This window comes from Vibrio ichthyoenteri ATCC 700023, from assembly GCF_000222605.1.
Taxonomy (GTDB): Bacteria; Pseudomonadota; Gammaproteobacteria; order Enterobacterales; family Vibrionaceae; genus Vibrio; species Vibrio ichthyoenteri.
The window spans coordinates 57672-102378 of record NZ_AFWF01000092.1 but is presented as its reverse complement, the minus strand read 5'-3'; the positions used below and the strand labels follow the sequence as shown (position 1 = coordinate 102378).

The window sequence follows — 44707 nt, the reverse complement described above, 5'->3', positions numbered from 1 at the left end:
GTTTACTTGTTTTCAGATTTTAAAAAAACCTGAAGGCAAAACTAAATAAAGCTACCTAACCATAAGACTTTATTTAGAAAAAATACCACTGCGGAGTGGTAGTTCAGTTGGTTAGAATACCGGCCTGTCACGCCGGGGGTCGCGGGTTCGAGTCCCGTCCACTCCGCCACTTATTCAGAGTTTCAGCTCTTTAAAACTGAAAATAGGGGTGTAGCTCCAATTGGCAGAGCAGCGGATTCCAAATCCGCGTGTTGGGAGTTCGAATCTCTCCACCCCTGCCATATTCTGTGCATTTTTATGCAAATAAAAAAAGCCCACTAGCGATAGTGGGCTTTTTTCTTACCTGTAATATTATTTGCGCTTACGGCGCACTGCCTTGCGTTTGGTTGTTGTGCCTTTTGCTTTAACCACTCGACCACCTTTAGCAAAACGGTAACCTTTCTTTAGTGTACCGTTTGATTTCAAGCCTTCTTTAGCCATTCTGTTTTACCTCTAAAATTGTAATTCGTTTGTCGTGGCCTGTTAGCAGCTCACGTAAAAATTTATTTGATTTGTACATTTGCCAACCAAGGAATGCGATTGCACCTGATTCCATTGTCAGCCCCATTTCAATGGCGTACCGGACAAGAACTAAATCACTTAATGCCACCGCGTCGCCTCGCTATTTCATCTAGTAATAATTGCCGCAACCCAAATGTATCGGCATACACCAGCGCCAACCCGTACCAGTAGTATTCTGGTACAGTCTTTAGCGCCTCAAATCCCTCTGTCACGGTCTGCGCATGCTCTGGAACGAACGCCAACACAAAAGGAAAAGAGGTCACGATTAACAATAAATAATCTTTAACACCTCGGTTTGCCATGCCGGATAAATCTTGCTTTATGATCGCCGTCGTTTTTGCTTCTGCTATACGCTGGCGACTCTCCGACGCACTTGTAAACCAGTTTGCGAGATACGCGCCAATCGCGCCCCACATCCCCATGTTACTTAGTTGCCGTTGTGTGCTTTGAATTGCAGTAAGAAACAGCCACTGCCGCGCCAGCCGCGCTCATCAAAAACACGATAAAGTAATGCTTACCTTTCATTAAATAACTCCCGCCATTTTACAGCCTTTGTTGATATACGAATCCGTGTATGGGTTTACGCCGTTCTCAAACTGAATCATGGCGGTTACCATCGCTGGAATATGTGTTTTGTTCAGGCGCTCCGATACGCCTACACCCATTTTGCTAGCCACAAAATTTGCATAGCCTGCCGTGTGATTTTCACTTGCTGGCGCAAAGCGCTCTAAGATATCAATCACTGAATAACGGTTATGTACCGTCATGTAATTGCTGATTAACTTAGCACCTGCTCGGATGCCATAAACCGACTCACTGAATCGAGCAAATCGACCTTCTGGCTCCACACCTGTTTGACCTTCCCAATCATTGGCCTTGTTGTACTCAATGTTTAGAGGGTTTTTATTTCGAATGCCACGCGGCATCAATTCTTTTCCGCCCATATATAAAAGGACTCCCACTCCGCCGATAACGACGATTGTTTTAATTAATGACAAATTGCGCCCCTTGGAACTCAGGACGTTCACCAAACGGAAAACCATTGCTTTGCGGATAGGTAGAAAGTCGCTTTCTATCTTGTAGCAAAGTCATATATTGCTCTTCCGTTAGTGGTGACGTTCGCAACTCAACCGGATAAGCCTTATCCTTTTCGTATTGGTCGAGACGAGCAAGAACAGAATCAAGCTGTGCGTTTCGCCACTCTCGTTCTTGGCGCTCTTTAAATGGTCGCTCTAGTTCTTGTTGATATAACCAAGTATTCGATGACTCATCCCAAATCGAGAACGGCGCACGTTCAACGGTTGTGTGCGTATTGGGTAGCGGCTCATTAGATTCAATAAAATAATCATCTTGGCCTTGGCCTTGGCCTTGCTTGCTGTAAGCGATACGCCCGATGTTATCAACTTGATAAACCCACTCACCAGCAACCAACTCGACGTAAAATCCCTCTTTTTTTTGCAATGGCTTTTCAAAAGAGATCGCCGCAGACACTTCGAACGGGTAAACGTCAATAACGCATTTATTCGCGTATTGGTCGTAATAGGTGCGACCGATGTAATAAACGGTTTTCACCCACTCACCATCAACAAAATAAGCGCGCTCACTGGCGTTTAGTTCTGGTAGCGGTGTTAGTGTCGATTTCGCTGGCAAGCCTGTATTGGCATAAATCACACACTCTTTTGTTTGGGTGTATTGTCCGTTGCTATCAAAATGATGAACCGCCATAACACGGTCATGTGTTGCAAATTCAAACTTCATTATTCAGCCCTTGTAATACAATTCCAAAGCAGTGAACGAGGGCGAGTTTCAGCCCCAGTTCCTGTGATACGCCCTGTTACGGTCACGGAGTTGGTCGCTCGTCCGCCAGCGTTAACACCTACGGGCTTATGACTACCATTACCCACATACTCACCAAAGTTCACAGCACCATAAGAGTGCGCGTGAGGGTCAGAAGCAAACCCTAACGGCTGTACTGATTGCGCTTGGCGTGTCAATGGCTCGACACCATCACCAGCTACACGAAAATAATCATCACGTGAATCTGGAAGCACACCGCTAGGGTAAACCTTTGCCAACTCAGGATAAGCGGCCTTATCGAACGCTTGGCCTATCATAGGCAAATACCCTTTAGGCACTGACGCCAAAGGCCAATACACCGGAGCACCAATCAAAGCGCCAGCGCTGCCACTCGCCGCGCTAACAACAGGCGTGTTAAGCACCATTAATGGCTGACTCATCAGTAAACCTCCCCAATGTAAACCACATCATTTTGGCGACCCGTAATCACCACATCATTGGTTGCTGGCAATGTCGCAATACCATCCGCTTTCAAGCGCATAAAACCGCACACCACAACCACCCCTTTATTGGCGTCACTCGCCTGGATTAATAACCCTTTGCGCTTAACGTTGCCTAAAATGGTGTGAGTACCGGATGACGTCAGCGCAACATCTTCCAGCGCTCGAACACGACTCACCGTGTCAACCATCTCGACCTTTTGCACTTCGGGCGCATTAGTCAGTCGCACATCCTGTACTAACGGAAAGTTACCCACGTCGATTTCCATCCCTGCTGGAAATTCGACACTTACACCGCCCTGAATCGATACAGGAACAGTCCCAGCCACTTTTACAGGTGCTAACACTTCCGACACATGAACAGGGCTTAAAATGTCCGTGACGGTCACGCCACCTTCCAGCGCCATTCGCTGCTCTCGAATCGATATCGGCGTATCGCTTAACTGGAACTCAACCGTGATTGCTGTATCGTTCTCATTAACCAAAAACATGCGCTTAGTGCGAAAGGCTTCGATGTTCACAATGTCACTGCGCGAAAGCTCAATAGGCGTTAATGAGTCACCTTTAAGCACAACGTTTTGAGTGGCGTTGCGTAGGATTAAAATCAGCGCATTGCGACCGATATCAAACGCATACTCTCCACTAGGTTGTAATGTAATCGTGCGACGCATTATTTCCCCTTGTACGCTTTCATTGTGAACACCATCCCACCGACAACCGCTAGCACAATCATGACCTTAACCAGTGCGTTTGTTTGGCTAGACTGACCACCCGTTAAGGCGCTCTCCATCTTCGCTAACACATCGCTTGTCATGGTGCTGGCAAAGTTCAATGTCTCTTTGTTGTTTGCCGCACCTTGCATAGCAAGGTCTTTCAAGTTGTTATTAGTTGAGGTGACCGTTTCAAGTGCACTTTCTTGGCTGTTTGCCATCGCTTCCAGTGCATTGTTTACCGCTTCCATTGCGCCAGCGACCGCGCCGTGGTCTGTCACGGTTGTATTTATCGTCGAACCACTGACACCGCTGATAATTGTTCCGGCGTTATCACCTTGAACACCGACACTGCCGGACGTGTTTGTGGTGTTATTGGTGGTTGTATTACTTGAACTTGACCCACCGCCCATAGCTCTATAACTCCAAACGGAGCACGAACTCTCCGCACTCTCGAATCTCTACTAACTCAAAAGCCAAGCCGTGTTTATTCAAAAATCTGCACTCGCCTTTGCGTTTCGTGTGAATTCGTATTGTGCTAAATCCGCGCTCTTTTGCTTTGGTGGCGATAAGGGGAGCGCATTCCGCTAACAACCCCTTACCCGTAAACCCAACCACAACCAATTCCAACCCTTCCGAACGCAGCAAACAGATGCTGTAGTCATTAATGCAATAGATATGCTCTGCGCCTTGCGCAACTCGCTCTTTTGCTGTCTCGAAATAGTCACCGAGTGATTGTGAAAGCGACCTAGCGGCTTTTTGCCAACTAATGCGCTTAAATGGTTTACTTCTTACCACGCTTTTTTCGTCCAAATAGAAAGTAGCCAGCGACAAGAACGCCACCGATTAACAACCAAGTCGGCACACCGTTGTTACTGCCAAAATTGACTGTCCCCCCCGTAAAGCCGTTGTTGTTATTGGTCGTGCTTCCTGCTGATGATGGACCACCGCCCAAGTCAGCATTAAAGCCGCCGCCACCTGTATTAATACCCGGTATCACCGCGCCCCCTTAATGGCGATATACGCCCCTGCTGCAACCGCAGCAAACACGGCAAATTTCAAAGCCGCATTACCGGACTGCTCGACGGCATCACCCGTTTGCTCAACGGTATCGCCTGTCGTTTTGACTAAGGCGACCGCACCCACTAACGCAATGGGAATAAGTAAAGGAATTGCCATGCCTTCCCCTTACTTACGAGCAACCAAGAACACCAAGCCACACAACAAAAGCACACCGCCAGCGCCAAACATCACCATTTGTTGCTTTTGCTTCGCTTCATCGATTTGATTTTGCGCGTTGCCTACGCTCGCCCCTGCATTGCCGACACTTCCGGCAGCGTTGCCCACTTGCTCCGCGGCATTTCCGCCAGCACCTGCAATGTTGCCAATACCGTCAAAAATGCCTGTTACCGTATCGGTCACGCCACCAACTACCCCGTTGATTGAATCTAAAATCGAATCAAACATGGCTTACCCCTTACTTTTTAGTGAAGAGATCAGGACGCACGACTTCGGTTGACTCAATCAAAATAGGAATGTTAGACACACCCTTGCTGCACGTTACGCGGAACTTCAATTCGTTAGCGTGTAGCGTTGGGAAACCGTAGCCAGCCAAGAAACCGCGCTGAATAGGGTTAAACACGTACATACCTGCAATTGGTGTGCATTCGTTTTGACGCAACATGTAATCGTTGATCTCTTTCGGCGCTTTGAACTCTTCCACGTAGTCACGTTTGATTTCTAGCTCGGTGACCGCGTCAGACTTAAAGAACATGCGACGAATAAAGCGGTATGGCGCACTGACTAGATTGTCAAAGTCGTTATCACCAATCGCACCCGCCTGCATTGACTGGTAAGTCATGCGAGGTAAGAAAATGCGCGTCGCTTGTGCATCACTCACAACCGCATGAATTTCAATTTGTGGCGCTGTTTGGCCTTCTTTAGCCGCACCCACTGAAATTTCCAGAAGAATAGAGTCGTTACGCTCGGTAACAAACGCGCTGTTAGTGATACCGCCTTGTTCACGTAGGGATGTATCAGAGAACGGAACAACAAAAATACCGTCTACGATTGGTTCGCCTTTGTGCTCTTGAACCATCACAAGGTCTGTACCGTTTGGCGTATAGATAGCTTCGTCGTTTAGAGTCAGCTTGATTTCTTTTAGCTGCTCTTTGCTTAAGTTGGTTTTGATGATTAACGATTCGTACGTTAGGCCAGTTGGAATGATTAACGATGCGATACCGTCAAACGTTAGACCTGACATTGAAGTCATTTTTTTAATGCGTGCGTGAATCGTCATGATTAGTCATCCAAACCTAGTGGATGCTTAAGAGACTCAAGCGCATCAAAGTTATGCACCGCGTACATAACACCCATCATGGCCACAACTGACCATGCGATAATTTTAAAGTCGCCTTTCTTTGGCATTTGAGATTACCTCTGTGTTTGTGTTTCTAAGAGGCACTTACTGTAGGGTAGGGAAATGGTATCGAGGCAAGCAAAAAAAACGCCTTATACCTAAAGGTATAAAGCGTTCAGAAGTTTGATTTAAGTCACTTTTTAAGCCGCGAATTTCGTTTTGAAATTCAGCTTTCCGCGCTTGTAGTTAGTTTTGTGTCCGGGCAATTTAATAATATATTCCAGTTGAACAAGGCTTTTGATTTCTTCAAAGGGGACGCCTGTCTCCTCTGCAAGATAAGCGGCATCCTTGTCACGTTCCTGCATACCAATCCATTTATAAGTACTATTCCCGATAATTGTTTTAGGTACTTCCTGCCCTCGTTGAAATAGGGTTGATACCACTAACCCAAACTTACGCCCCACACTGATTAAGTTACCTAGATACCCATCCGCTTTAGCATTGCCTTGGCAGAACTGCGCAACCTCTTCGAGAACACAATGCAGCTTCTTGCGATGTTTACCATCACCCAATGACCACACCACACCGCAGAACAAATCAAAGTCACGCTGTTTCGCTACAGGCGGCGTGTAAGCAATCTTAAATCCCTTAGTGGTTTTTCGACCTATTGCCGCCGCTCGATGAAAGTCCCCGATGGTATTACACACCGTGACCGCCTGACCTTTAAATGCGCCGTGGTAGTCTCCGTATGGGTCAAAAAATAACACTTGGTCAGTCGCTTTAATGCGGTTAAGTAGCTTAAGGGCGGAAGTCTTCCCACCCTCAGACGTTGCCACATAAAACCCATGCTCATTGCGATGTGAGTTATTGGCGTTTTTAGGCATAGGAAACGCAACGCTAAGCGGCTTCTTTGCCATCTTCGCCCCCTTGCGCCTGCGCTTTGGCCTGTAGTTCTAACTGCGCTTTAATGGATAAATGCTGCTGATAAATACCATATCCGATACCTGCCAAAGTCATACCCAGCTCAATCTCTTCACGCCATTTAGCCAAGAACTCAGGCGCGGTAATATCGTACTTATTCGCAACCGCTTCGACCTTTGGCGATATGGTATCGATAGCTTCGGTTGGAATGGTTAAATATGGGTTCTTAAGTACTACCTGCGAGGCCTTCTCAAAACCTTTCATTAGCACAGTGGTGCACATGGCAATTTCTTGCGCGCCTAGTGCGTCACTTTGCGGCTCAAGTTCACCAGCTTGCGCGGTTTCTTCTGGCGTATCGATAGCATCAAGCTGCGCCGATAGTGCTAATTCTTCCTCGCTTAGCTCCCAGTCTTTAGTCGTTGGCTCAGTCATTTATGCCACCTTACGCGCAAGCGCCCCAAGACCGACAACCGTTAGCAAAATAGCGCCACCAATAGCCCAACCGGACACGCTTTTTTCACTCGGTGGAAGTGGCTCGGATATATCATCCGATACTATATCGGATACTATTTCCGGCTCTGGTGTTAATGGTATTTCTGGCTCTGCTTTTTCGGTTAACGCGTCAAGTGACTCGACCATATGATTACGGATGTATTCTTGGCGCTTTGGTAAATGACTTTGGTCAGTACCGCACTCAGGACAAACTACATACAACTTGCCCGTTCGCTTTCCTTCAGCTTCCATCACTTTCGCGGGACTTTGGCAGCATGAGCAAACTAAATAACCCTTATGAATTGGCATGAGCGATACCTCCCTGTAGTTCTTTGATTTGCTGCTTTAGCGTTTCAATCTCTTGAACAACGGTTTGATTAAACTCATTCTGAAAGCCAGCAAGCTGCTCCACTGGCTCAAGTTGTTGCGCCGCAGGTCTAGTGACAAAGCCACTTAGCATATTGGTGCGAGTGGCTTTAAGTTCATTGAACTTATCCACCATTTTCGATAGTAATTCTTTCAAAAGTATTCCCCTGTCTCTCGACGTTAGAAAAAGCCCCTGTTTCACAACGTTGGCAATGGATTAATAAACGGCCTCTGTCTCACGACGTTGACCTAGTAAGTAACCAAACGGTTATTTTTCCAAGCGACCGATTGATAACGGTCAATAGGAACTTTTGCACCACGTAACAGTGGTGCGATGAGGCACTGAACTCCCTGATAACTCCAACCTGTTAGCGTCATTAACGCTTCTGATAGACCCGAGTTACAGTTATTTTCAGTGCTCCAAGACAAGCCGCTCCGCGTCTTTTTAAGATCAAAAGCAAGACGTGAAACGTCCTTTTTCAAAACGAGAGCGTATTGCGCTTTGCAGGTTTCGACGATTTCGCCTAGCCATGAAAACCCAATCACACGGCGCGTTGTTTCGCCGTACTTGCCTAAATCGGTTTCGTATTCAATTGATGCATTCTTTGCAAGCTCACAGAACAGCCTCCAACGCGAGTTATCCGCCGCCTGACGTAATTCCTCTAGTTGTTCATCAAAGGCCGTATCTGTCGCATCTGCGCGGCGCAATTGACGCCATAAGCTGACCGATGGAGAGCCGAACGCCTGAAACTGGCGAATACGATGTGTAGACGCCCAAGCGCGGACGCGGTACGCGCTTTCTTCGGCTTCGGTCTCTGGCATGTGTTTGCCGTTGATATTCTTAGATATGTATTTAGCGATGTAAGCCGTTGCGCCACCTTGTGACGGGTCAGCGTATTTAACGGTAAATCTAGGTGAAATATCGTCGCCTAACTCTGCGCGGTCTTCTTCAATCGCCACTTCACGCAAATGAAAAACTAAAGCCTTGATTTGATTCTTAGGGCAGAACAAGAACATGTGAGCATGAGAGCAACCGTCTTTGTGCGGCTCAGCCACACGAAAACCAAAGTAATCAATCTCGCATTTAGCCAAACGAGCGCGGGCACGCTTCCATTGGTTCATTAGATTCTGATGACCTTCTTTGACGGTCGCGCCGTTCCACTTATGGGAATTAGGGTGATATTTACTTGGTAGTGTCCAGTTAACAAACACGCCCTCATAACCTAAATCTAGTGCGCGTTCTTCGTTACCACGAGATCGCACCATCATTTCGATGCGGCGATTTTCAGGGTTAGCGGTTGTGCGTTTGATCACTTCGTCAAGATTGAAGACTTCGCCCGTTTCGACATTCATCACCGCCATAGCCTCGATATAATCAAGGGCTTCGCGCTGCTTAGTCTTCCAATTGGCAAAGGAAACGGCTGACACGTATTTACGTTGATTCGCTTTCTTACCCACTCGACCCATAGCGATTTGTGCGTACTCGATGTATTGAGCGCGTAAGAAAAGGAACTTGCGCATCATCCAATCAGGACAAATACAACGACGAATAGCGATTTCAATTTCGCGCTCTGCTTCTTGGTCTGAATCAAACTTTTTCTTTAGGCTAGGCGCAACAATGCACACGTCACCTAACGATTCACGGATAAGCGAAAAGGCCGCTTGTAGCACATCAAGGTAAGTGCGTTTTTCGCTTTCGGAATCATCCTGCCATTGCAGCGAGTCAATAATACCAACGTGCTTTTGCATAAGCTGACCGCAAAGCATTTCAAGGCTAGAGTCACACATCAAAATATGATGGTCTAAACCCATTAGGCCTGTTGGTTTACGATGACCGGCACGAGTTTCCGCAAAGCGAAATTTATCTTCGATAAGCGGTGCACTCTTAAGTGCTTTCTTGATAAGAATATCTTGGAATTTTGACAGGTTCGCAAAAGTAGCCTTTGCGCGTTTTTTGCGTAGGCCAACTTGGTACTCAATATCGTTACGAACGATAACGGGCAGTTTTGAATAAAACTGCGCCGCTAGTGTGGTAGGTATCATTTAACTCTCTCAGGAATTGCTAGAGCAAAGGTTTGAAAAACGACGTTGTCGAATTTGACTCCAAATGATTCGAGTTCAGAACGACTAAGAAAGGCAATAAGTTGCTCTTGGCCATAAAACTTAATACCAAGGTCGCACACTTCAATCTCTTCAAACCACACGGCTAACGCAGGAACATTGAGTCTAAAACCTGATTCAATTTTGCTTATTTTTATCATTTCATCGACTCCATAAATCTTTGTGCTCTGGCTTGTGCGCCACGCTTCATTTCGACTTGACCACGACGACTAAAACGGTAATCGCTACCGCTTTGCTTTTGTGCGCGGTAGCCATTAGGAAAGTGTTTCGCCTTGATGCTTTCAAGGATTGATAAACCCTTCTCAGTCATGATTAACGACCTCTTTCACCGTCTACACTTGCAACAATGCGATCGGAAAGCGTGTCGTAATAACCATTCATATATTCAAGCTGAACAATCAAGCGTACTTTCTCGCGGCGGTCTAGTGTTTCGAATTCGTCACTTTCAGTGATAAACGCACTTAGCTTTAAGATCTTGTCTTCTAGTTGGTTCGCTTCTTCGTTCATGCGCTCAATGCGGTTTTTCATTACTGATTCCCTTCTTGTGATAGGTCAGAAAACACAAGCTCACCGCGTAACATGCGGTCAGTTAAATTCACGCAATCCACATAACGAACCGAGCCGTGACGTAGGTTGGTAACTTCTGGAATCTCGCCCAAATCCATACGCGCCTTGATTTGCTTAACGCCCATTTTGGATATACGGGAGTACTCCGCAGCAGTCATAAACTGAACAATTAACATGTGATACACTCCCACATTGGTTTATATCGGTTTCTACTAGTGTGCGCCGTTCGGCGTACGATGTGGATACTACTCCGAAGGGCGTATAGGGGTCAAGCATGGAATTGGGAAAAAAAATCAAGGCAATAAGAATTGCAGAAGGGCTTAGTCAGCCAGAAATGGCACAACTTGTTGATATTCCAGTTGGAACACTGAGAAACCATGAACAAGAAAGGAAAGGTTTAAAGGCTGAAAATTTGACAAAAATCACAAGTAATAAGCGTTTCCAAAAATACACCTTTTGGTTAATGACTGGTGAAACCCTTCCCAAGTCTGGGCAGATTAGTCCGGATTTTTCTATCCTATTAGAACTCGGCATTGTCGAAGACGATGCAATCAATCAAAAGAGGGCTTAACCCTTTGTTTTGTTAAGTTTTACGCATGGGGAAAGTTGAATGATTGTTACAAATGAAAGTGGCTTTTTTTCAAGCTATGCGCCTGAACAAGTGTTCACCAGAAAGCGCGATGCGGCGCAATTAGATAAGCGACTCGAACTGCAATCTAAACGTGAAAACGTCAACAAAGATTATCGGACGCTTGATGAACTGATCGCCATTTGGTACCGAATGCATGGCAAAACACTAAGCGACCATATACGGCTTAGAAAACTGCTATACCGAATATCTGAAAGCCTAGGCAATCCAATAGGCAGCGATTTGACTAGTGAAATGTTCGCTAAGTACCGCGAGAAACGCACACTAGAGGTCAGCCTCAAGACTGTTAACCGCGAGCACTCCTATTTACGTGCGGTGTTTAATGAACTGGATAGGCTAGGGGTGATCACCTTTGATAACCCACTAACGAAAATACGCCAGTTTCGAGAGTCAGAATGTGAGTTGAGATTCTTGAGCCATGACGAAATAACTAGACTGCTAGAGCAGTGCAGAAAGTCAACGAACAAATCATTAATACACCTTGTTAAGATTTGTTTGGCTACTGGTGCGCGCTGGGGCGAGGCTGAGAACTTGAAGCCCTCACAAATTGCCAACGGTCAAATAACGTACCTAAATACGAAATCAAAGAAAAACAGAACAGTGCCAATAAACGAAATACTATTTAACGAACTAATGGACGTTGAGCCGTATTCAAACAACCGTAAGTTCATAGGTGCGCTTGCAGCTTTTAGGTCGGCACTAGCAAGGGCTGAAATTGATTTACCAGCAGGGCAGAATACGCACGTATTACGGCACACCTTTGCAAGCCATTACGTTATGGGCGGCGGTAACATTGTGAAGCTACGGGACGTGCTAGGCCACAAGGAAATAACCACCACAATGCGCTATGCACACTTAGCCCCTGACCATTTAGAGGACGCCTTAAAACTTAATCCTTTGAATATGCATCAATAGCAAAAAAGTATGCAGTCGATTTTTAGAGGCTTAACCTTGGTTAGGCTTCTTTTTTGTCTGAAATATAGAACAGGTGAACATAGTAGAACCTAAGACAACCCGATAAGTGATTTTTTGAAACTGTAAGTTATTGTTTTTAAATGCTGATATGAAGGTTTCCAAATCCGCGTGTTGGGAGTTCGAATCTCTCCACCCCTGCCATATACTAAGCCTCAGCAGAAATGCTGGGGCTTTTTTACGTCTGTATTTTATAGTTTTTCGCCAATTGGTAGAGCAGCGGATTCCCCTGATACAAAATAGCGCGTGTTGGGCGAAGCTTTCGAATCTCTCCCACCCCTGCCATATACTAAGCCTCAGCAGAAATGCTGGGGCTTTTTTACGTCTGCACGTTATAGTTTTTCGCCAATTGGCAGAGCAGCGGATTCCCCTGATACAAAATAGCGCGTGTTGGGGCGAAGAGTTCGAATCTCTCCCCCCCTGCCATATATTAAGCCTCAGAGAAATACTGGGGCTTTTTTACGTCTGTATTTTGTGGTGTGTTTGAGAGTATCTCGTTTCGATATACGATGATGTTCAGCCTCTTCTATGCTTCACGTTGAAGAAGCGATCTCAAACCTGTACTTTTAATTCTATATTCCAAACGAGCGCTTCTCGCCTCTCAATTCTCAACTCTAAAAACTCCTGCTCTTCTCCCGCAACAACCCGTAACATTTCTCCTTTGCAGCCTAAAACTGCCCTGACATTCACTGAAGTTCCACTGACATTGGTTGTTTATCATACAGGCAGTTTAAGAAAAGAGGTGTCCTATGAAATTCAACACTAAGCTAGTTCTAACATCACTTATCTCTGTCCCTTTGCTAGCGGGTTGTGTCACTCCAGGAGAAGATGATCCTAATGCTGCAACCAAGCAAGGGGCTGTTGGAGGTGCACTGTTAGGGTTAACTTTAGGCGCGTTGACAGGGGAATCGGATCTAGCCGTTAAGGGAGCATTAGCTGGAGGCGTCGCTGGCGGGGTAGCTGGTGCAGGCCAAGATCTACAGAGTAATCGTGATAATATCCGTCATGATAGTCGTAATGACGCTATTGTTGGAATTGCAAGTACCGGTCAAAAAAACGCAGAATCACAGCAAAACTGGCAGCAGTTGGAAAATTTTGTTGGTGAATGGAACGTCAATATTCAAAATCATATCGTTTCGATTGATCATCAGCAAATCACCGCGACAGGTAGCCTTAAATCACTTTCTTCAGCGGATGTGAATATTACTAGTCAAAATGGGCTAAAACTAAGTGGAGCATTCCACTACGATCAGGCTAATGGGTATCAAATGCAGATTGATAACCAAGCGAAAGGAGTATCAGTGGGCTTTGTTGGTGAGTCGTTGGAGAGCGGCAATAAAGTGTCGTTTTATCCCACTAATGTTGATGATGTCATTTATGCTGATATCCCCTCAGCAAACGTTCGTTTGGAGTTGAGTTTTATCGGCAACCAAGTTTGGTTGATTGACAGTTATGCTCACGTCGAAGGTAAAGAGCAGAAACTGCAAACCTTCAGATTTACCCGAATTAGCTAATAAAAAAGCCCCGCTCAATGAGCGGGGCTTTTTGTATATTCAGATATAAAGGCTGCTATTATTTAAGCATTGCCGCATTACCGTTTTCACGGATGTGCTTAAGAATACCTTTAACGCCACGAGCACTTGAAGCAACGATGTTGCCAGAAGTCATGTAGTCAGTACCGCCAGCAAAGTCAGTTACGATTGCGCCAGCTTCACGAGCGATAAGCTCACCTGCTGCCATATCCCAAGGTTTTAGACCTAGTTCGAAGTAACCATCAACACGGTTTGCCGCTAGGTAACAAAGATCTAGAGCAGCAGAGCCTGTACGACGGAAATCTGCACAGTCAACAAATAGAGCAGACATGATCTTGAAGTAAGATTCAGAATGCTGCTTCTGTTTGAATGGGAAACCTGTTGCCAGGATAGTACCTTGTAGATCTTTTACTTGTTTAACGCGGATACGTGCGTTGTTCAGCTGAGCGCCAGAACCACGTTGAGCGGTAAATAGTTCGTTAAGCATTGGATCGTACACACAAGCTACCTCAGTACGGCCTTTTAGGCGAACTGCGATAGATACAGAGAAGTGTGGTAGACCTTTAACGAAGTTAGACGTGCCATCCAGTGGGTCGATGATCCATTGTACTTCTTTATCGCGACCTTCAATTAGGCCATTTTCTTCAGCAACGATACAGTGGTCTGGGTAAGACGCTTTGATTGTATCGATGATCAGTGCTTCTGCTTCTTTGTCTACGTTAGTAACAAAGTCGTTCGTGCCTTTTAGAGTCGATTCAATCTTCTCAGCATTTTCAAGTGATTTGGCAATATGGTTGCCAGCTTTTCGTGCAGCACGAATAGCGATATTAAGCATTGGATGCATACTAATTTCCCAACGGATGTTAAAGAACAGAAAAACGTCCGGAAGTATAACAGAATAAATCGGAAAGGGAAGTGGTTAAATTTCGTACTATCAAATCGACGGGTTGAATCCCTACGACCATTTTTCTTTCCAGTGTGATAATATCTCGCAGCTTTATAACGCGATAGGTAATCAGTCATGCTCAACAACGTCAAAGTGGTCTTAGTTGGCACTTCTCATTCCGGAAACATTGGCTCAGCAGCGCGAGCAATGAAGGTGATGGGGTTAACGAATATGGTCTTGGTTGACCCTCAATGCGAGGTCGACGACCAAGCTGTTGCACTGGCCGCTGGCGCGAGTGACATAGCCCTAAATGCGCAAATTTATCCAACCTTAGAAGAGGCGGTTTCTGACTGCTCATTAGTGGTTGGCTCAAGCGCTCGTTCACGCACGTTAGATTGGCCAATGCTTGAGCCACGAGAGTGTGGTGAAAAATGTGTAGAGGAAGGTCGTTCTGCGAATGTAGCGATTGTTTTTGGTCGTGAACGTACTGGTTTAACCAACGATGAATTACAGACATGTCATTACCATGTTTGTATTCCTGCTAACCCTGAATACAGTTCACTGAATCTTGCGATGGCGGTACAAACGATCAGTTATGAAATTCGTGTTGCCCACCTTGATCAAGAGCAACGTGGTTACCCGGAAGCTGAGATTCCAGAATATCCTCGTCACAAAGAACTAGAAATGCTTTATCAGCACCTTGAAAAAGTGATGGTTGATACCCAATTTATCTCTGAAGACCAACCGAACAAAGTCGTGAATAAACTGCGTCGTTTGTTTAGTCGTGCACGTCCAGAACAGCAAGAGATTAATATCTTGCGTGGGATATTAACGGCGGTTGAAAAATCGATTCAACGCTAATATTACGCATTGCCTATCTTCCAGTAATACCTGACTAAAATGGTCAAATAAATACTTGACCATTTTAGTCAGGTATGAAAAAATTGTTACCACATGAACAATGTGGATATGGTGTTATATGAGACTTACATCTAAAGGAAGATACGCAGTTACGGCTATGCTAGATGTGGCGCTACACTCTCAGCAAAACCCTGTACCGCTTGCCGATATTTCTGAGCGACAAGGCATTTCTCTGTCGTACTTAGAGCAACTGTTTTCTAAATTACGTAAAGCAGGTTTAGTTGCGAGTGTTCGTGGACCTGGTGGTGGTTATCGCCTTGGTGATGATGCGCAAAATATCGCTATTGGTACGGTAATCGCGGCAGTAGATGAGTCTGTTGACGCAACTAAATGCAACGGTAAAGGTGATTGCCAAGGTGGTACACGCTGCCTCACTCACACATTGTGGCGAGACCTCAGTTCGCGTATTAGTGACTTTCTGAACAACATCACCCTAGGTGAGTTGATGAAAGACAACGAAGTCCTCGAAATTTCCGACCGACAAGACCTAGATCTTGCGGTAAACCATAGCTTAACCAATCGCGACTCTTTGAGTGCGGCTATGGGAATAAATGTCCGCTCTTAAGCGGTCAGTAAGTTTACATTGGAGTAAAGAATGAAACTGCCGATTTATCTTGATTATTCTGCTACTTGCCCTGTTGATCCGCGAGTTGCTGAAAAGATGGTTCAGTGCCTGACGATGGATGGTACGTTTGGTAACCCTGCGTCACGATCACACCGTTACGGTTGGCAAGCCGAAGAGGCAGTCGACAATGCTCGCGAACAAATCGCTGAGCTGCTAAACGCAGACCCTCGTGAAATCGTATTTACTTCTGGCGCGACTGAGTCTGATAACTTAGCCATCAAAGGCGCTGCGCATTTCTATGCGAAGAAAGGTAAACACGTAATTACCTGCAAAACAGAACATAAAGCGGTACTCGATCCTTGTCGTCAACTAGAACGTGAAGGTTTTGAAGTGACTTACTTAGCGCCTGAAGCAAATGGCCTAGTAGACCTAGATAAGCTGCAAGCAGCGATGCGTGAAGATACGGTTTTGGTTTCTATCATGCACGTGAACAACGAAATCGGTGTTATCCAAGATATCGCAGCGATTGGTGAACTATGTCGCGAACGTAAGATCATCTTCCACGTTGATGCTGCACAATCTGCTGGTAAAGTTACGATTGATGTACAAGAGATGAAAGTAGACCTAATCTCATTGTCTGCGCATAAAGCGTATGGCCCTAAAGGCATTGGCGCATTGTATGTTCGTCGTAAACCACGTATTCGTCTAGAAGCGCAAATGCACGGTGGCGGTCATGAACGTGGTTTCCGTTCGGGCACGCTAGCGACCCACCAAATTGTTGGCATGGGTGAAGCTTTCCGCATTGCGAAAGAAGATCTACAAAAAGATTACGATCATGCTTTAGCTCTTCGTGACCGTTTATTTAATGGTGTGAAAGATCTAGAAGCGGTAACGGTAAATGGTGATTTTGATCAGCGCGTACCCCACAACCTAAACATCAGCTTTGCTTTTGTTGAAGGTGAATCATTACTGATGTCGTTGAAAGATCTTGCTGTTTCATCAGGCAGTGCGTGTACATCAGCAAGCCTAGAGCCATCATATGTTCTTCGTGCTCTTGGCCTGAATGATGAGTTGGCACACAGCTCAGTTCGTTTTTCATTCGGTCGTTTCACGACAGAAGAAGAAGTGGACTATGCAATTGAACAAATCCGTGTAGCAGTAAATAAGCTACGCGACATGTCTCCTCTATGGGATATGTACAAGGAAGGGATCGACTTAAACACGGTTGAGTGGGCACACCACTAATCAGTTTGCGTCCCAATTGATGTAGATGTAGAGGATTCGAGGTAGATATTATGGCGTACAGCGAAAAAGTAATTGATCATTATGAGAACCCACGTAACGTTGGTTCTTTTGATAAAGAAGATCCAGCAGTAGGTAGCGGCATGGTTGGTGCTCCTGCATGTGGTGATGTTATGAAGCTTCAAATTAAAGTAACACCGGAAGGTATTATCGAAGATGCGAAGTTTAAAACTTATGGTTGTGGTAGTGCGATTGCTTCAAGCTCATTGGTAACTGAATGGGTTAAAGGTAAGTCAATCGACGAAGCAGCAGCAATTAAGAACTCAGAAATTGCCGAAGAGCTTGAACTTCCACCAGTGAAAGTTCACTGCTCAATCCTAGCGGAAGATGCAATTAAAGCAGCAGTTGCTGACTATAAGAAGAAACATCAGTAAACTCGACTTTGTCATGATGGGAGTTCGTCTCCCATTTTATTGGTAATAGAAACAATCAAGGTGCAGTATGGCCATTACATTAACAGATGCAGCAGCTAGCCGCGTAGGTGCTTTCCTAGAAAATCGTGGGAAGGGCGTGGGTTTGCGTCTCGGTGTAAAAACGACAGGTTGTTCGGGTATGGCTTATGTACTTGAGTTTGTCGACGAGTTAAATGAAGAAGATGAAGTCTTTGAACACAAAGGCGTGAAGGTAATCATTGATCCTAAAAGCCTCGCTTATCTTGATGGCACAGAGCTTGACTACGTAAAGCAGGGATTGAACGAAGGTTTTGAGTTCAATAACCCGAATGCGAAAAGTGAATGTGGCTGTGGTGAAAGCTTCAACGTTTAATGATTGATCTCCTACTTGTAAAGGTAGGAGAGATTGCCAAGGGCTAGATTTAAATGAATCACTTCGAATTATTTGGGCTACCAACTCAGTTCACTCTGGATGGTAGCCTTCTTTCTTCTCAGTTCCGAGAACTGCAAAAACGTTTTCATCCTGATAATTTTGCTACAGCTTCTGAGCGTGATCGCTTAATGGCGGTGCAGAAAGCTGCGCAAATCAACGATGCTTACCAAGTACTTAAAAAGCCCATTTCTCGTGCCGAATATTTGATTGCCCTTAATGGTATCGAATTGCACGGAGAACAGCAGACGCTGCAAGATCCGATGTTTCTTATGGAACAGATGGAATTACGCGAAGAACTGGAAGAGATCCCAAGCAGTTCCGATCCTGAAGGGGAGCTGTTTGCGTTTGATGAGAAAGTAACAAAAACGTATAAACAGCAGTTGCTCGAGATAGAACAAGAAATTAATAACGCTCAATGGACTCTCGCTGCTGATCGCGTACGCAAGCTTAAATTTATTGCCAAATTAAAACATGAAATCGAGTTAGTGGAAGATAAGCTACTCGGTTAATTTCAGAGCAAGGACTAACAATGGCGTTACTTCAAATTGCAGAACCGGGTCAGAGCTCGGCACCCCATGAACATAAATTGGCGGCCGGCATTGATCTTGGCACCACCAATTCATTGGTTTCGACTGTTCGTAGCGGCGACGCGGCGACTTTAGAAGACGAGCAAGGCCGTCGTATTCTGCCTTCTGTTGTTCACTACTCTAGTGACGAGGTTGTCGTTGGTCATGAGGCATTTGCTCATTCTGAACAGGATGCGGCCAATACCATCATCTCAGTGAAGCGTCTTATCGGTCGTTCACTGGCCGACATCAATCAGCTCTACCCAGCGTTGCCTTATCAGCTTGTTGCGAGTGACAATGGGTTACCGATCCTCCAAACGGCTGCGGGCAACAAGAACCCAATTGAAATTTCAGCCGATATTCTAAATGCACTCAAAGTGCGTGCTGAAACGACATTAGGTGGTGAGTTAGCGGGTGTTGTTATTACCGTGCCAGCTTATTTTGATGATGCTCAGCGAGCGGGTACTAAAGACGCCGCTAAATTAGCTGGCCTGCATGTTCTGCGTTTACTCAATGAACCGACAGCGGCTGCGATTGCCTATGGCTTAGATTCGGGTCAAGAGGGCGTGATCGCGGTATACGACCTTGGTGGTGGTACTTTCGATATTTCAATTCTTCGTCTGTCTAAAGGCGTATTTGAAGTGTTAGCGACGGGCGGTGATTCGGCGCTCGGTGGTGATGATTTTGATCATCTATTAGCGGAACACTTATTGAAGAAGATGGGTATCGAGAGTGTATTGTCTGCTGAGCAGAATCGTACCTTGCTTAATGTTGCCCAGAAAGTGAAACAATCTTTCTCCACACAAGATAGCGCGGACGTAAACGTTCTTGATTGGCAAGGCTCGGTAACACGTGAAGAGTTTGAAGATCTTATTCGCCCATTGGTGAAAAAGACCCTGATGTCATGCCGTCGTGCGTTGAAAGATGCTGAAGTTGAGTTAGAAGAAGTCAACCAAGTGGTTATGGTTGGTGGCTCTACTCGCACATTGCTGGTACGTGAAATGGTTGGTGAGTTCTTTGACCGAACCCCATTGACCAGCATCAACCCAGATGAAGTGGTTGCGATTGGCGCAGGTATTCAAGCGGATATCCTAGTTGGTAACAAGCCTGACTCAGAAATGTTGCTATTGGATGTTATCCCGCTTTCTCTAGGTATCGAAACCATGGGCGGTCTAGTGGAGAAAATCATTCCACGTAACACCACCATTCCGGTTGCGCGTGCACAAGAATTTACCACCTTCAAAGATGGTCAAACTGCGATGACGGTTCACACCGTGCAGGGTGAACGCGAAATGGTAGACGATTGTCGCTCACTGGCTCGTTTCTCATTGAAAGGTATTCCGCCAATGGCGGCGGGTGCAGCGCATATTCGTGTTACTTATCAAGTTGATGCTGATGGCCTATTGTCGGTAACGGCAATGGAAAAGAGCACCGGTATTCAATCTGAAATTCAAGTGAAGCCTTCTTACGGGTTAAGTGATAATGAAGTCGCGGATATGCTACGTGATTCGATGACTTTTGCTAAAGAAGACATGCAAGCTCGCGCTTTGGCTGAGCAACGTGTTGAGGCCGATCGTGTGATTGAAGGTTTGATCGCAGCGATGCAAGCTGATGGCGAAGAATTACTTACCGGCAATGAAGAGCAAGCGTTACTGAAAGTAATTGAGACCCTTATTGAACTGCGCAACGGCGATGATGCCGATGCGATTGAGTTAGGAATTAAGGCGACGGATAAAGCAAGCCAAGAGTTTGCGTCTCGTCGTATGGATAAATCGATTCGAGCTGCGTTATCAGGTCAGTCTGTCGATGATATTTAAGAGTAGAAGTTATGCCTAAAATTATCGTATTACCTCATGAAGACTTATGTCCTGAAGGTGCTGTTTTAGAAGCTCAAGCGGGCGAAACAGTATTGGATGTGGCACTAAAGAATGGTATTGGAATTGAACACGCTTGTGAGAAGTCGTGTGCATGCACAACTTGCCACGTTATTGTTCGTGAAGGTTTTGATTCATTAGAAGAAAGTGATGAACTAGAAGATGACATGCTTGATAAAGCGTGGGGCTTAGAGCCGGAATCTCGTCTTGGTTGTCAAGCTCGTGTTGCAAAAGAAGATCTTGTGGTAGAAATTCCACGTTACACTCTGAATCACGCATCAGAAGATCATTAATCTGCTCTTTGAGTTGAATTTATCGTTTATTTATCACTATTCATTTAGTGGCTTTACGATAAATTCAGCTATCTTGAACAATATCAATACTCAATTTTAAGGAAGATGACGAATGAAATGGACCGATTCACGCGATATCGCGATTGAGCTTTGTGATAAATTCCCCGACACCGATCCAAAAACAGTACGTTTTACCGATTTGCATCAATGGATTTTAGAGTTGGACGATTTTGAAGATGAACCGAACCACTCAAATGAAAAAATTCTAGAAGCAGTGATTCTGTGTTGGATGGATGAAGCGGATTAAAGCGCGATGTTATATATCGTCAAAAACTATTAAAAAAACGGGCCCTATGGCCCGTTTTTTTATCCAATTGACATTTTTGCGTGACATAATGCTAACATCGAATCTCAATACCAAAGTCCGCCTTAATACTTAATCAGGGGATTTCGGTATAGAGAAAAAGGCGTAGTCAACGCCATAATTAAGACAAGGAGAAACCATGTCTACACAGATGTCGGTATATTTAAGCCAAGCTGAAGCTGCGGCAAGTTGGGGTAACAAAGCTCTCGTTTCTTTTACTGAACAAGGGGCGACAGTGCACCTTGCTGATGGCTACGATCTTGATGCTATTCAAAGAGCGGCGCGCAAAATCGTCTCACAAGGTATCACTGATACTGCGCTCGAAGGTCAAGGTTGGGATGTCGAAGCTATTTGGGCGTTTTACCAAGGATTCCGTGAACCAAAGAAAAACACCAATGTGACTTGGCAGCCACTAGAAGCCGCTCAGCAGTTTGAGCTTGAAGCTCGCATTCAAGCGACGACATTCACTTGCGATATCATCAATAAATCAGCTGAAGAAGTGGCGCCGCGCCAACTGGCGACAATGGCGGCTGAGTTTATTAAATCCGTTGCGCCTGAAGGTACGGTGACGGTTCGCATTGTGAAAGATAAAGATCTGCTCACTGAAGGCTGGGAAGGTATTTACGCCGTAGGCCGTGGTTCAGAGCGCACATCCGCGATGCTGCAATTGGATTTCAACCCAACTGGTGATGAGAATGCGCCTGTGTATGCGTGTTTAGTAGGGAAAGGAATTACTTTTGATTCGGGGGGTTACAGCTTAAAACCTTCAAACTTTATGACGGCAATGAAATCAGATATGGGTGGTGCCGGTACGATCACTGGTGGTCTAGGCTTGGCGATTATGCGCGGCCTCAATAAGCGCGTAAAACTGATTTTATGTTGTGCGGAGAATATGATCTCAGGTCGAGCGCTCAAGCTGGGCGATATCATTACCTATAAAAATGGCAAAACAGTTGAAATCATGAATACTGATGCTGAAGGGCGTTTAGTGTTGGCTGATGGTTTGATTTATGCCAGTGAGCAAAAACCCGAGATGATCATCGATTGTGCGACTTTAACTGGCGCGGCGAAAAATGCGCTAGGTAACGATTATCATGCACTAATGAGTTTTGATGAAGCGTTGTCTCATCAGGCTCTGACTTGCGCGCGCGAAGAGAAAGAAGGCTTGTGGCCACTGCCTGTTGCAGAGTTCCATCGCTCAATGCTGCCATCAAACTTTGCTGATTTGTCGAATATCTGTAGCGGTGATTACTCACCAGGTGCGAGTACGGCAGCTGCATTCCTTTCTTATTTTGTTGAAGATTATAAAAAAGGTTGGTTGCATTTTGATTGTGCGGCGACTTACCGTAAAGCTCCGTCAGACAAGTGGGGCGCGGGTGCTACAGGTGTAGGTGTGCGCTCATTGGCTCGCATTTTGGTTCAATAAACAAATTATCAATATGAGCAGCGTTTAGACTGCACAATGAAATTAAAAGAGAAGTAGAAGGAAATCATATGGCTCTAGAAAGAACGTTTTCGATAGTAAAGCCTGACGCGGTAAAGCGTAATTTGATTGGTGAAATTTACAATCGTTTTGAAAAAGCAGGCTTAAGCGTTGTCGCGGCAAAAATGCTCCATCTTAATGATGAGCAAGCGAGTGGCTTTTATGCAGAGCATGAAGGTAAAGAATTTTTCAATGACCTCAAAGCATTCATGACGTCGGGGCCTGTGATGGTGCAAGTGCTTGAAGGTGAAGAGGCGATCACTCGTTACCGTGAGTTGATGGGTAAAACCAACCCTGAAGAAGCGGCATGTGGCACCATTCGTGCGGATTACGCATTGAGTATGCGTCATAACTCGGTACACGGCTCTGATAGCCCTGAATCTGCGGCGCGTGAAATTGCGTTCTTCTTTCCTGAGTCAGAGATTTGCCCACGCTAATCTCAATCAGCAAGAGTTAAAATGAAAAGAGCCTCAATCGAGGCTCTTTTTTTGTTGGTAGAATTACAATATATCGAGGGCTTTCTCTATTGCCGCAATAACTCGCTCTGCATCATCTTGGTCATTGTAAATGGCAAAAGAGATTCGCACAGTACCTGCAATTCCAAGTGCATCCATCAATGGATGTGCGCAATGGTGGCCCGCACGTACAGCAATACCTTGTTGGTCTAGTAAGGTAGCGATATCTTGATGATGAACGCCATCGACCACAAAAGAGAGCACCGACGCATTGGGTTGGTAGCCAATCACCTGTACATCCTCATGTTGGCTTAGCTGTTGGTAAACTTGGTTCACCAAGGCATGAATATGCGCTTCAACATCTTCTCTCGCAAATTGGCAATACCACTCAATGGCGGTTGCAAGCGCGAGGGCGCCAGCAACGTTAGGGGTGCCGGCTTCGAATTTACCGGGCAGTTGGCTGTAGGTTGTGCCAGCAAAGGAGACCTTCTCAACCATCTTGCCGCCACCGTGCCAAGGTGGCATAGCTTCGAGTAGGGCGAGCTTGCCATAAAGAACGCCAATCCCAGCAGGAGCAAATATTTTATGACCAGAAAACACCATAAAGTCGGCGTTTAACGATTGCACATTGAGAGCTTCGTGAACAATGCCTTGAGCGGCATCGAGAACCACAATAGCACCTTGCTGATGAGCAAGATCGATCATCGCTTCAATCGGTTGACGAGTGCCTGTTACATTGGTGGTATGAGCTATCGCGACAATTTTGGTTTTATCGTTTAGTGCTTGTTGAAACCGATCAAGGTCGAGTTGGCAATGCTCATTCATTGATATCTTGACTACCGTCGCGCCGGTTTGTTCAGCGACGATTTGCCAAGGTACGATATTGGCATGATGTTCCATTTCGCCAACAAGAATTTCATCGCCTACCTGTAGGGTATTACGCGCGTAGGTTTGTGCAATAAGGTTGAGTGCTTCAGTCGCTCCACGAGTCCAAATCACCTCTTTTTCGCTCGCCGCATGAATAAAATTTGCGACGCAGCGGCGAGCCGCTTCAAATTGGCTGGTGGCTTGGGCCGTCAAGCTGTGACTACCACGATGAACGTTGGCATTTTGGCTACTGTAATAGCGGCTGATGGCATCGATCACCACTTGTGGTTTTTGCGTTGTCGCTGCGCTGTCTAGATAGACGAGCGGTTGTTGATTAACGGTCTGACTTAATGCAGGAAATTGAGCGCGAATAGCGGCGATATCGAGCATTAGCTTTCACCCATTTCGTGATAGTGTAAAACGGGCATGGTGACCATTGGTTCAGCGATAGACCAAGCGTGGGCTTTACCTGATAGCTGAATCACGATTTCCATGGCAAATTCCAAGGCACTACCGGGCCCTTGGCTCGTTAGCAGGTTGTGGGTGACATCGTAAGTAACCCGCTTTACTCGCCAGTTGTGAGCTGGAATGTGATTTTGAAAGTTTGGATGACAAGTCATCAACGCTTTTGGATAAAGTTGATGATGCGCCAGTACCAGCGCTGGGGCGGCACAGATGGCTGCGACTAACTTTCCTTCGTACATTTGCTGACGGACAATCTCTACCAGTACCGTGCTATCACGGAATACTTCGCTGCCACCTACGCCACCGGGCAAAATCACAGCATCGAACTCGTCATCCGCAATATCCACTAAGCGGCAATCGGCCGTCAATATTACGCCCCGAGAGGCCTTCATCGTCAGTTGACCTGAAGAATCGGCGCTGGCCACAACCACCTCATAGCCAGCACGGACCATGATGTCGATGATGGTGATGGCTTCCATTTCCTCACTGCCAGTGGCGATCGGGACTAATACTTTTTTACTCATAGGATTACCAACTCTGCTCTATCTGTTTGATGGCATGGTACAACTGTTCATTTGCCGGTACGGCAATGGCGTGAATGCGCGCCGTTTTAATTAGATGGCCTGTTATAAAGTCTATCTCACTGGTTCTTTGGTGCTCAATATCTTGCTGCATAGAAGAGAAATTATTGGCCGTAGCTTCAATGACATTAGTGACTGTTTGGCGTAACTGCTGTGCATCGGCTTGTAAGCCTTCAGCTTGCATGACCAAAGCAACTTCAGCAGTGATGTCATTTAACTGTGCAGTGTAGCGAGCATGAGCTAATTCACCGTTACGAATTTTATGCAGTGCGGTTAATGGGTTGATGGCGCAATTGATGGCCACTTTATTCCATAATGCTTGCTCTATTTGTTGCTGCCAATGTACTTGCGGTAAGGCGTGATTTAACACCTCGACCAAAAACTCACATTGTGCCCCTTGGTGATTGACCGCCCCAATTAAGGTTTGCCCTAATCCGGTATGCAATACCTGCGTACTTGATGGGCGATATGCGCCATGGGTTGTGGTGGCCAATAGCAGTGGATTGTGCGGAAATCGCTCTTGAGTCGCTTGTGCAGTACCCATGCCATTGTGCATCAGCAGCAATATAGCATCGTTATCGATGTGGGAAGCGATGGACTCGAGCACGGATTGTACTTGCGGAGCTTTTAAAGTGACTAACACCACATCGGCTTGAGAGAGGTATTCAAGATTGCCATTAACAAACTGAGTGGCTTGGTATTCATCACGCTGGATCGCAATGTATGAGGCATCACTGCGGCTCCAAAGGCAAACCTTGTGTCCTGCTTGAGTGAGATAACTCGCCCATAAAGAGCCAATTGCACCGGGACCAACAATGGCAAAGTTCATGAAAATGACCGATTTGGATTAATGGCAAAAGGATAATGACCTCCTCAAGGAAAGCAAATAAAAAAGGCACCCGAAGGTGCCTTTATTGTCTGTTTGAGCAGAATTAGAACTTGTAAGTAACAGCAAAATAGTGGCCAACACCTGATGACTCAAATGCATCACTATCTTTAATACCATAAACATTGTCGTAGAGTTTTAGGCCATAGCCAACTGCGAATTGGTTGTTATGCCAGTAGATACCATTGAACATAGAGCCACCAGTACTTGAAGTGCTGTACTCGTCTTTCATACCAAATTGGTAGTCTAGGTAGCCTTGATAAGTAATAAATGAACCATTTTCAAAGAAGAAGAAAGGCTTGAACCAGTTGGTTGAAAATTGGTAGCCGTTCCAGTCTTTTTGCTTTATGTCGTAGTTTGCGTAAAGGTTGAATTGCATTTTGCCAAACCATGGCACCATTACGTCAGAACCCAAACCAATCATTGATTGGTAGCCTGGATTTTTCTCTGCGTAAACAGGCTGACCATTGTCATCTAGCTTATCGGTTTTAATTGAATACTTTGCACCGCCATCAATAACGGTGTAATTGGCAATGTAAAGTTCTTGTACTGGGCCAAAAGATAGGTCGGTACCTGTCAGTGCGTCCAACGAAAGACGTGGAGCAAATTTAGCGAATAAACGGTCGTTACCAGCTTTATCGCTGCTGTCATCGTCATTTAGGTTGAATACATCTACATAACCATAAAGATCAAACATACCTGAACGTCCACCAAATTCCATTTCTAAATAGGTGTGATCGGTATTGCCTGGTTTTTCATTTATGGTATGCATTAAGTTGAAATTAATGAACTTGCCATCATTTTTATGAATGTCATCAGAGTAATCAGCAGCAAAGGTTTGGCCAGAAACTGCAGCCACAACGCCAAGAGTTAATAGTTTTTTATGCATAAAAGAAGTCTCTTAGGAAAAATGTATTGTTAATTCTTTATGTGGAAGTGGTTGCACAATCTAATCTGCTTTCACTTGTTGGCTGGAATAATAGCGATCTGCTTCTTAAAAAAAAGTGCTGTTTGATGTAAAAATTCATAAAACAGGCGATCTTGATCACACTTATTGACAAAGTAATTACAAACAAAGTTAGTTTCATTAATTTGCAACTAAATTGCATGAGGTATCGATTACGCAAGCGCTTGCTTAAAACTTGCTGTTCATCAAACAACCAACAGGAAGGGTTAATGATCGAGTTTCGTTAGTGCTTCGTATGTGTTATCAAATAGATGTTGCAGGGTTTATAAATGACAGAAGTGATGCTTTTTCCACTCGGTTCAGTGGTATTGCCTGAAGGTAAGATGCGATTGAGGATCTTTGAACCGAGATATAAGCGATTGATCGCGGAAGCGAGCAAGCGTGATGGCACGTTTGGAATTTGTCTGTTTGAGCGTAGTGAAGATAATCCTAAAGGAACGCTATCGCATACGGGGTGCTTGGTGAAAATTGTCGATTTTGAAACGCTTGACGATGGTCTGCTCGGCATTACTGTTGTGGGTATTAAACGTTTTGCGATGGGACGTGTCCGAGTTGATTTCGATGGGCTACGCTTTGCTCAGGTAGATTGGTTACCCAGTTGGGATATTCATCAACTCAGTGACGAGAAACAATATCTCGCCCAGCAGTTAAAACGAGTTTACGAACGCTTTCCACAAATTAAAGCGCTCTATCAACAGTGTTATTTTGATGATGCGTCTTGGGTCACTCAGCGCTGGCTGGAGCTTCTGCCTGTGGAGTTACAACATTTTGATTTTTTGTCCGATCAAAAGGATTGCCGTGAAGCAATCAATTATTTAATGACGGCTATCGAGAAAGAGTGATCGTTTTTGGTCGCTGTGCGTAGTAACCTTAAAATCAAACACCGCAAGGAAGTTGGAATGAGTTTACCTGACACCAACGCATACACACGTGCCGACTGGACCGAGTGTATGGACAAAATAAAGCAGCGGGACAAGCGTGCCTTTGCTTTGGTGTTTAATCACTTCTCCCCCCGCCTGAAACAATTCGCTTTCAAACATATGGGCAATGAACAGGTAGCTATCGAGTTAGTGCAAGAAGCTCTTGCGACAGTCTGGCAGAAAGCCGCCCTTTTTGATGGCAGTAAGAGTTCGCTATCCACTTGGGTTTATACGATTGCCCGCAATTTGTGTTTTGATTTGTTGCGTAAGCAAAAAGGACGGGATGCGCACATTCTTGCCGATGATATTTGGCCTACGGATTATATCCCACCAGATTTGATAGAGCACTATTCCCCCGAGCATGAGCTGTTGAAAAAACAAGTGCTGAAGTTTTTGGATTTGTTACCAGAAGCTCAGAGAAAAGTGGTACAAGCTGTGTATCTAGAAGACCGACCACATCAGCAGGTTGCTGACATGTTTGATATTCCCCTCGGTACTGTGAAGTCACGGTTGAGATTGGCCGTGGAAAAATTAAGAGACTCAATTGAGGCGCAACAATTATGAGCTATCACCCTAAAATAGAGATGTTGCAGGCCTACGTTCAGGGGGCGTTGGACGAGGTCGATGGCTTTGCTCTTGCCACTCATATCGAATCATGTCCAGCATGTCAGCGCCACGTCGCGCAGTTTGAAGATCAGGCTGGCCTCGAACTTGAGCTTGCTCCTATTCGTGAGCCTATTGATCTGAGTGACTTGTTTGAGCAAATTGTTGCACTAGAACCCTGTGATGAGCCTATTCGAGTCGCACGTAAGCCGAGAGTGGTTGAAGTTAACGGCAGACGTTTTACCTTGCCCTTAACGTTGAGCCGCTTCAGCGACAATATTGGAGAGTGGCGCAGTTATGGTGGTAAGGTATTTAGTGCTCCTGTCGAGCTAGTCGCTGGTGCGCGGGTGAACTTGCTTTACATTGCTGCTGGCGTTCAAATTCCTCAACATACACACAAGGGCATGGAGTCAACGCTTGTACTGCATGGATCTTTCAGTGATGAGGATGGAGAGTATTACGCTGGAGATTATTTGCTTAAAGATGGCACGACCAAACACAGTCCCTTTACTAAGGCGGGCGAAGATTGCTTGTGCCTAACATTTTTAACTGAGCCGATGCTGTTCACTCAAGGGGTTGCCCGTATTTTCAATCGGTTTGGTAAGGGGTTGTACCCGTAGCGCCTTTGCTCCGGTTTGATGTGTTTATGTTGGAAAAACTAAGGGTCGCATTTGCGACCCTTAGTTTTATTTTTCTTGTGTTGATTCGATGTCTTGTTGATCGCGTAACCGCGCTTTATCCAGCATATCTGTAAAATAATCACGCATTGTATAAAGCATCACAAGGCTCGGAATCACCATCAGGGCAGTGATGATGAAGAACATTGACCAGTCATTGAGATAATCGACCAGTTCGCCACTAAAGGATGCTAAGGTCGTTCGGCCAAAGTTGCCTAATGAGGCCAGCAGAGCGTATTGGGTTGCTGAAAACGCCTGACCTGTAACCACGGTTAGAAATGATACAAACGCGACAGTTGAGAATGCTGAGGTAAAGTTATCCACGACCAGTGTAGCAAGGAATAAGGTTTCATTCGGTCCTACTTTGGCAATCCATGCAAACATCAGATTACTCGCCGCCATGGCGATGCCACCGATCATCAAGCCACGTACAATGCCAAACTTCACATTGACCATACTACCGATTAAGGTGAACAGCATGGTTAACCCCCAGCCGATAAGCTTAGAGTAGTAACCGATTTGCTCATTGGTAAAACCGATGTCTTTGTAAAATGCAATCGACATGCGGCCAAGAAAGGCTTCACCGATTTTGAATAAGAACACAAACAGCAATAGGGTCAGCGCAACACGAAAGCCATTGCGCTTAAAGAAATCGATAAACGGTTCAAGAACCGTCACTGTAAGCCAAGCCACCACTGGATTACCAACGACCTTGTTATGACGAGCTTCGGCCTTGGCCTGCAGAGCATCGCGTTTGGTTACTGGCTCTCCAACCAACAAGGTAAATAGCATCAGTAGGCCAACAATGACCGCCATACCATAAAATACGCCATTCCAGCCGATGCTGTCGGCGTTAATAAAGGCTAAATAACCCGGTAGCGAGTAACCAGTCCACCAACCGATAACAGCCATGGCAGACGCTTGAGGCAGCTTCTCAGACTGTGATTTCGGAAAGGTATCGATTCGATACGCATCAATCGCAATGTCTTGAGTTGATGAAGCGATCGCAATGCATAATGCCAGCATTGAGGTCATCATAAGATTTTGCGCCGGATCAACGCCAGCGATCATCAAGGTGCAGACCAACACGACGCTTTGGCATAAAAAGATCCAACTGCGGCGCTGACCGAGTGAACTTAGAAAAGGCAGTTTTACTCGATCAACTAATGGCGCCCAAAGGAAGTTAATTGCGTAGACGGCAAAGACACTACCAAAATATCCAATAGCTGTTCGTGTGAGGCCTGCATCTTTTAACCAGCCAGACATGTTGGAGCCAATCAGTACCCAAGGAAAGCCGCTCGAACAACCGAGCATAAAGACCCACAGTAAGCGTTTATCTAGGTAACTACGAATGGTGTCTGACCATGACATTGAAGCGTTAGCCATAACGAATCCTTGAAAAATCGTGATTCAATATTAGAAGCGAAGAGAGAAAAGAAAAGGCTCTCATTGAGAGTGAGAGCCTAGCTGTATTAGTCGAGAACAGTGATTTTTTTAATCACGATCGCTTCTACAGGGACATCACGATAACGGCCAACAGAGTGAGTTGGTTTTTTTGCCATTTCTTGCACAACATCGAAGCCTTGAACCACTTTGCCAAACACTGCATAGCCCGGTGGGCGAGAGTTAGCATTGAGGAAATCATTGTCTGCTAAGTTGATAAAGAATTGACGAGTCGCAGAGTTAGGATCGTTGGTGCGCGCCATGGCAATCGTTGCCACGTCATTTGGCAATCCATTGTTCGCTTCATTTTTGATCGGTGCGTAAGTTGCGGCGCGATTCATATTGGTATCAAAACCGCCACCTTGCGCCATAAAACCTGGGATCACGCGGTGAAACTGAGTGCCGACATAACTACCATCTTCAACGTATTTCAGAAAGTTGGCCACAGAAACAGGAGCTTGTTGACTATCGAGTTCGATAACCACTGAACCTAGATTGGTTTCCATCTCGACTTTCGGTCCGGCAAAAGCAAGATTGGAAACCAGCGCAAAACACGCAAGCGCGTATTTCCACATTAGAAACGCTCCTGCATGTAGCTTTGCAGTTCACGGTCATTGGCAATTTCACGCAGAGCAAGGTTAGCCACGTCATTTAAAACCAATTCGATTTCATCGTTTGATGCGCTGAGTGCACCATTACGATTAGCGGTCGCGGTGTAGACTTTTACCAGTTTACCTTTTGGCGTTTCTGCTGTTAGTTCAATAACTAACTTCGCATCCATTTCATTTTCCATGATGGAATGCTTAACAGAAACCAGCATTTCTTGTACTTGCAGTACCATAGAATTATCGCTGTTTACCGAGTTACGGAAACCTTGAGATTGGAATTGCTCTAGCAGAGCGTTCTCTAGCGTAATGCGCACATTTTGTTTTGAATGGATAGGTTCAATATTTGAACGACCACTGTCAACAAGTGCTACATATTGCGCCGAACGTACATCTTTACTGGTTAACGAGAATGTACTGCCATTAACAATGTTGCTGTTGCTCAACTCTGCACGAGGAGAAAAATTAAGCTGCTCTTGTTGAGGTGCAGAACAAGCGGTGAGTAATAATGCCATTGACGCGGCGAGAACCAATTTTCTCATTGTCATTTCCTTTTCTATTTTTTGCACAGAAGCCAAAATTTTTAACGATAATAGAGGACTACTTAGTCGCTTGTAAAATCACAAATTTTTTATTTACTGCAACCACAGAGACGTTTGACTTACCAAACAGACGTTTTAACTTCACATCGTATCCGAGGTGGCGGTTACCGATAACTAATAATTGCCCACCAGTGCTGAGAACATGGCGTGCATCACAGAACATCTGCCAAGCAATATGATCCGTCACTGCTTGTTGCTGATGGAATGGTGGGTTACATACGACAAGGTCATAGTCCGCTTCTTTCATTCCATCTAAACAGTTATTAGCGATACATTGAAAACGTTCTTCTTGGCCTACGTTGTCAATCAAGTTTTGCTCGGCTGAAGCGACAGCCATGAAACTTTCATCAACGCAGGTAATCGCCATATTCGGGTTTAATTGCGCCAGCTTGACCGATAAAACGCCATTGCCACAGCCTAAGTCAATTGTACGTTTGTGGGTGTCATCGGCGGGTAAATTTTGCAGAATAAAACGGGCTCCTTGATCTAAGCTCTCTCCTGAATACACGTTGGCTAGGTTTTTAAGCGTAATGTTGTGTTCATCAACAGACCATGTGGTAAACGCGTCTACTTCCGCTGCTTGTGCACTGTTAGCATGACAAAAAACCAAACGATGCTTTTTCCATGCTAGCGATGTCTTCGTTTCGCCAAGGTATTTTTCAAATAGCTTCAAGGTTGAAGAGTGGATATCTTTCGCTTTATTGACCGCTACCACTGCCACATTACTTGGTAGGGCATTTCGCAATTGAGTTAGTTGCCACGTTAAGTAACGGTTGTTGCGCGGGATTTGCATGATGACTAAATCTACATCTGTAGGGATAGCGTCTAAGCTGGTGGCTATTTGCACCGCATTGCACTGGTTTTCAGCGAGATTGTTTTGCGCAGCTTGCTGAGCAATAAAAGAGTCCGTCATCATGGTGACATGATGCTTGTCGGATAACCAGCAACTCAACGCACCAAAGCTGTCATTGAGCACCAAAATCTTTTGCCCATCAGCCAATCCCATCTCTTCAACATGTTGAATTAGATACTCATCACCAGCGTCCCATGCCTGCAATGTTTCATTGTTACGTTTCGGATAGCGAAAGAGAGTTAAAGTACGATCGTAAAGAGAAAGATCAGTTTTCATAAATGGAACGCTTTGTGTTTTTTGATTGAAATAAATTGTCGCAGATGCAGGGCAAAGTGAAAACTAAAACCTTTTGATTTACGTATCATAAGATTATGATGAACTAATAATAATTAGTCATTCTGTTAATAGGAAGTGGTGAAGCACTATGTTAGAAGAAGTCATTAAAACCAAACTCCACCAACAACTCTCACCTCAACACCTTGATGTCATTAATGAAAGTTACATGCACAATGTAGCGCCAGGATCAGAAAGCCATTTTAAGGTTATTGTGGTTAGCGATGAATTTGAAGGTTTACGCTTGATTGCACGTCATCGTCTTGTTAATCAAACATTGGCTGATGAGCTTGCGAACCATATTCATGCACTCGCGATCCATACTTATACCCCAACAGAATGGCGTGACTTACAACGTGCTCCAGATAGTCCAATGTGCCTTGGCGGCAGTAAGTAATTTGTAGGGCGGCGATGGCAGTTTTGTTTGTTTGAAGATTGACCTTGTTAACAATGTGGAAACAAATATTCAATTGCAACAAAATAACAAGAAATGTTTCATTATGTTAATTGTCAATAATATTTTTTATGCTCACAACAAGTTATCGATGTGCGATGGGTCAAAATTATGATTATTCTTTGGCCTTTTAAACTCAATTCCTAGCATTTATTGACGCCATACCCCTGATTGGTCATGGCATCAGATTCGGAAATGATGATAGACTATCGCACCTGATAAATCTCACATGATGTATGTGAAGAAATTATTGCTAGGATGTTGCGATTTTGGCGATACGTAAGCGCCAAAACCGGACACTGATGTCGTGTCTAAAAGTTACGCAATTTAAAGAATCTTTTTCCCGATAAAAGTAGTGCAAGTGCGTATGATTACAATAAAGAAGGGTCTGGATCTTCCTATCGCGGGAACTCCTGCCCAGGTGATTAGTGATGGCAAAGCCATCAAAAAAGTCGCCTTGCTTGGCGAAGAGTACGTTGGCATGCGTCCTACCATGCATGTCCGCGTAGGCGATGAAGTGAAAAAAGCGCAAGTTCTTTTTGAAGACAAGAAGAACCCTGGCGTGAAGTTTACTTCACCAGCAAGCGGTAAAGTGATCGAAGTTAACCGTGGCGCTAAACGTGTCCTTCAATCTGTAGTGATTGAAGTGGCAGGTGAAGAGCAAGTAACTTTCGATAAGTTTGAAGCTGCTCAACTAAAAGGTTTGGATCGTGAAGTGATCAAATCTCAACTAGTTGAATCAGGTCTTTGGACTGCTTTACGTACTCGTCCGTTTAGCAAGGTCCCAGCAATCGAATCTTCTACTAAGGCTATCTTTGTTACTGCAATGGATACTAATCCACTCGCAGCACAGCCTGAGTTGATCATTAATGAGCAACAAGAAGCATTTATCGCTGGCCTCGAAATTCTCTCAGCCCTAACTGAAGGTAAGGTTTACGTTTGTAAATCTGGCTCAAGTTTACCTCGTTGTTCTCAATCAAATGTCGAAGAGCACGTTTTTGATGGCCCTCACCCAGCTGGTCTTGCCGGCACTCACATGCATCACCTATATCCGGTAAATGCTGAGAATGTGGCGTGGAGCATTAACTATCAAGACGTTATCGCTTTCGGTCAATTGTTCCTAACTGGTGAGTTGAATGTAGATCGTGTTGTTTCATTGGCAGGCCCTGTCGTGAACAAACCACGTCTTGTTCGTACCGTTGTTGGTGCAAGTCTTGATGAATTGACAGATAACGAGCTAATGCCTGGCGAAGTGCGCGTGATTTCTGGCTCAGTACTTAACGGTACACAAGCTGCAGGTCCTCATGCTTACCTTGGTCGTTACCATCAGCAAGTGTCTGTTTTGCGTGAAGGTCGTGAGAAAGAGTTGTTCGGCTGGGCTGTCCCAGGTAAGAACAAGTTCTCAGTAACCAAATCTTTCCTTGGTCATATCTTCAAAGGTCAGTTGTTTAACATGACAACGACAACGAACGGTAGTGACCGTGCAATGGTTCCAATTGGCAACTACGAACGTGTAATGCCGCTTGATATGGAACCAACATTGCTACTTCGCGATCTATGTGCAGGTGATACGGACAGCGCGCAAGCGTTGGGTGCACTTGAGCTGGATGAAGAAGATTTAGCATTGTGTACCTTTGTATGTCCAGGTAAATACGAATACGGTCAACTGCTTCGTGAATGCCTAGATACCATTGTAAAGGAAGGGTAATCCATGCTTAAAAAATTCCTTGAGGATATCGAGCATCATTTTGAGCCGGGTGGCAAACATGAGAAGTGGTTTGCGCTTTACGAAGCTGCAGCAACCCTTTTCTACACTCCGGGTCTAGTGACTCAAAAAAGCTCGCACGTTCGTGATAGCGTTGATTTAAAACGTATCATGATCATGGTTTGGTTCGCGGTATTCCCAGCAATGTTCTGGGGTATGTACAACGCGGGTGGCCAAGCTATCGCAGCACTTAACTTCCAATATGCTGGCCAAGAACTTGCTGACATCATCGCAGGTAACTGGCACTACTGGCTAACCGAAATGCTTGGCGGCACCATGAGTGCAGAAGCGGGTGTTGGCAGTAAGATGCTACTTGGCGCGACCTACTTCCTACCAATCTACGCGACAGTATTCCTTGTCGGCGGTTTCTGGGAAGTGCTTTTCTGTATGGTGCGTAAGCACGAAGTTAACGAAGGTTTCTTTGTTACTTCTATCTTGTTTGCACTTATCGTTCCACCAACTCTACCTCTATGGCAAGCAGCACTAGGTATTACCTTCGGTGTTGTGGTTGCGAAAGAAATCTTTGGTGGTACAGGTCGTAACTTCTTGAACCCTGCATTAGCAGGCCGTGCATTCTTGTTCTTCGCATACCCAGCGCAAATCTCTGGTGATGCAGTATGGACAGCGGCTGACGGTTTCTCTGGTGCAACTGCTTTGAGCCAATGGGCTCACGGTGGCGAAGGCGCTCTATTCAACAAAGTAACAGGTCAAACTATTACTTGGATGGATGCGTTCATCGGTAACATCCCAGGTTCAATTGGTGAAGTTTCAACGCTTGCGCTTATGATCGGTGCGGCAATGATCGTTTACATGCGAATCGCGTCTTGGCGCATCATCGCAGGTACGATGGTTGGTATGATTGTAGCGGCGACGCTATTTAACATCATCGGCTCTGATACAAATCCAATGTTTAGTATGCCGGCTCATTGGCACCTAGTTTTAGGTGGTTTTGCGTTTGGTATGTTCTTCATGGCAACAGACCCAGTATCAGCTTCATTTACCAACGGTGGTAAATGGTGGTACGGCATCTTGATTGGTGCGATGTGTGTAATGATTCGTGTAGCAAACCCAGCTTACCCAGAAGGTATGATGCTGGCGATTCTATTCGCGAACTTGTTTGCACCTCTGTTTGACCATTTGGTTATTGAGAAGAACATTAAGCGGAGACTAGCACGCTATGGCAAATAATAACGACAGCATTAAAAAGACGCTGAGTGTTGTTGTCGGGTTGAGCCTAGTGTGTTCAATCATCGTTTCAACAGCTGCTGTTGGTCTTCGTGACAAGCAGAAAGCGAACGCTATTTTAGACAAACAATCAAAGATCGTTGAAGTTGCTGGCATTGACACTGAAGGTCAGAATGTTCCTGCGCTATTTGCAGAATATATTGAACCTCGTCTTGTTGACTTCAAAACGGGTGATTTTGTTGAAACAGCGAAAGATGGCTCAACGGCAGCAAATTACGATCAACGTAAAGCTGCAAAAGATCCATCTGAGTCAATCAGATTAGATGCGCAAGATGATAAAGCGAAAATTCTACGTCGTGCTGACACAGGTATTGTATACCTAGTGAAAAGCGGTGATGAGATTTCTAAAGTTATCATCCCTGTTCACGGCACTGGCCTTTGGTCAATGATGTACGCGTTTGTTGCTGTTGAAACTGACGGCAACACCATCGCGGGTATTACTTACTACGAGCAAGGTGAAACTCCTGGACTTGGTGGTGAGATTGAAAACCCAAGCTGGCGTGCACAGTTCGTAGGCAAGAAAATGTTTGATGCAGACCACAACCCAGCAATCAAGATTGTTAAAGGTGGCGCTCCAGCAGGTTCTGAGCACGGTGTTGATGGTCTTTCAGGCGCAACACTAACCGCGAACGGTGTTCAAGGTACATTTGACTTCTGGCTAGGTAAAGATGGCTTCGGTCCTTTCCTTGCTAAAGTCCGTGATGGAGGTCTGAACTAATGGCTAGCGCAAAAGAAATTAAAAAGAGCATTTTAGCGCCGGTATTGGATAACAACCCAATCGCGCTGCAAGTGCTTGGTGTGTGTTCTGCACTAGCAGTAACAACGAAGCTAGAAACAGCTTTTGTTATGACACTAGCGGTAATCTTTGTAACTGCACTGTCTAACTTCTTTGTTTCTGTTATCCGTAACCACATTCCTAACAGTGTGCGTATCATCGTTCAAATGGCGATCATTGCATCTCTAGTAATCGTGGTAGACCAAGTGCTAAAAGCTTACCTATACGATATCTCTAAACAGCTATCAGTATTTGTTGGCTTGATCATTACGAACTGTATCGTAATGGGCCGTGCAGAAGCATTTGCTATGAAGTCTGCACCATTACCATCATTCATTGATGGTATTGGTAACGGTCTTGGTTACGGTTTCGTACTTATCACAGTGGCGTTTTTCCGTGAACTACTAGGTTCAGGTAAGCTGTTTGGTTTGGAAGTACTTCCATTAGTAAGTAACGGTGGTTGGTACCAACCAAACGGTTTGATGCTACTTGCTCCATCAGCATTCTTCCTAATTGGCTTCATGATTTGGGCTATCCGTATTCTGAAACCAGCACAAGTCGAAGCGAAGGAGTAAGGGCATGATTGAACATTACATTAGCCTATTAGTTAAATCGATTTTTATCGAAAACATGGCTCTATCGTTCTTCTTGGGTATGTGTACGTTTCTTGCCGTATCTAAGAAAGTTAAGACTTCGTTTGGTCTAGGTGTTGCAGTTGTGGTGGTTCTAACCATCGCGGTTCCTGTCAACAACTTAGTATATACCTACGTATTGAAAGAGAATGCATTGGTTGCAGGTGTGGATTTAAGCTTCCTTAACTTCATTACTTTCATCGGTGTTATCGCGGCACTTGTACAGATTCTAGAAATGATCCTTGATCGCTTCTTCCCACCTTTGTACAACGCGCTAGGCATCTTCCTGCCATTGATCACGGTTAACTGTGCGATCTTTGGTGGCGTATCATTCATGGTACAACGTGACTACAACTTTGCTGAATCTATCGTGTATGGTTTCGGCTCTGGTGTGGGCTGGATGCTGGCGATTGTCGCTCTAGCAGGTATCCGTGAGAAGATGAAATACTCTGACGTGCCTCCGGGTCTACGTGGTCTTGGTATTACCTTTATCACTGTTGGTTTGATGGCGTTAGGCTTTATGTCTTTCTCTGGTGTTCAACTGTAGGGTAAGCACCCATAAGTAAGGAATAAAAAATGCAAAGCATTATTCTTGGTGTAGCGATGTTTACCATTATTTTACTTGCTTTGGTTTTAGTGATTCTTTTCGCTAAATCTAAGCTAGTACCTACAGGTGACGTTACTATTTCAGTTAATGGCGATCCGGAGAAGAGCTTTGTGACTTCTCCTGGTGACAAGCTACTCAGCGCAATGGCAGGCAAAGGTATCTTTGTATCATCTGCTTGTGGTGGTGGTGGTTCTTGTGGCCAGTGTCGCGTGAAAATCAAATCTGGCGGTGGTGATATTCTACCAACAGAGCTTGATCATATTTCTAAAGGTGAAGCACGTGAAGGCGAGCGTCTAGCTTGTCAGGTAGCGGTTAAAGCCGATATGGAAATTGAACTTCCAGAAGAAATCTTTGGTGTTAAGAAGTGGGAATGTACGGTTATCTCTAATGATAATGAAGCGACTTTCATCAAAGAATTGGCTCTGGCAATCCCTGAAGGGGAAGAAGTTCCATTCCGTGCTGGTGGCTACATTCAGATCGAAGCTGAACCACACCATGTGAAATACGCAGATTACGATATTCCAGAAGAGTATCGTGGTGATTGGGATAAGTTTAACTTGTTCCGTTACGAATCAATCGTTAAAGAGCATTCAATTCGTGCTTACTCAATGGCTTCATACCCAGAAGAGAAAGGCATCATTAAGCTTAACGTGCGTATCGCAACTCCGCCGCCAAATAATCCAGACGTAGCACCAGGTGTGATGTCGTCTTACATTTGGTCACTAAAAGCGGGTGATAAGTGTACTATTTCGGGTCCATTTGGTGAGTTCTTCGCTAAAGATACCGACAACGAAATGGTCTTCATCGGTGGTGGTGCAGGTATGGCGCCAATGCGTTCTCATATCTTTGACCAACTTCTACGCCTTAAATCTAAGCGTAAGATGTCTTACTGGTATGGTGCGCGTTCTAAGCGTGAAATGTTCTACGTGGATGATTTCGATGGCCTAGCGGCTGAGAATGAAAACTTCGTATGGCACTGTGCACTGTCTGATCCTATGCCAGAAGATAACTGGGATGGTTACACAGGCTTCATTCACAATGTTCTTTACGAGAACTACCTACGTGATCACGAAGCGCCAGAAGATTGTGAATACTACATGTGTGGTCCACCTATGATGAACGCGGCCGTTATCGGCATGCTGAAAGATCTAGGTGTTGAGGATGAAAACATCCTTCTAGATGACTTCGGTGGCTAATTTCTACGTAATTGAAGCGCTAGCACCATCAGCTTGATAAATCCTCCCTAGCCATATAGAGAACTATGCGTCTAGGGAAGGATTGATTAGTTTTTTTGCTATCAAATCAATTGCTTGATTTTAGTGTTACGACACATTGATACATGGCTGGCTCTTGAGCTAGCCATTCTTTTTTCAGAATTAGTGAATATAAGATAGCTGATGAATATCAACAGCTACCCTATGTTTTCTAAACTACATTAGGGGTAAACGAGTGAAAAAGTGGCTTGTTGTCTTTGCTTCTCTATTGGTTCTAGCTGGCTGTGAAAAATCGGTCGAACAAGTTCATCTAAGCGGTCCAACTATGGGGACCACTTATAATATTAAGTATATTGAGCAAGAAGGTTTACCAACACCAGAAGTGCTGCAGACGGAAATTGACCGTTTACTGGAAGAAGTAAATGATCAAATGTCGACTTACCGTCAAGACTCTGAATTGAGTCGCTTTAACCAACATCAAACCAATCAACCTTTTGCTGTTTCTGCGCAAACTGCGACGGTAGTGAAAGAAGCGATGCGTTTGAACGGTCTGACTCTAGGCGCTCTCGATGTCACTGTAGGACCATTGGTAAATCTATGGGGTTTTGGTCCTGAAGCGCGCCCTGATGTTGTTCCAACCGAAGATGAGTTGGCGGCTCGTAAAGCTTACACCGGTATTCAACATTTATCCCTTGAGGGTAATGAGCTGTCAAAAGACATTCCTAACCTATATGTTGATCTGTCTACTATTGCTAAAGGTTGGGGCGTGGATGTTGTCGCCAATTATTTGCAAGCTGAAGGCATCCAAAATTACATGGTTGAGGTCGGCGGTGAAATGCGTCTGAAAGGCGTGAACCGTGAAGGGATAGGTTGGCGCATCGCGATTGAAAAACCAACGGTAGATGAACGTTCAATCCAAGAAATTATCGAACCTGGTGATATGGCAATTGCAACAAGCGGTGACTACCGTAATTACTTTGAAAGTAATGGTGTGCGATACTCTCATATTATTGACCCAAAAACGGGCTACCCGATCCGTCACAAAGTGGTTTCAGTGACCGTGCTTGATGCATCATCAATGACGGCTGATGGACTTGCTACCGGTTTGATGGTGTTAGGCGAAGAGCGTGGTATGCAAATCGCCAATGAGAATAATATTCCGGTGTTCATGATTGTGAAAACGGATGATGGTTTCAAAGAATTGGCTTCTGAAGCGTATAAGCCATTCTTAAATAAATAGTTAGCTAAGTGAGTATGCGATTATGAATACATTTCTAATTACTTTTGGTGTTTTTATGGCGGTTATTGCTGCGATGGCAGTGGGCTATATTTTCCAAAAGAAAGTGGTTAAAGGCAGCTGTGGTGGTTTGGGTACCGTGGGTATCGAAAAAGTGTGTAACTGCCCTGAACCTTGTGATGCGCGTAAAAAGCGCGAAGCCCGCGCAGCAGCTCGCGCTGAAAAGCTTGCCGCATGGGAAAAAGATCGCATCGCGTAATCTGACCTAAAATCAAAAAACCGGCCTTGATGCCGGTTTTTTATTATGTGCAGTGAAAGCTTAACTGGCGACCACTTGATTTCGACCTTGATCTTTGGCTAAGTAAAGTCGGTCGTCTGCGAGCTTGATTTGTGCGTCGAGGCTTTCTTGCATCATTGCCACGCCGATGCTGATGGTGACATTGATGGTTGTTTCTTGATAAGGAATGCTTGTGTTGGCAATCCGTTTGCGCAGTTTTTCTAAACGAGTAGCAAAGTCATCAAAAGAGCCACAGGCTTGAATACAAAACTCTTCTCCGCCAAATCGAGCTACCACTTCATCGGGGAAGTAGAGTTGCAAAATTTTCGCGACAGTCAGCAGTACTGCATCACCACCATCATGGCCATAAGTATCGTTAACGACTTTGAAGAAATCGATATCGAGCATAGCGATATTGCGCGCCGCACAGCCGCTACAAGCTTGGTTGAATAAGTAGCGACGATTCCAAAGGCCGGTTAACGCGTCTTGATTTGCCATTCTGTAGAGCTCGTTAGTTGCTTCTTTCATATTGAGCACTTGATGGACACGACAGTAGAATTCTTCGGGGTTAAACGGTTTATTGAGGAAGTCGTTTGCCCCCGCTTTTAGAAACTGCGCGGTTAGGGTGGGATCTTCACTGCCGGATAAGCCTAAGATTGGCAAACGCGTTCGGTCGCTTTGTTGGCGAATATCTCGAATCATCGCAATACCATCTTTTTCAGGCATGTCGTGGTCAGTAATGACAAACGTAATATCACTATCGTTTTGTAATATGTTTAACGCCTCTACGCCATTTTGAGCCTGGCTCGTCGCGATGTATTGATGCTCAAGTAATTGAACCACGTGGTTACGTACGGTTGCTGAGTCATCGACAACCAAGCATTTGTGCTGTTGGTTTTTTTCTAAGCGTTGAATCAACGGAAAAATATACGAGACGGAAGCAGTACTATCTTTGAGGAGATAATCGACCACACCCTTCGCCAGCATTTGTTCGCGCAATTCAGGATTGAAAAGGGCGGTGAGTACGATGACTTTATATTGGTGAGTAAGTGCTAACTCGATAACTTCGCCATCTTCTCCATCGGGCAAACAATAGTCGAGCACAGCGCAAAGCAGATCGGGTTTGGCGTCTAAAATGACTCGCGCTTGACGAATATTTTCGGCGGCAAAAACTCGGTAACCAGCTTGGCTTAAGAGTTGTTCGAGGTAATTGCGAAAGGTGAGGCTATCCTCAACAATTAAAACTTGGTTGTTCACGTAGTATCCATACTATCAAACTTGTTAATAGTTATCATAAAGCGTTATCGCCAATTGCTCTATGACTAAGGGCGCAGAATGAAGTGCGAATAAGATTTTTCTTCCTCGGAAATATTATTTATACTGTATTTTTAAACAGTGTAGTGTGGCGGTTATGACTTCGGAACGAGTGAGGAAAATTATTCATGTTGATATGGATTGTTTTTTTGCCGCAGTCGAAATGCGTGATAATCCGCAATATCGCGACCGGCCACTTGCGGTCGGTGGCAGTGAAAAACAACGTGGCGTGATCAGCACTTGTAACTATCAAGCTCGTCAGTTTGGTGTACGCAGTGCCATGCCAACAGCGCGTGCATTACAGTTGTGTCCTGACTTGTTGGTTGTGCGTGGCCGTATGGAGGTTTATAAGCAAGTCTCAAGGCAAATACGCGCCATATTCGAGCGTTATACCGCATTGATTGAACCACTTTCTCTTGATGAAGCTTATCTTGATGTCACTGACTCTACGTTATGTCGTGGCTCTGCCACGTTAATCGCCCAAGCAATTCGACAAGATATCGAACAGGAACTGAATCTCACGGCTTCAGCCGGCATTGCGCCGATTAAGTTCCTAGCCAAAGTCGCTTCCGACATTAATAAACCCAACGGTCAATGTGTTATTCCTCCGGAGCAAGTTCAGTCAGTGGTGGATAAACTGCCGTTGGAAAAAATTCCAGGCGTGGGTAAGGTGAGCTTAGAAAAATTACATCAAGCCGGTTTTTATCTATGCGAGGATATTAAAAAAAGTGACTATCGTGAGTTATTGCGTCGCTTTGGCCGTCAAGGTGAATCTTTATGGAAACGTAGCCACGGCATTGATGAGCGTGAAGTTGTGACTGAGCGCGAGCGAAAATCGGTCGGTGTTGAGCGTACATTTACTCACAATATTGTTAGCTATGATGAGTGTTGGCAAGTGATTGAGCAGAAGCTGTATCCTGAGCTGGAAGTTCGTCTGCTCAAAGCTAGCCCAGATAAATCGATCATCAAGCAGGGTATTAAAGTTAAGTTTGCCGATTTCCAGCAAACCACGATTGAGCATATCTATCCGCAATTGGAATTGAATGATTTTCGCCAATTGTTAAGCGAAGTTTTAAAACGCCAAAATGGCCGGGAAATCCGCTTGCTTGGGCTGAGCGTTATGCTTAAGCCTGAAGATCAAAGCAAGCAATTGAGTTTCTTTTGATAAAGCATGCTTGAGGTTGGAGTTAATCGCTGAGGATTTTGAGTTTATTTACGCCCGGGCTCTTGGTATCAGAGGGAGTGTGCTACTCTATAATCCTTAATTTCTATGTAGTCTTTTCAATCCACGTCATCATGCACAAACAGTCATTAGTTGCCGATATCATCGCCGCCCTTCAAGATAAGTTAGTTATCGCTCACTCCTCAACGCAAACCGCTATCGATGCTGCGACGGATGATCAAACCGTGTCTGAACATAAATACGATACCTTAGCTTTGGAAGCGGCCTATTTAGCTCATGGTCAAGCGATGCGAGTTCAAGAATGTGAGTATGAATTGAGTCTAATGCGTAATCTTCCTATCCGTAGTTTTACTGAGAGTGCTATTGGTGTTGGTGCCTATGTTGAGCTGGAGGATGAAGACGAAGTGAGTAAGTGCTTCTTTATTGCGCCTTGCTCTGGCGGTTTAGAAGTGGTGTCACAGCAGTGTTCAGTCTATTTGCTTACCTTGTTGTCTCCTTTGGGCAAAGCACTCAAAGGGAAGTTCGAAGGCGATGATGTGGTGGTTAAGATTGGCGATAAATCAAAGGCCTACCAAGTCGTGACAGTAAGCTAACATGTCTGATGTTGATTGATGGTATAGTAATAATAGATTCGGATAACGATTGAGTGACACCATGAACAAACAAATCATCAGCCTTTCTCTTATATTTCTGAGCGCGACCGGTTTTAGTGCCAATAGTCTTGCTGGGCAATGTCGCATCGATATCAAAAACCAGGTGACATTAGATGGTGAGAAGCTAGAAATTACCCATAGCGATGGTGACTCAGCGGTGGTTGATGGTGACAATAACTTGTTTATTGGTGGTGACAAGATTCAGCTTACAGCGGATCAGCAAGCTGCGATTGAGCAATATCGTCAGCAAATGAATGACTACCTGCCAAGAGCAAAACAATTGGCTGATGACGGTGTCGCGCTGGCGAATGACCTGATTGATGACGTAGCAACCAGCCTTGAAGCTCCAGGTGCTTTTGATGACGTAAAAACTGCGGTCAAAGATTTCTATGCTGATGTAGAAGCGCGTTATTACAAAGATGGTGATTTAATTTTGCCTGCTCAGAGTTTTGATGAAATGACGCAATC

62 protein-coding genes and 2 tRNA genes (1 of these 64 running past the window's edge) are annotated in these 44707 nt (G+C 45.0%); 31 read left to right on the top strand and 33 right to left on the bottom strand.

Annotation, left to right across the window (positions count from 1 at the left end; all coding sequences use genetic code 11):
• Positions 1–92: 92 nt before the first annotated feature.
• Positions 93–169: transfer RNA gene (locus tag RH85_RS08295), tRNA-Asp, on the top strand.
• A gap of 35 nt (positions 170–204) precedes the next feature.
• Positions 205–281, top strand: a tRNA-Trp gene (locus tag RH85_RS08290).
• Between the two features lie 70 nt (positions 282–351).
• Here the strand turns inward: RH85_RS08290 and RH85_RS23620 are convergent.
• From RH85_RS23620 to RH85_RS08195, 23 genes are all read right to left on the bottom strand, one after another.
• Positions 352–480, bottom strand: a complete 129-nt coding sequence (locus RH85_RS23620) for a hypothetical protein (RefSeq protein ID WP_006711771.1) — start codon at positions 478–480, stop codon at positions 352–354.
• Positions 473–649 (bottom strand): hypothetical protein, encoded by a 177-nt coding sequence (locus RH85_RS22940; RefSeq protein ID WP_160162457.1) that lies wholly within the window; start codon positions 647–649, stop codon positions 473–475. The genes RH85_RS23620 and RH85_RS22940 overlap by 8 nt, the downstream gene beginning before the upstream one ends.
• A complete protein-coding gene (locus tag RH85_RS08285; RefSeq protein WP_050799184.1) occupies positions 636–983 on the bottom strand; it encodes a hypothetical protein in 348 nt (115 codons plus the stop codon). The genes RH85_RS22940 and RH85_RS08285 overlap by 14 nt, the downstream gene beginning before the upstream one ends.
• 102 nt (positions 984–1085) lie before the next feature.
• Positions 1086–1559, bottom strand: coding sequence for a structural protein P5 (locus tag RH85_RS08280; RefSeq protein ID WP_138956455.1), 474 nt, complete (start codon positions 1557–1559; stop codon positions 1086–1088).
• Complete coding sequence (locus RH85_RS08275) at positions 1546–2319, bottom strand: hypothetical protein (RefSeq protein WP_050799183.1); 774 nt, start codon at positions 2317–2319, stop codon at positions 1546–1548. The genes RH85_RS08280 and RH85_RS08275 overlap by 14 nt, the downstream gene beginning before the upstream one ends.
• The gene (locus RH85_RS08270) at positions 2319–2798 is read right to left on the bottom strand and encodes a tail fiber protein (RefSeq protein WP_006711765.1); all 480 of its coding nucleotides are present in this window, start codon (positions 2796–2798) and stop codon (positions 2319–2321) included. Before RH85_RS08270 ends, RH85_RS08275 begins: the two co-directional genes overlap by 1 nt.
• The gene (locus RH85_RS08265) at positions 2798–3529 is read right to left on the bottom strand and encodes a hypothetical protein (protein WP_006711764.1); all 732 of its coding nucleotides are present in this window, start codon (positions 3527–3529) and stop codon (positions 2798–2800) included. The genes RH85_RS08270 and RH85_RS08265 overlap by 1 nt, the downstream gene beginning before the upstream one ends.
• Positions 3529–3981, bottom strand: coding sequence for a hypothetical protein (locus tag RH85_RS08260; RefSeq protein ID WP_006711763.1), 453 nt, complete (start codon positions 3979–3981; stop codon positions 3529–3531). The genes RH85_RS08265 and RH85_RS08260 overlap by 1 nt, the downstream gene beginning before the upstream one ends.
• A gap of 4 nt (positions 3982–3985) precedes the next feature.
• Positions 3986–4366, bottom strand: coding sequence for a hypothetical protein (locus RH85_RS08255; protein ID WP_039948878.1), 381 nt, complete (start codon positions 4364–4366; stop codon positions 3986–3988).
• The gene (locus tag RH85_RS08250; RefSeq protein WP_006711761.1) at positions 4353–4568 is read right to left on the bottom strand and encodes a hypothetical protein; all 216 of its coding nucleotides are present in this window, start codon (positions 4566–4568) and stop codon (positions 4353–4355) included. The genes RH85_RS08255 and RH85_RS08250 overlap by 14 nt, the downstream gene beginning before the upstream one ends.
• Entirely contained in the window at positions 4565–4747 is a 183-nt protein-coding gene (locus RH85_RS08245; RefSeq protein ID WP_006711760.1) for a hypothetical protein, read from the bottom strand. The genes RH85_RS08250 and RH85_RS08245 overlap by 4 nt, the downstream gene beginning before the upstream one ends.
• A 9-nt stretch (positions 4748–4756) precedes the next feature.
• Entirely contained in the window at positions 4757–5035 is a 279-nt protein-coding gene (locus tag RH85_RS08240) for a hypothetical protein (RefSeq protein WP_006711759.1), read from the bottom strand.
• Between the two features lie 10 nt (positions 5036–5045).
• The gene (locus RH85_RS08235) at positions 5046–5867 is read right to left on the bottom strand and encodes a major capsid protein P2 (RefSeq protein WP_006711758.1); all 822 of its coding nucleotides are present in this window, start codon (positions 5865–5867) and stop codon (positions 5046–5048) included.
• A 2-nt stretch (positions 5868–5869) separates the two neighbouring features.
• Positions 5870–5995, bottom strand: a complete 126-nt coding sequence (locus RH85_RS23615; protein ID WP_006711757.1) for a hypothetical protein — start codon at positions 5993–5995, stop codon at positions 5870–5872.
• A 132-nt stretch (positions 5996–6127) separates the two neighbouring features.
• Positions 6128–6844, bottom strand: coding sequence for a type IV secretory system conjugative DNA transfer family protein (locus RH85_RS08230; protein ID WP_006711756.1), 717 nt, complete (start codon positions 6842–6844; stop codon positions 6128–6130).
• Positions 6825–7280, bottom strand: coding sequence for a hypothetical protein (locus RH85_RS08225; protein WP_006711755.1), 456 nt, complete (start codon positions 7278–7280; stop codon positions 6825–6827). The genes RH85_RS08230 and RH85_RS08225 overlap by 20 nt, the downstream gene beginning before the upstream one ends.
• A complete protein-coding gene (locus RH85_RS08220) occupies positions 7281–7649 on the bottom strand; it encodes a hypothetical protein (RefSeq protein WP_006711754.1) in 369 nt (122 codons plus the stop codon).
• Positions 7636–7863, bottom strand: coding sequence for a hypothetical protein (locus tag RH85_RS08215; RefSeq protein WP_138956454.1), 228 nt, complete (start codon positions 7861–7863; stop codon positions 7636–7638). The genes RH85_RS08220 and RH85_RS08215 overlap by 14 nt, the downstream gene beginning before the upstream one ends.
• A 92-nt stretch (positions 7864–7955) precedes the next feature.
• The gene (locus RH85_RS08210; RefSeq protein WP_006711752.1) at positions 7956–9749 is read right to left on the bottom strand and encodes a replication endonuclease; all 1794 of its coding nucleotides are present in this window, start codon (positions 9747–9749) and stop codon (positions 7956–7958) included.
• Complete coding sequence (locus RH85_RS08205) at positions 9746–9967, bottom strand: hypothetical protein (RefSeq protein WP_006711751.1); 222 nt, start codon at positions 9965–9967, stop codon at positions 9746–9748. The genes RH85_RS08210 and RH85_RS08205 overlap by 4 nt, the downstream gene beginning before the upstream one ends.
• Entirely contained in the window at positions 9964–10137 is a 174-nt protein-coding gene (locus RH85_RS22935; RefSeq protein ID WP_006711750.1) for a hypothetical protein, read from the bottom strand. The genes RH85_RS08205 and RH85_RS22935 overlap by 4 nt, the downstream gene beginning before the upstream one ends.
• Before the next feature lie 2 nt (positions 10138–10139).
• On the bottom strand, positions 10140–10355 hold the full coding sequence (locus RH85_RS08200) for a crAss001_48 related protein (RefSeq protein ID WP_006711749.1): 216 nt from the start codon (positions 10353–10355) through the stop codon (positions 10140–10142).
• Positions 10355–10570: a hypothetical protein gene (locus RH85_RS08195; protein ID WP_006711748.1), complete on the bottom strand. Its 216-nt coding sequence runs from the start codon at positions 10568–10570 to the stop codon at positions 10355–10357. The genes RH85_RS08200 and RH85_RS08195 overlap by 1 nt, the downstream gene beginning before the upstream one ends.
• 98 nt (positions 10571–10668) lie before the next feature.
• Here RH85_RS08195 and RH85_RS08190 point away from each other — a divergent pair, with 98 nt between their 5' ends.
• From RH85_RS08190 to RH85_RS08180, 3 genes are all read left to right on the top strand, one after another.
• Positions 10669–10965: a helix-turn-helix domain-containing protein gene (locus tag RH85_RS08190; RefSeq protein ID WP_006711747.1), complete on the top strand. Its 297-nt coding sequence runs from the start codon at positions 10669–10671 to the stop codon at positions 10963–10965.
• A 39-nt stretch (positions 10966–11004) separates the two neighbouring features.
• A complete protein-coding gene (locus RH85_RS08185) occupies positions 11005–11958 on the top strand; it encodes a phage integrase (RefSeq protein ID WP_006711746.1) in 954 nt (317 codons plus the stop codon).
• Positions 11959–12764: 806 nt separating this feature from the next.
• On the top strand, positions 12765–13529 hold the full coding sequence (locus RH85_RS08180; protein WP_006711744.1) for a hypothetical protein: 765 nt from the start codon (positions 12765–12767) through the stop codon (positions 13527–13529).
• A 58-nt stretch (positions 13530–13587) separates the two neighbouring features.
• Here the strand turns inward: RH85_RS08180 and suhB are convergent, their stop codons facing one another.
• The gene (suhB, locus tag RH85_RS08175; RefSeq protein WP_006711743.1) at positions 13588–14391 is read right to left on the bottom strand and encodes an inositol-1-monophosphatase; all 804 of its coding nucleotides are present in this window, start codon (positions 14389–14391) and stop codon (positions 13588–13590) included.
• 177 nt (positions 14392–14568) lie between these two features.
• Here suhB and trmJ point away from each other — a divergent pair, with 177 nt between their 5' ends.
• From trmJ to ndk, 11 genes are all read left to right on the top strand, one after another.
• The gene (trmJ, locus tag RH85_RS08170; RefSeq protein ID WP_006711742.1) at positions 14569–15294 is read left to right on the top strand and encodes a tRNA (cytosine(32)/uridine(32)-2'-O)-methyltransferase TrmJ; all 726 of its coding nucleotides are present in this window, start codon (positions 14569–14571) and stop codon (positions 15292–15294) included.
• Positions 15295–15412: 118 nt separating this feature from the next.
• A complete protein-coding gene (gene iscR, locus RH85_RS08165) occupies positions 15413–15919 on the top strand; it encodes a Fe-S cluster assembly transcriptional regulator IscR (RefSeq protein ID WP_039948874.1) in 507 nt (168 codons plus the stop codon).
• Between the two features lie 30 nt (positions 15920–15949).
• Positions 15950–17164 carry an IscS subfamily cysteine desulfurase gene (locus RH85_RS08160; protein WP_006711740.1) on the top strand — a complete coding sequence of 405 codons (1215 nt, stop codon included), beginning with the start codon at positions 15950–15952 and terminating at the stop codon, positions 17162–17164.
• 50 nt (positions 17165–17214) lie between these two features.
• Positions 17215–17595 (top strand): Fe-S cluster assembly scaffold IscU, encoded by a 381-nt coding sequence (iscU, locus tag RH85_RS08155; RefSeq protein ID WP_006711739.1) that lies wholly within the window; start codon positions 17215–17217, stop codon positions 17593–17595.
• 67 nt (positions 17596–17662) lie between these two features.
• On the top strand, positions 17663–17986 hold the full coding sequence (iscA, locus tag RH85_RS08150) for an iron-sulfur cluster assembly protein IscA (protein ID WP_006711738.1): 324 nt from the start codon (positions 17663–17665) through the stop codon (positions 17984–17986).
• A gap of 53 nt (positions 17987–18039) precedes the next feature.
• Complete coding sequence (gene hscB, locus RH85_RS08145) at positions 18040–18555, top strand: co-chaperone HscB (RefSeq protein WP_006711737.1); 516 nt, start codon at positions 18040–18042, stop codon at positions 18553–18555.
• Between the two features lie 20 nt (positions 18556–18575).
• Positions 18576–20429, top strand: coding sequence for a Fe-S protein assembly chaperone HscA (hscA, locus tag RH85_RS08140; protein ID WP_006711736.1), 1854 nt, complete (start codon positions 18576–18578; stop codon positions 20427–20429).
• Between the two features lie 11 nt (positions 20430–20440).
• The gene (gene fdx, locus RH85_RS08135) at positions 20441–20779 is read left to right on the top strand and encodes an ISC system 2Fe-2S type ferredoxin (RefSeq protein WP_006711735.1); all 339 of its coding nucleotides are present in this window, start codon (positions 20441–20443) and stop codon (positions 20777–20779) included.
• 112 nt (positions 20780–20891) lie between these two features.
• Positions 20892–21086 carry a Fe-S cluster assembly protein IscX gene (gene iscX / locus RH85_RS08130; protein WP_006711734.1) on the top strand — a complete coding sequence of 65 codons (195 nt, stop codon included), beginning with the start codon at positions 20892–20894 and terminating at the stop codon, positions 21084–21086.
• 196 nt (positions 21087–21282) lie between these two features.
• Complete coding sequence (gene pepB / locus RH85_RS08125; protein WP_006711733.1) at positions 21283–22569, top strand: aminopeptidase PepB; 1287 nt, start codon at positions 21283–21285, stop codon at positions 22567–22569.
• Positions 22570–22637: 68 nt separating this feature from the next.
• A complete protein-coding gene (gene ndk, locus RH85_RS08120; protein ID WP_006711732.1) occupies positions 22638–23063 on the top strand; it encodes a nucleoside-diphosphate kinase in 426 nt (141 codons plus the stop codon).
• Between the two features lie 63 nt (positions 23064–23126).
• Here ndk and RH85_RS08115 read toward each other — a convergent pair whose 3' ends face one another.
• The 4 genes from RH85_RS08115 to RH85_RS08100 all read right to left on the bottom strand — a co-directional run bounded on the left by RH85_RS08115 (position 23127) and on the right by RH85_RS08100 (position 26769).
• Entirely contained in the window at positions 23127–24338 is a 1212-nt protein-coding gene (locus tag RH85_RS08115) for an aminotransferase class V-fold PLP-dependent enzyme (protein WP_006711731.1), read from the bottom strand.
• On the bottom strand, positions 24338–24937 hold the full coding sequence (locus RH85_RS08110) for a DJ-1 family glyoxalase III (protein WP_006711730.1): 600 nt from the start codon (positions 24935–24937) through the stop codon (positions 24338–24340). The genes RH85_RS08115 and RH85_RS08110 overlap by 1 nt, the downstream gene beginning before the upstream one ends.
• Before the next feature lie 4 nt (positions 24938–24941).
• Entirely contained in the window at positions 24942–25823 is an 882-nt protein-coding gene (gene panE, locus RH85_RS08105) for a 2-dehydropantoate 2-reductase (RefSeq protein ID WP_006711729.1), read from the bottom strand.
• 103 nt (positions 25824–25926) lie between these two features.
• The gene (locus RH85_RS08100; protein WP_006711728.1) at positions 25927–26769 is read right to left on the bottom strand and encodes a nucleoside-specific channel-forming Tsx family protein; all 843 of its coding nucleotides are present in this window, start codon (positions 26767–26769) and stop codon (positions 25927–25929) included.
• A 347-nt stretch (positions 26770–27116) separates the two neighbouring features.
• Between RH85_RS08100 and RH85_RS08095 the strand changes: the two genes are divergently transcribed.
• The 3 genes from RH85_RS08095 to RH85_RS08085 are packed head-to-tail and all read left to right on the top strand — an operon-like array spanning position 27117 to position 28990.
• A complete protein-coding gene (locus RH85_RS08095; protein ID WP_006711727.1) occupies positions 27117–27689 on the top strand; it encodes an LON peptidase substrate-binding domain-containing protein in 573 nt (190 codons plus the stop codon).
• 57 nt (positions 27690–27746) lie between these two features.
• A complete protein-coding gene (locus tag RH85_RS08090; RefSeq protein WP_006711726.1) occupies positions 27747–28331 on the top strand; it encodes a sigma-70 family RNA polymerase sigma factor in 585 nt (194 codons plus the stop codon).
• Positions 28328–28990 (top strand): ChrR family anti-sigma-E factor, encoded by a 663-nt coding sequence (locus RH85_RS08085; RefSeq protein WP_006711725.1) that lies wholly within the window; start codon positions 28328–28330, stop codon positions 28988–28990. The genes RH85_RS08090 and RH85_RS08085 overlap by 4 nt, the downstream gene beginning before the upstream one ends.
• 66 nt (positions 28991–29056) lie before the next feature.
• Here RH85_RS08085 and RH85_RS08080 read toward each other — a convergent pair whose 3' ends face one another.
• The 4 genes from RH85_RS08080 to RH85_RS08065 form a co-directional block, all read right to left on the bottom strand.
• On the bottom strand, positions 29057–30433 hold the full coding sequence (locus tag RH85_RS08080; RefSeq protein WP_006711724.1) for an AmpG family muropeptide MFS transporter: 1377 nt from the start codon (positions 30431–30433) through the stop codon (positions 29057–29059).
• Positions 30434–30519: 86 nt separating this feature from the next.
• Positions 30520–31065: a peptidylprolyl isomerase gene (locus RH85_RS08075; protein ID WP_006711722.1), complete on the bottom strand. Its 546-nt coding sequence runs from the start codon at positions 31063–31065 to the stop codon at positions 30520–30522.
• Positions 31065–31637, bottom strand: a complete 573-nt coding sequence (locus tag RH85_RS08070) for a YajG family lipoprotein (protein WP_006711721.1) — start codon at positions 31635–31637, stop codon at positions 31065–31067. The genes RH85_RS08075 and RH85_RS08070 overlap by 1 nt, the downstream gene beginning before the upstream one ends.
• Positions 31638–31695: 58 nt before the next feature.
• Positions 31696–32826, bottom strand: coding sequence for a methyltransferase (locus RH85_RS08065; RefSeq protein WP_006711720.1), 1131 nt, complete (start codon positions 32824–32826; stop codon positions 31696–31698).
• Positions 32827–32974: 148 nt separating this feature from the next.
• On the opposite strand from RH85_RS08065, the gene RH85_RS08060 reads away from it, so the two are divergent.
• From RH85_RS08060 to nqrM, 9 genes are all read left to right on the top strand, one after another.
• A complete protein-coding gene (locus tag RH85_RS08060) occupies positions 32975–33280 on the top strand; it encodes a BolA family protein (RefSeq protein ID WP_006711719.1) in 306 nt (101 codons plus the stop codon).
• A 424-nt stretch (positions 33281–33704) separates the two neighbouring features.
• A complete protein-coding gene (locus RH85_RS22590) occupies positions 33705–35045 on the top strand; it encodes a Na(+)-translocating NADH-quinone reductase subunit A (RefSeq protein WP_006711718.1) in 1341 nt (446 codons plus the stop codon).
• A gap of 3 nt (positions 35046–35048) precedes the next feature.
• Positions 35049–36290 carry an NADH:ubiquinone reductase (Na(+)-transporting) subunit B gene (locus RH85_RS22585; protein WP_006711717.1) on the top strand — a complete coding sequence of 414 codons (1242 nt, stop codon included), beginning with the start codon at positions 35049–35051 and terminating at the stop codon, positions 36288–36290.
• On the top strand, positions 36280–37065 hold the full coding sequence (locus RH85_RS08045; protein ID WP_006711716.1) for a Na(+)-translocating NADH-quinone reductase subunit C: 786 nt from the start codon (positions 36280–36282) through the stop codon (positions 37063–37065). Before RH85_RS22585 ends, RH85_RS08045 begins: the two co-directional genes overlap by 11 nt.
• The gene (locus RH85_RS08040) at positions 37065–37697 is read left to right on the top strand and encodes an NADH:ubiquinone reductase (Na(+)-transporting) subunit D (protein ID WP_006711715.1); all 633 of its coding nucleotides are present in this window, start codon (positions 37065–37067) and stop codon (positions 37695–37697) included. Before RH85_RS08045 ends, RH85_RS08040 begins: the two co-directional genes overlap by 1 nt.
• 7 nt (positions 37698–37704) lie before the next feature.
• Positions 37705–38301 carry an NADH:ubiquinone reductase (Na(+)-transporting) subunit E gene (nqrE, locus tag RH85_RS08035; protein WP_039948883.1) on the top strand — a complete coding sequence of 199 codons (597 nt, stop codon included), beginning with the start codon at positions 37705–37707 and terminating at the stop codon, positions 38299–38301.
• Between the two features lie 29 nt (positions 38302–38330).
• Entirely contained in the window at positions 38331–39557 is a 1227-nt protein-coding gene (gene nqrF / locus RH85_RS08030) for an NADH:ubiquinone reductase (Na(+)-transporting) subunit F (RefSeq protein WP_006711713.1), read from the top strand.
• A 253-nt stretch (positions 39558–39810) separates the two neighbouring features.
• Complete coding sequence (locus RH85_RS08025; RefSeq protein WP_006711712.1) at positions 39811–40815, top strand: FAD:protein FMN transferase; 1005 nt, start codon at positions 39811–39813, stop codon at positions 40813–40815.
• Positions 40816–40837: 22 nt separating this feature from the next.
• Entirely contained in the window at positions 40838–41071 is a 234-nt protein-coding gene (gene nqrM, locus RH85_RS08020; RefSeq protein WP_006711711.1) for a (Na+)-NQR maturation NqrM, read from the top strand.
• A 60-nt stretch (positions 41072–41131) separates the two neighbouring features.
• On the opposite strand, the gene RH85_RS08015 is transcribed toward nqrM, so the two are convergent.
• Entirely contained in the window at positions 41132–42346 is a 1215-nt protein-coding gene (locus RH85_RS08015; RefSeq protein WP_006711710.1) for a response regulator, read from the bottom strand.
• Positions 42347–42500: 154 nt separating this feature from the next.
• On the opposite strand from RH85_RS08015, the gene dinB reads away from it, so the two are divergent.
• The 3 genes from dinB to RH85_RS08000 form a co-directional block, all read left to right on the top strand.
• Positions 42501–43568, top strand: a complete 1068-nt coding sequence (gene dinB / locus RH85_RS08010) for a DNA polymerase IV (RefSeq protein ID WP_039948867.1) — start codon at positions 42501–42503, stop codon at positions 43566–43568.
• A gap of 131 nt (positions 43569–43699) precedes the next feature.
• Positions 43700–44179: a GreA/GreB family elongation factor gene (locus tag RH85_RS08005; protein ID WP_006711708.1), complete on the top strand. Its 480-nt coding sequence runs from the start codon at positions 43700–43702 to the stop codon at positions 44177–44179.
• 61 nt (positions 44180–44240) lie between these two features.
• On the top strand, positions 44241–44707 hold the 5' portion of the coding sequence (locus tag RH85_RS08000; RefSeq protein ID WP_006711707.1) for a YggN family protein. 295 nt of this gene lie beyond the right edge of the window; 467 of the gene's 762 nt are visible here — the first part of the coding sequence; its start codon is at positions 44241–44243; its stop codon lies off the right edge, out of view.

Bases quoted from the DNA above. Each gene is read 5' to 3' on its own strand.
- nqrF (WP_006711713.1), top strand. From the start codon at position 38,331: ATGCAAAGCATTATTCTTGGTGTAGCGATGTTTACCATTATTTTACTT.
- pepB (WP_006711733.1), top strand. From the start codon at position 21,283: ATGTCTACACAGATGTCGGTATATTTAAGCCAAGCTGAAGCTGCGGCA.
- iscU (WP_006711739.1), top strand. From the start codon at position 17,215: ATGGCGTACAGCGAAAAAGTAATTGATCATTATGAGAACCCACGTAAC.
- RH85_RS08045 (WP_006711716.1), top strand. From the start codon at position 36,280: ATGGCAAATAATAACGACAGCATTAAAAAGACGCTGAGTGTTGTTGTC.
- nqrM (WP_006711711.1), top strand. From the start codon at position 40,838: ATGAATACATTTCTAATTACTTTTGGTGTTTTTATGGCGGTTATTGCT.
- RH85_RS23615 (WP_006711757.1), bottom strand. From the start codon at position 5,995: ATGCCAAAGAAAGGCGACTTTAAAATTATCGCATGGTCAGTTGTGGCC.
- RH85_RS08100 (WP_006711728.1), bottom strand. From the start codon at position 26,769: ATGCATAAAAAACTATTAACTCTTGGCGTTGTGGCTGCAGTTTCTGGC.
- RH85_RS22585 (WP_006711717.1), top strand. From the start codon at position 35,049: ATGCTTAAAAAATTCCTTGAGGATATCGAGCATCATTTTGAGCCGGGT.
- RH85_RS08110 (WP_006711730.1), bottom strand. From the start codon at position 24,937: ATGAGTAAAAAAGTATTAGTCCCGATCGCCACTGGCAGTGAGGAAATG.
- iscA (WP_006711738.1), top strand. From the start codon at position 17,663: ATGGCCATTACATTAACAGATGCAGCAGCTAGCCGCGTAGGTGCTTTC.
- RH85_RS08265 (WP_006711764.1), bottom strand. From the start codon at position 3,529: ATGCGTCGCACGATTACATTACAACCTAGTGGAGAGTATGCGTTTGAT.
- RH85_RS08115 (WP_006711731.1), bottom strand. From the start codon at position 24,338: ATGCTCGATATCGCCGCTATTCGCGCTCAATTTCCTGCATTAAGTCAG.
- RH85_RS08190 (WP_006711747.1), top strand. From the start codon at position 10,669: ATGGAATTGGGAAAAAAAATCAAGGCAATAAGAATTGCAGAAGGGCTT.
- hscB (WP_006711737.1), top strand. From the start codon at position 18,040: ATGAATCACTTCGAATTATTTGGGCTACCAACTCAGTTCACTCTGGAT.
- RH85_RS08205 (WP_006711751.1), bottom strand. From the start codon at position 9,967: ATGATAAAAATAAGCAAAATTGAATCAGGTTTTAGACTCAATGTTCCT.
- RH85_RS08275 (WP_050799183.1), bottom strand. From the start codon at position 2,319: ATGAAGTTTGAATTTGCAACACATGACCGTGTTATGGCGGTTCATCAT.
- RH85_RS22935 (WP_006711750.1), bottom strand. From the start codon at position 10,137: ATGACTGAGAAGGGTTTATCAATCCTTGAAAGCATCAAGGCGAAACAC.
- RH85_RS08270 (WP_006711765.1), bottom strand. From the start codon at position 2,798: ATGAGTCAGCCATTAATGGTGCTTAACACGCCTGTTGTTAGCGCGGCG.
- RH85_RS22590 (WP_006711718.1), top strand. From the start codon at position 33,705: ATGATTACAATAAAGAAGGGTCTGGATCTTCCTATCGCGGGAACTCCT.
- panE (WP_006711729.1), bottom strand. From the start codon at position 25,823: ATGAACTTTGCCATTGTTGGTCCCGGTGCAATTGGCTCTTTATGGGCG.
- RH85_RS08095 (WP_006711727.1), top strand. From the start codon at position 27,117: ATGACAGAAGTGATGCTTTTTCCACTCGGTTCAGTGGTATTGCCTGAA.
- RH85_RS08200 (WP_006711749.1), bottom strand. From the start codon at position 10,355: ATGAAAAACCGCATTGAGCGCATGAACGAAGAAGCGAACCAACTAGAA.
- RH85_RS08220 (WP_006711754.1), bottom strand. From the start codon at position 7,649: ATGCCAATTCATAAGGGTTATTTAGTTTGCTCATGCTGCCAAAGTCCC.
- iscR (WP_039948874.1), top strand. From the start codon at position 15,413: ATGAGACTTACATCTAAAGGAAGATACGCAGTTACGGCTATGCTAGAT.
- RH85_RS08040 (WP_006711715.1), top strand. From the start codon at position 37,065: ATGGCTAGCGCAAAAGAAATTAAAAAGAGCATTTTAGCGCCGGTATTG.
- RH85_RS08245 (WP_006711760.1), bottom strand. From the start codon at position 4,747: ATGGCAATTCCTTTACTTATTCCCATTGCGTTAGTGGGTGCGGTCGCC.
- RH85_RS08005 (WP_006711708.1), top strand. From the start codon at position 43,700: ATGCACAAACAGTCATTAGTTGCCGATATCATCGCCGCCCTTCAAGAT.
- RH85_RS08260 (WP_006711763.1), bottom strand. From the start codon at position 3,981: ATGGGCGGTGGGTCAAGTTCAAGTAATACAACCACCAATAACACCACA.
- RH85_RS08240 (WP_006711759.1), bottom strand. From the start codon at position 5,035: ATGTTTGATTCGATTTTAGATTCAATCAACGGGGTAGTTGGTGGCGTG.
- dinB (WP_039948867.1), top strand. From the start codon at position 42,501: ATGACTTCGGAACGAGTGAGGAAAATTATTCATGTTGATATGGATTGT.
- RH85_RS08085 (WP_006711725.1), top strand. From the start codon at position 28,328: ATGAGCTATCACCCTAAAATAGAGATGTTGCAGGCCTACGTTCAGGGG.
- fdx (WP_006711735.1), top strand. From the start codon at position 20,441: ATGCCTAAAATTATCGTATTACCTCATGAAGACTTATGTCCTGAAGGT.
- RH85_RS08060 (WP_006711719.1), top strand. From the start codon at position 32,975: ATGTTAGAAGAAGTCATTAAAACCAAACTCCACCAACAACTCTCACCT.
- RH85_RS08090 (WP_006711726.1), top strand. From the start codon at position 27,747: ATGAGTTTACCTGACACCAACGCATACACACGTGCCGACTGGACCGAG.
- trmJ (WP_006711742.1), top strand. From the start codon at position 14,569: ATGCTCAACAACGTCAAAGTGGTCTTAGTTGGCACTTCTCATTCCGGA.
- RH85_RS08225 (WP_006711755.1), bottom strand. From the start codon at position 7,280: ATGACTGAGCCAACGACTAAAGACTGGGAGCTAAGCGAGGAAGAATTA.
- RH85_RS08230 (WP_006711756.1), bottom strand. From the start codon at position 6,844: ATGGCAAAGAAGCCGCTTAGCGTTGCGTTTCCTATGCCTAAAAACGCC.
- RH85_RS08235 (WP_006711758.1), bottom strand. From the start codon at position 5,867: ATGACGATTCACGCACGCATTAAAAAAATGACTTCAATGTCAGGTCTA.
- RH85_RS23620 (WP_006711771.1), bottom strand. From the start codon at position 480: ATGGCTAAAGAAGGCTTGAAATCAAACGGTACACTAAAGAAAGGTTAC.
- iscX (WP_006711734.1), top strand. From the start codon at position 20,892: ATGAAATGGACCGATTCACGCGATATCGCGATTGAGCTTTGTGATAAA.
- suhB (WP_006711743.1), bottom strand. From the start codon at position 14,391: ATGCATCCAATGCTTAATATCGCTATTCGTGCTGCACGAAAAGCTGGC.
- hscA (WP_006711736.1), top strand. From the start codon at position 18,576: ATGGCGTTACTTCAAATTGCAGAACCGGGTCAGAGCTCGGCACCCCAT.
- RH85_RS08075 (WP_006711722.1), bottom strand. From the start codon at position 31,065: ATGTGGAAATACGCGCTTGCGTGTTTTGCGCTGGTTTCCAATCTTGCT.
- RH85_RS08070 (WP_006711721.1), bottom strand. From the start codon at position 31,637: ATGAGAAAATTGGTTCTCGCCGCGTCAATGGCATTATTACTCACCGCT.
- RH85_RS08180 (WP_006711744.1), top strand. From the start codon at position 12,765: ATGAAATTCAACACTAAGCTAGTTCTAACATCACTTATCTCTGTCCCT.
- RH85_RS08080 (WP_006711724.1), bottom strand. From the start codon at position 30,433: ATGGCTAACGCTTCAATGTCATGGTCAGACACCATTCGTAGTTACCTA.
- RH85_RS08195 (WP_006711748.1), bottom strand. From the start codon at position 10,570: ATGTTAATTGTTCAGTTTATGACTGCTGCGGAGTACTCCCGTATATCC.
- RH85_RS08160 (WP_006711740.1), top strand. From the start codon at position 15,950: ATGAAACTGCCGATTTATCTTGATTATTCTGCTACTTGCCCTGTTGAT.
- RH85_RS08185 (WP_006711746.1), top strand. From the start codon at position 11,005: ATGATTGTTACAAATGAAAGTGGCTTTTTTTCAAGCTATGCGCCTGAA.
- RH85_RS08285 (WP_050799184.1), bottom strand. From the start codon at position 983: ATGGGGATGTGGGGCGCGATTGGCGCGTATCTCGCAAACTGGTTTACA.
- RH85_RS08210 (WP_006711752.1), bottom strand. From the start codon at position 9,749: ATGATACCTACCACACTAGCGGCGCAGTTTTATTCAAAACTGCCCGTT.
- RH85_RS08065 (WP_006711720.1), bottom strand. From the start codon at position 32,826: ATGAAAACTGATCTTTCTCTTTACGATCGTACTTTAACTCTCTTTCGC.
- ndk (WP_006711732.1), top strand. From the start codon at position 22,638: ATGGCTCTAGAAAGAACGTTTTCGATAGTAAAGCCTGACGCGGTAAAG.